The 57,671-nt window shown below is 41.7% G+C and carries 51 protein-coding genes and 1 pseudogene (2 of these 52 cut by a window edge); 32 read left to right on the top strand and 20 right to left on the bottom strand.

Going from position 1 to position 57,671, the window contains the following annotated elements:
* On the top strand, nt 1-1,093 hold the 3' portion of the coding sequence (gene gatB / locus C6Y07_RS17385; RefSeq protein WP_003214292.1) for an Asp-tRNA(Asn)/Glu-tRNA(Gln) amidotransferase subunit GatB. It extends 338 nt beyond the left edge of the window; 1,093 of the gene's 1,431 nt are visible here — the last part of the coding sequence; its start codon lies off the left edge, out of view; its stop codon occupies nt 1,091-1,093.
* 181 nt (nt 1,094-1,274) lie between these two features.
* Here gatB and C6Y07_RS17380 read toward each other — a convergent pair whose 3' ends face one another.
* On the bottom strand, nt 1,275-2,120 hold the full coding sequence (locus C6Y07_RS17380; RefSeq protein WP_106039471.1) for a TetR/AcrR family transcriptional regulator: 846 nt from the start codon (nt 2,118-2,120) through the stop codon (nt 1,275-1,277).
* A 131-nt stretch (nt 2,121-2,251) separates the two neighbouring features.
* Here C6Y07_RS17380 and C6Y07_RS17375 point away from each other — a divergent pair, with 131 nt between their 5' ends.
* Nucleotides 2,252-5,476: an efflux RND transporter permease subunit gene (locus tag C6Y07_RS17375; RefSeq protein ID WP_106157117.1), complete on the top strand. Its 3,225-nt coding sequence runs from the start codon at nt 2,252-2,254 to the stop codon at nt 5,474-5,476.
* Between the two features lie 228 nt (nt 5,477-5,704).
* Here the strand turns inward: C6Y07_RS17375 and C6Y07_RS17370 are convergent, their stop codons facing one another.
* On the bottom strand, nt 5,705-6,658 hold the full coding sequence (locus tag C6Y07_RS17370; protein ID WP_106031374.1) for a nucleoside hydrolase: 954 nt from the start codon (nt 6,656-6,658) through the stop codon (nt 5,705-5,707).
* A gap of 181 nt (nt 6,659-6,839) precedes the next feature.
* Here C6Y07_RS17370 and C6Y07_RS17365 point away from each other — a divergent pair, with 181 nt between their 5' ends.
* Entirely contained in the window at nt 6,840-7,748 is a 909-nt protein-coding gene (locus tag C6Y07_RS17365) for a diacylglycerol kinase (protein ID WP_034664632.1), read from the top strand.
* 60 nt (nt 7,749-7,808) lie between these two features.
* Nucleotides 7,809-9,188, top strand: a complete 1,380-nt coding sequence (gene rlmD, locus C6Y07_RS17360) for a 23S rRNA (uracil(1939)-C(5))-methyltransferase RlmD (protein WP_106157156.1) — start codon at nt 7,809-7,811, stop codon at nt 9,186-9,188.
* Nucleotides 9,189-9,355: 167 nt separating this feature from the next.
* On the opposite strand, the gene C6Y07_RS17355 is transcribed toward rlmD, so the two are convergent.
* Together C6Y07_RS17355 and C6Y07_RS17350 are read right to left on the bottom strand one after the other, a co-directional pair.
* On the bottom strand, nt 9,356-9,916 hold the full coding sequence (locus tag C6Y07_RS17355; RefSeq protein ID WP_106071884.1) for a hypothetical protein: 561 nt from the start codon (nt 9,914-9,916) through the stop codon (nt 9,356-9,358).
* Nucleotides 9,917-9,964: 48 nt separating this feature from the next.
* On the bottom strand, nt 9,965-10,447 hold the full coding sequence (locus C6Y07_RS17350) for a hypothetical protein (RefSeq protein WP_060595717.1): 483 nt from the start codon (nt 10,445-10,447) through the stop codon (nt 9,965-9,967).
* A gap of 341 nt (nt 10,448-10,788) precedes the next feature.
* Here C6Y07_RS17350 and C6Y07_RS17345 point away from each other — a divergent pair, with 341 nt between their 5' ends.
* From C6Y07_RS17345 to C6Y07_RS17335, 3 genes and pseudogenes are all read left to right on the top strand, one after another.
* Nucleotides 10,789-11,925 (top strand): Rap family tetratricopeptide repeat protein, encoded by a 1,137-nt coding sequence (locus C6Y07_RS17345; RefSeq protein WP_223254160.1) that lies wholly within the window; start codon nt 10,789-10,791, stop codon nt 11,923-11,925.
* A 397-nt stretch (nt 11,926-12,322) separates the two neighbouring features.
* Entirely contained in the window at nt 12,323-13,294 is a 972-nt protein-coding gene (locus C6Y07_RS17340; protein WP_106157114.1) for a tRNA dihydrouridine synthase, read from the top strand.
* A 110-nt stretch (nt 13,295-13,404) separates the two neighbouring features.
* Nucleotides 13,405-13,854, top strand: a pseudogene (locus C6Y07_RS17335) (SMI1/KNR4 family protein); the annotation flags it as partial.
* A gap of 132 nt (nt 13,855-13,986) precedes the next feature.
* On the opposite strand, the gene C6Y07_RS17330 reads toward C6Y07_RS17335, so the two are convergent.
* The gene (locus C6Y07_RS17330; protein WP_106157112.1) at nt 13,987-14,751 is read right to left on the bottom strand and encodes a MurR/RpiR family transcriptional regulator; all 765 of its coding nucleotides are present in this window, start codon (nt 14,749-14,751) and stop codon (nt 13,987-13,989) included.
* Between the two features lie 148 nt (nt 14,752-14,899).
* Between C6Y07_RS17330 and C6Y07_RS17325 the strand changes: the two genes are divergently transcribed.
* Both C6Y07_RS17325 and C6Y07_RS17320 read left to right on the top strand, forming a co-directional pair.
* Nucleotides 14,900-16,489, top strand: coding sequence for an alpha-glucoside-specific PTS transporter subunit IIBC (locus tag C6Y07_RS17325; protein WP_106157111.1), 1,590 nt, complete (start codon nt 14,900-14,902; stop codon nt 16,487-16,489).
* A gap of 17 nt (nt 16,490-16,506) precedes the next feature.
* Nucleotides 16,507-17,835 (top strand): 6-phospho-alpha-glucosidase, encoded by a 1,329-nt coding sequence (locus C6Y07_RS17320; RefSeq protein ID WP_106157109.1) that lies wholly within the window; start codon nt 16,507-16,509, stop codon nt 17,833-17,835.
* A 147-nt stretch (nt 17,836-17,982) separates the two neighbouring features.
* Here C6Y07_RS17320 and C6Y07_RS17315 read toward each other — a convergent pair whose 3' ends face one another.
* Entirely contained in the window at nt 17,983-18,354 is a 372-nt protein-coding gene (locus C6Y07_RS17315; protein WP_106157107.1) for a hypothetical protein, read from the bottom strand.
* Between the two features lie 181 nt (nt 18,355-18,535).
* On the opposite strand from C6Y07_RS17315, the gene C6Y07_RS17310 reads away from it, so the two are divergent.
* Together C6Y07_RS17310 and C6Y07_RS17305 are read left to right on the top strand one after the other, a co-directional pair.
* Nucleotides 18,536-18,973: an Rrf2 family transcriptional regulator gene (locus C6Y07_RS17310; protein WP_106157105.1), complete on the top strand. Its 438-nt coding sequence runs from the start codon at nt 18,536-18,538 to the stop codon at nt 18,971-18,973.
* 65 nt (nt 18,974-19,038) lie between these two features.
* Nucleotides 19,039-19,953 carry an NAD(P)/FAD-dependent oxidoreductase gene (locus tag C6Y07_RS17305; RefSeq protein ID WP_106157103.1) on the top strand — a complete coding sequence of 305 codons (915 nt, stop codon included), beginning with the start codon at nt 19,039-19,041 and terminating at the stop codon, nt 19,951-19,953.
* Between the two features lie 10 nt (nt 19,954-19,963).
* On the opposite strand, the gene C6Y07_RS17300 is transcribed toward C6Y07_RS17305, so the two are convergent.
* Complete coding sequence (locus C6Y07_RS17300) at nt 19,964-20,170, bottom strand: hypothetical protein (RefSeq protein ID WP_066031192.1); 207 nt, start codon at nt 20,168-20,170, stop codon at nt 19,964-19,966.
* Nucleotides 20,171-20,283: 113 nt separating this feature from the next.
* Between C6Y07_RS17300 and C6Y07_RS19150 the strand changes: the two genes are divergently transcribed.
* Together C6Y07_RS19150 and C6Y07_RS19145 are read left to right on the top strand one after the other, a co-directional pair.
* On the top strand, nt 20,284-20,526 hold the full coding sequence (locus tag C6Y07_RS19150; RefSeq protein ID WP_223254159.1) for a DUF3885 domain-containing protein: 243 nt from the start codon (nt 20,284-20,286) through the stop codon (nt 20,524-20,526).
* Nucleotides 20,481-20,930: a DUF3885 domain-containing protein gene (locus C6Y07_RS19145; protein WP_486187498.1), complete on the top strand. Its 450-nt coding sequence runs from the start codon at nt 20,481-20,483 to the stop codon at nt 20,928-20,930. Before C6Y07_RS19150 ends, C6Y07_RS19145 begins: the two co-directional genes overlap by 46 nt.
* A gap of 33 nt (nt 20,931-20,963) precedes the next feature.
* Here C6Y07_RS19145 and C6Y07_RS17290 read toward each other — a convergent pair whose 3' ends face one another.
* Nucleotides 20,964-22,292 (bottom strand): 6-phospho-beta-glucosidase, encoded by a 1,329-nt coding sequence (locus C6Y07_RS17290; RefSeq protein ID WP_106157102.1) that lies wholly within the window; start codon nt 22,290-22,292, stop codon nt 20,964-20,966.
* 199 nt (nt 22,293-22,491) lie between these two features.
* Between C6Y07_RS17290 and C6Y07_RS17285 the strand changes: the two genes are divergently transcribed.
* Nucleotides 22,492-23,223 (top strand): MurR/RpiR family transcriptional regulator, encoded by a 732-nt coding sequence (locus C6Y07_RS17285; RefSeq protein WP_060595724.1) that lies wholly within the window; start codon nt 22,492-22,494, stop codon nt 23,221-23,223.
* A gap of 17 nt (nt 23,224-23,240) precedes the next feature.
* Here C6Y07_RS17285 and C6Y07_RS17280 read toward each other — a convergent pair whose 3' ends face one another.
* Nucleotides 23,241-24,440, bottom strand: coding sequence for an MFS transporter (locus C6Y07_RS17280; RefSeq protein WP_106048672.1), 1,200 nt, complete (start codon nt 24,438-24,440; stop codon nt 23,241-23,243).
* 145 nt (nt 24,441-24,585) lie between these two features.
* Between C6Y07_RS17280 and C6Y07_RS17275 the strand changes: the two genes are divergently transcribed.
* Nucleotides 24,586-25,065, top strand: a complete 480-nt coding sequence (locus C6Y07_RS17275; protein ID WP_034664582.1) for an aminoacyl-tRNA deacylase — start codon at nt 24,586-24,588, stop codon at nt 25,063-25,065.
* Between the two features lie 34 nt (nt 25,066-25,099).
* On the opposite strand, the gene C6Y07_RS17270 is transcribed toward C6Y07_RS17275, so the two are convergent.
* A complete protein-coding gene (locus tag C6Y07_RS17270; RefSeq protein ID WP_106048673.1) occupies nt 25,100-26,008 on the bottom strand; it encodes a LysR family transcriptional regulator in 909 nt (302 codons plus the stop codon).
* A 103-nt stretch (nt 26,009-26,111) separates the two neighbouring features.
* Between C6Y07_RS17270 and C6Y07_RS17265 the strand changes: the two genes are divergently transcribed.
* Nucleotides 26,112-27,314, top strand: a complete 1,203-nt coding sequence (locus C6Y07_RS17265) for an MFS transporter (protein WP_106157100.1) — start codon at nt 26,112-26,114, stop codon at nt 27,312-27,314.
* 63 nt (nt 27,315-27,377) lie between these two features.
* Here C6Y07_RS17265 and C6Y07_RS17260 read toward each other — a convergent pair whose 3' ends face one another.
* Nucleotides 27,378-28,457 (bottom strand): DUF3900 domain-containing protein, encoded by a 1,080-nt coding sequence (locus C6Y07_RS17260; RefSeq protein WP_106157098.1) that lies wholly within the window; start codon nt 28,455-28,457, stop codon nt 27,378-27,380.
* 198 nt (nt 28,458-28,655) lie between these two features.
* Nucleotides 28,656-28,805: a DUF1540 domain-containing protein gene (locus C6Y07_RS17255; protein WP_003213883.1), complete on the bottom strand. Its 150-nt coding sequence runs from the start codon at nt 28,803-28,805 to the stop codon at nt 28,656-28,658.
* A 355-nt stretch (nt 28,806-29,160) separates the two neighbouring features.
* On the opposite strand from C6Y07_RS17255, the gene rfbF reads away from it, so the two are divergent.
* Genes rfbF through C6Y07_RS17230 form a run of 5 tightly spaced genes read left to right on the top strand, consistent with a single transcriptional unit; the run spans nt 29,161 to nt 33,942 of the window.
* Complete coding sequence (gene rfbF / locus C6Y07_RS17250) at nt 29,161-29,925, top strand: glucose-1-phosphate cytidylyltransferase (RefSeq protein WP_060595730.1); 765 nt, start codon at nt 29,161-29,163, stop codon at nt 29,923-29,925.
* Between the two features lie 4 nt (nt 29,926-29,929).
* Nucleotides 29,930-30,901, top strand: coding sequence for a GDP-mannose 4,6-dehydratase (locus tag C6Y07_RS17245; RefSeq protein WP_025092661.1), 972 nt, complete (start codon nt 29,930-29,932; stop codon nt 30,899-30,901).
* A 12-nt stretch (nt 30,902-30,913) separates the two neighbouring features.
* Nucleotides 30,914-31,825: a putative nucleotide-diphospho-sugar transferase gene (locus tag C6Y07_RS17240; protein WP_060595731.1), complete on the top strand. Its 912-nt coding sequence runs from the start codon at nt 30,914-30,916 to the stop codon at nt 31,823-31,825.
* Nucleotides 31,822-33,012, top strand: coding sequence for a glycosyltransferase family 2 protein (locus C6Y07_RS17235; RefSeq protein WP_060595732.1), 1,191 nt, complete (start codon nt 31,822-31,824; stop codon nt 33,010-33,012). Before C6Y07_RS17240 ends, C6Y07_RS17235 begins: the two co-directional genes overlap by 4 nt.
* The gene (locus tag C6Y07_RS17230; protein WP_060595733.1) at nt 33,013-33,942 is read left to right on the top strand and encodes a putative nucleotide-diphospho-sugar transferase; all 930 of its coding nucleotides are present in this window, start codon (nt 33,013-33,015) and stop codon (nt 33,940-33,942) included.
* Nucleotides 33,943-33,977: 35 nt separating this feature from the next.
* Here the strand turns inward: C6Y07_RS17230 and C6Y07_RS17225 are convergent, their stop codons facing one another.
* The gene (locus C6Y07_RS17225) at nt 33,978-35,216 is read right to left on the bottom strand and encodes an MFS transporter (protein WP_034664564.1); all 1,239 of its coding nucleotides are present in this window, start codon (nt 35,214-35,216) and stop codon (nt 33,978-33,980) included.
* Nucleotides 35,217-35,350: 134 nt separating this feature from the next.
* Nucleotides 35,351-37,390 carry a penicillin-binding protein PBP4(5) gene (gene pbp4, locus C6Y07_RS17220; RefSeq protein WP_106157096.1) on the bottom strand — a complete coding sequence of 680 codons (2,040 nt, stop codon included), beginning with the start codon at nt 37,388-37,390 and terminating at the stop codon, nt 35,351-35,353.
* Nucleotides 37,391-37,652: 262 nt separating this feature from the next.
* Between pbp4 and C6Y07_RS17215 the strand changes: the two genes are divergently transcribed.
* Entirely contained in the window at nt 37,653-39,068 is a 1,416-nt protein-coding gene (locus C6Y07_RS17215) for an SLC13 family permease (RefSeq protein WP_060595735.1), read from the top strand.
* A 204-nt stretch (nt 39,069-39,272) separates the two neighbouring features.
* Here C6Y07_RS17215 and bcaP read toward each other — a convergent pair whose 3' ends face one another.
* The gene (gene bcaP / locus C6Y07_RS17210; RefSeq protein WP_106157095.1) at nt 39,273-40,664 is read right to left on the bottom strand and encodes a branched-chain amino acid transporter BcaP; all 1,392 of its coding nucleotides are present in this window, start codon (nt 40,662-40,664) and stop codon (nt 39,273-39,275) included.
* Nucleotides 40,665-40,844: 180 nt separating this feature from the next.
* On the bottom strand, nt 40,845-41,918 hold the full coding sequence (locus C6Y07_RS17205) for a tetratricopeptide repeat-containing glycosyltransferase family 2 protein (RefSeq protein ID WP_106157093.1): 1,074 nt from the start codon (nt 41,916-41,918) through the stop codon (nt 40,845-40,847).
* Between the two features lie 133 nt (nt 41,919-42,051).
* On the opposite strand from C6Y07_RS17205, the gene C6Y07_RS17200 reads away from it, so the two are divergent.
* Nucleotides 42,052-43,941, top strand: coding sequence for an ABC-F family ATP-binding cassette domain-containing protein (locus C6Y07_RS17200; RefSeq protein WP_106157091.1), 1,890 nt, complete (start codon nt 42,052-42,054; stop codon nt 43,939-43,941).
* A gap of 25 nt (nt 43,942-43,966) precedes the next feature.
* Here the strand turns inward: C6Y07_RS17200 and folE2 are convergent, their stop codons facing one another.
* On the bottom strand, nt 43,967-44,863 hold the full coding sequence (folE2, locus tag C6Y07_RS17195; RefSeq protein WP_066031185.1) for a GTP cyclohydrolase FolE2: 897 nt from the start codon (nt 44,861-44,863) through the stop codon (nt 43,967-43,969).
* A 143-nt stretch (nt 44,864-45,006) separates the two neighbouring features.
* On the opposite strand from folE2, the gene C6Y07_RS17190 reads away from it, so the two are divergent.
* Both C6Y07_RS17190 and C6Y07_RS17185 read left to right on the top strand, forming a co-directional pair.
* On the top strand, nt 45,007-45,432 hold the full coding sequence (locus C6Y07_RS17190; protein ID WP_060595739.1) for a MerR family transcriptional regulator: 426 nt from the start codon (nt 45,007-45,009) through the stop codon (nt 45,430-45,432).
* Between the two features lie 56 nt (nt 45,433-45,488).
* The gene (locus C6Y07_RS17185) at nt 45,489-46,679 is read left to right on the top strand and encodes an MFS transporter (RefSeq protein WP_066031184.1); all 1,191 of its coding nucleotides are present in this window, start codon (nt 45,489-45,491) and stop codon (nt 46,677-46,679) included.
* Nucleotides 46,680-46,728: 49 nt separating this feature from the next.
* Here C6Y07_RS17185 and C6Y07_RS17180 read toward each other — a convergent pair whose 3' ends face one another.
* The gene (locus tag C6Y07_RS17180; RefSeq protein WP_024426645.1) at nt 46,729-48,282 is read right to left on the bottom strand and encodes an ABC-F family ATP-binding cassette domain-containing protein; all 1,554 of its coding nucleotides are present in this window, start codon (nt 48,280-48,282) and stop codon (nt 46,729-46,731) included.
* A 152-nt stretch (nt 48,283-48,434) separates the two neighbouring features.
* On the opposite strand from C6Y07_RS17180, the gene C6Y07_RS17175 reads away from it, so the two are divergent.
* A complete protein-coding gene (locus C6Y07_RS17175) occupies nt 48,435-49,577 on the top strand; it encodes a DEAD/DEAH box helicase (protein WP_066031182.1) in 1,143 nt (380 codons plus the stop codon).
* Between the two features lie 34 nt (nt 49,578-49,611).
* Here the strand turns inward: C6Y07_RS17175 and C6Y07_RS17170 are convergent, their stop codons facing one another.
* Nucleotides 49,612-50,616: an NADP-dependent oxidoreductase gene (locus C6Y07_RS17170; protein ID WP_060595742.1), complete on the bottom strand. Its 1,005-nt coding sequence runs from the start codon at nt 50,614-50,616 to the stop codon at nt 49,612-49,614.
* 108 nt (nt 50,617-50,724) lie between these two features.
* Nucleotides 50,725-51,114 carry a YfmB family protein gene (locus C6Y07_RS17165; RefSeq protein WP_060595743.1) on the bottom strand — a complete coding sequence of 130 codons (390 nt, stop codon included), beginning with the start codon at nt 51,112-51,114 and terminating at the stop codon, nt 50,725-50,727.
* 221 nt (nt 51,115-51,335) lie between these two features.
* On the opposite strand from C6Y07_RS17165, the gene C6Y07_RS17160 reads away from it, so the two are divergent.
* The 6 genes from C6Y07_RS17160 to ribD form a co-directional block, all read left to right on the top strand.
* The gene (locus C6Y07_RS17160) at nt 51,336-51,683 is read left to right on the top strand and encodes a YflT domain-containing protein (protein WP_060595744.1); all 348 of its coding nucleotides are present in this window, start codon (nt 51,336-51,338) and stop codon (nt 51,681-51,683) included.
* Between the two features lie 962 nt (nt 51,684-52,645).
* A complete protein-coding gene (locus C6Y07_RS17155; RefSeq protein WP_106037189.1) occupies nt 52,646-53,302 on the top strand; it encodes a class I SAM-dependent methyltransferase in 657 nt (218 codons plus the stop codon).
* 336 nt (nt 53,303-53,638) lie between these two features.
* Entirely contained in the window at nt 53,639-54,364 is a 726-nt protein-coding gene (locus C6Y07_RS17150) for a GTP cyclohydrolase II (protein ID WP_066031179.1), read from the top strand.
* A gap of 33 nt (nt 54,365-54,397) precedes the next feature.
* Nucleotides 54,398-55,201, top strand: a complete 804-nt coding sequence (locus C6Y07_RS17145) for a formylglycine-generating enzyme family protein (RefSeq protein WP_106048678.1) — start codon at nt 54,398-54,400, stop codon at nt 55,199-55,201.
* Between the two features lie 4 nt (nt 55,202-55,205).
* Nucleotides 55,206-56,963 carry a WD40 repeat domain-containing protein gene (locus tag C6Y07_RS17140; RefSeq protein ID WP_060595747.1) on the top strand — a complete coding sequence of 586 codons (1,758 nt, stop codon included), beginning with the start codon at nt 55,206-55,208 and terminating at the stop codon, nt 56,961-56,963.
* A gap of 283 nt (nt 56,964-57,246) precedes the next feature.
* Nucleotides 57,247-57,671, top strand: partial view of a bifunctional diaminohydroxyphosphoribosylaminopyrimidine deaminase/5-amino-6-(5-phosphoribosylamino)uracil reductase RibD gene (ribD, locus tag C6Y07_RS17135; RefSeq protein WP_060595748.1) — the 5' portion only. The gene runs 658 nt beyond the window's last position; 425 of the gene's 1,083 nt are visible here — the first part of the coding sequence; its start codon is at nt 57,247-57,249; its stop codon lies beyond the right edge, outside the window.

Genomic DNA, 57,671 nt, shown 5'->3' with positions numbered 1-57,671 from the left:
AAAACGAATCGGTATTACGCGTCTCCATTTGGAAGAGGATGCAGGTAAACTGACGCACACAGGCGACGGATATTCACTAGTCGATTTCAACCGTCAAGGCACACCGCTTGTTGAAATCGTATCTGAGCCAGACATTCGCACTCCAGAAGAAGCGTATGCTTACTTAGAAAAACTAAAATCCATTATTCAATATACAGGCGTTTCTGACTGTAAGATGGAAGAAGGCTCACTTCGCTGTGATGCCAATATTTCACTTCGTCCGATCGGCCGTGAAGAGTTTGGAACGAAAACAGAGCTCAAGAACTTGAACTCGTTTGCTTTCGTACAAAAAGGTCTTGAATTCGAAGAGAAACGCCAAGAGCAAGTATTGCTATCTGGTGGCTTGATCGAACAGGAAACGCGCCGCTATGACGAAGCGTCTAAAAAGACGATCCTTATGCGTGTCAAAGAGGGCTCAGATGATTACCGCTACTTCCCAGAACCAGATTTGGTGGAGCTGTACATTGATGACGAGTGGAAAGAACGCGTAAGAGCATCCATTCCAGAGCTTCCAGACGAGCGCCGCAAACGCTACATCGATGAGCTTGGACTTCCTGCATATGATGCCATGGTGCTGACGCTGACAAAAGAAATGTCTGATTTCTTTGAAGCAACCATTTCAGAAGGTGCAGAAGCGAAGCAAGCTTCAAACTGGCTGATGGGTGAAGTATCTGCCTACTTAAACTCAGCTCAAAAAGAGCTGGAAGATACTAAGCTAACGCCGCAAGGCCTGGCTGGTATGATCAATCTCATCGAAAAAGGAACGATTTCTTCTAAGATTGCCAAAAAGGTATTCAAAGAGCTCATTGAAAATGGAGGAGACGCAGAAACAATCGTCAAAGAAAAAGGACTTGTCCAAATTTCTGACGAAGGTGCACTGCTCAAACTTGTCACAGAAGCACTTGATAACAACCCGCAATCCATCGAAGACTTTAAAAATGGAAAAGACCGCGCGATTGGTTTCTTAGTCGGACAAATCATGAAAGCATCGAAGGGACAAGCAAACCCGCCGATGGTCAACAAGATTCTCCTAGAAGAAATCAAAAAACGCTAAATAGCAAAAACCGCCTCATGAGAAGAGGCGGTTTTTTTGCTTGAAAGGACAGGGTCTTATCATAGATTCAGACCACCGCCGTATATCAATTCGGAGATTCTTTTCTTATAATGAAGTATAAGCGAAAGTGCACATTCGAAGGGGGATAAAGGTGAATTAATCGGAAAAACAGCACGTAATATTATTGAAGAAACAGCTTCAATTGTTCCACTACTTTTAAGACAGCAGGGTCCTCACACTTTTCTAAATTCGTCAGCATCCCTTGAATGACTGGCTTACGAGGCTCAGCTTTCGCCAGTTCTTCTTCAATAACTTCAATGGATACAAGGGTATCATCAGAAAGCAGATGCTCAAGCTTTAACAAACGAAGCTCCTCTTGAAGGGAAGCAGCACTCGGCGCTTCATCGTCCCAAATGGTCTGCTTCAGGATCGGTTTCGTCTGAGAACGAAGCAAGCCTTGGACCAAATCATCGAATCGTTCGAGTATAAAGGAAGAAAGCTCATCAAATGATAATTGCATCTGATCTTGTAAAAGCAGGACCTGCACATACGATTGAATGATTCCTTGAATCATGACTGACAGGTCAGTTATATATGGTTCGATCTCCTGTCCATAAGTGGTCAAGATGGAAATTTGAATTTCATCATTCATTTGCTTTTTCACTGTTTTTGAATACTTTTTAATTTGCTGGTTTTCTGGAATAATGTTCTCGCTGAGGATCAAAATGATAAAATCCTTGTTCTCAGCAAAATGCTGAAACTGTTCAGCGATTTGTTTCTGGAAGATCTTTCTCGGCGCGAGATGCTGATTCTCTTTTCGAATCGTTTCAATACTTTGCATAGACGTGTCGATATAATATTCAAAGGCTCGATTGAAAAGCTGTTCTTTTGATTTGAAATGTAAATAAAATGCGCCTTTTGATATTCCGCACTCATCTGCAATTTCCTGAATGGTCGTAGAAGAAAAACCCTTTTTCGCAAACAACTGGATGCTTGCTTTAATGATTTTTTCTTTTTTTTCGTTCATGAAATAAGGCCCCTTCAGCTTTAGAATGTTACGTCAAACGCAAGTGAAATGGTTGACGGCATTGTATATCACCGTTTATTATGATATAGAATGACCAGTCAGTCAATACATAAAGGAAAATGGAGGACATAATGAATTCGATCATCAATTTTGTATTAAAGAATAAGTTCGCTGTATGGCTCATGACGATTATCGTAACAGTTGCTGGTCTATATGCCGGATTGAATATGAAACAAGAATCAATCCCGAATATCAACACTCCAGTCATTACGGTTTCTACAACGTATCCTGGCGCAACGCCGGACGAAGTATCAGATAAGGTGACCGACCCAATTGAGAAGTCTATTCAAAACCTCAACGGAGTCAATGTGGTCACATCCAATTCATTTGAAAATGCCTCATCTATTCAAGTCGAGTACGACTATAACAAAGACATGGATGAAGCAAAGAAGGAAATTGAAGATGCGATTAGCAATATCAATTTTCCGGAAAATGCAGAAAAACCAAAAATTGCACGCTTTAGCATCAACGCGATTCCAATCTTAGCACTCAGCGTCTCTGGTGATAAAGAATCACTAGAAGACCTTACACAGAAAGTAGAAAACGACCTTGTTCCTTCTCTTGAAGGATTAAACGGTGTCTCTTCTGTCGAAGCTTCAGGACAGCAAATCAAAGAAGTAGAATTTTCTTTTAAACAAAAGAAATTGAAAGAATACGGTTTAGATGAAGAAACCGTCCAAAACATGATCAAAGGCTCTGATGTCAACGTACCATTAGGTCTATACACATTTGGCAACAAACAAAAATCAGTTGTCGTGGACGGCAATATTTTAAGCGTCAAAGATTTGAAAAACATGCGAATCCCTGTCACACCAAGTGCAAGCGGCGGTGCGGGAAGCGCTGGAGCTGGGGCACCATCCAGCGGCACTGAAAACCCAGGTGCGCAAGGTGCAGAGCAGCAGGCTGGAAATGCTAGTCAGCAGCAAGCAGCAGCTCAGCAGCAAACTGGTGGAGGAGCAGCAAGCGGTCAATCTGTAGAGCTGCCGACGATCAAGCTTTCTGAAATTGCGGATATTAAAGTAGTAAAAGATGCAGAATCGATCTCTAGAACGAATGGAAAAGACAGCATCGGTCTGCAAATTGTCAAAGGCTCTGATGCCAATACCGTGAGTGTGGCAGAAGAAGTGACAAAAGAGCTTGAGAAATTCAAAAAAGACAACAAAGGAATCAAAGTAAGCACGACATATGATCAAGCAGAGCCGATTAAAGAGTCTGTCAGCACAATGCTAAACAAGGCAATCATCGGAGCAATCTTTGCGATCATTATCATTATGTTGTTCCTTCGAGATATCAAATCAACATTAATTTCGGTCATCTCCATTCCGTTATCTCTGTTGATTGCTGTTTTATTATTAAATCAGTTGGATATTACATTAAATATCATGACACTTGGTGCCATGACCGTCGCCATTGGACGTGTGGTCGATGACTCGATTGTGGTCATAGAAAATATCTATCGACGAATGGCGTTAAAGGATGAACCGTTAAAAGGCAAAGCACTCGTCAGAGAAGCCACAAAAGAAATGTTTATCCCGATCATGTCTTCGACAATTGTGACGATTGCGGTATTCTTACCGTTAGCATTAGTAGGTGGAATGATTGGTGAACTATTCATCCCATTTGCCCTAACGATTGTGTTTGCTTTACTTGCTTCACTGCTTGTCGCCATTACGATTGTTCCAATGATGGCACACAGTCTATTTAAAAAGGACCTGTACGGCACAGCGAAAAAAGTAAAAGAGCATAAACCAAGCAAGCTTGCTGGCGGTTATAGACGTGTACTCAATTGGACACTGAACCATAAATGGATCACATCAGGAATTGCCATTCTTATGCTCGTCGGAAGCTTATTCTTAGCACCACTTGTCGGTGTCAGCTTCTTACCACAGCAAGCAGATAAGACGGCGATGGTAACATATACACCTGAACCTGGACAAACGAGAGAACAAGCAATCGATGAAACGAAAAAAGCAGAAGAATACTTGATCAAACGTGACCATGTCAATACTGTTCAATATTCACTAGGTTCTTCAAATGCGCTTACAGCAAGTGTAGGCGGCAACTCGAACGGTGCGTTATTCTTCGTACAATATGATGAAGACACGCCAAACTTTGATAAAGAAAAAGATAAAGTGGTCAAAGCCCTGCAAGACAAAACGTCTAAAGGGGAATGGAAATCACAAGACTTCTCATCTGCTGGCGCAAGCAATACAGTAACGTACTATGTCTACGGTGACAAAGTAAGCGATATTGAAGGCACAGTAAAAGATGTCGAGAACATCTTAAAAGATGAGAAAAACTTAAAAAATGTCAGCACAAGCTTATCTGAGAAATACGATGAATATACGTTTAATGCAGATCAAGAAAAACTGGCGAAGCTGGGTCTAACTGCTTCACAAATCGCTCAAGCGATTGCTCCTCAAAATAGTGAAACAACACTGACGAAAGTCACAGAGGACGGCAAAGAACTTGATGTGAAGCTTCAAACCGAAAAAGACGAATATAAGAGCAAAAAAGATTTAGAAAATAAAAAGATCACAACACCAACAGGACAAGAAGTCCGGATTGGTGATGTCGTAAAAGTAAAAGATGGTACGACAGCAAATACGGTGACAAAACGTGATGGAAAAATCTACGCAGAAGTGTCTGGTGACATGACAACAGACAACGTCTCAAGTGTGACACAGGATGTTCAGAAGAAAGTCGACAAGCTTGATGTGAAGTCTGGCGTAACGATTGACACAGGCGGCGTAAGTGCGGATATTGAGGAATCCTTTACACAGCTTGGACTTGCAATGCTTGCAGCGATTGCCATTGTGTACCTCGTTCTCGTCATCACATTTGGCGGAGGTCTTGCACCATTTGCAATTCTCTTCTCACTTCCATTTACGATTATTGGCGCACTCGTTGGATTGTTTTTAGCAAAAGAAACCATCAGCTTAAATGCCATGATTGGATTGCTCATGCTGATCGGAATTGTTGTGACAAATGCCATTGTGTTGATTGACCGCGTCATTCATAAAGAAAAAGAAGGTCTTTCAACAAGAGAAGCTTTACTTGAAGCAGGAACAATAAGATTACGTCCAATCTTAATGACTGCACTTGCGACGATCGGTGCACTGCTGCCACTCGCATTAGGATTTGAAGGCGGAAGCCAGATCGTATCAAAAGGACTTGGCGTGACCGTGATCGGCGGTTTAACAAGTTCTACACTTCTCACATTGGTCATCGTCCCAATCGTGTATGAAATTTTAAGCAAGTTCAGACGTAAGAAAAAGTACGCTGAAGAAGAATAAGAGGGAGCCCCGCTCATTGGCGGGGCTTTCAGCGTCTAGACAAACCCTCATTCCTTGTCAGTCCTGTGCTCCGGTGCTCACGAATGTTCAATTCGCTCCGCTCCGGTGCTCGTCCTTCCTAGACTTCAAAGGTTTTCTATCATGCTGAAAAAAGACAAAGGACTAAAATAAAGATCATTTTAGCCCTTTGTCAATAATCTGGAATCCCCGCTCATTAGCGGGGATTTTTTATGTTGAAATCTGACAAACAGCTTTTCTCATGAGCTCTTCAAATGCTTGGAAAAAGGCATCACGATCGACATGGTCAATCACTTGTATTGACTTTCCATCTGGATGTTCTTCTGTACGTCCTTGCTTTGGCGTCTCGGTATAAACGATCGCGCCCACTTCCTTTGAACGGGTAAATGATGAAGAAGCAAGTGTCATCGTTGTCAGCACGTCCCATAGGTAATAGGTCGAATTCGTTTCATGATGAATGAGCGGTGGACAAAAGGCGTAGCACTGACCAATAAAATCAATTCCAATGTGAGAACGAAGGGAAGCCCAGCGCTGACGCACATCAAGTGTAAGCGGAACTTGATTCGTGCTTTCAAGTGCGACCATTTCAATAGGAAAGCGTTCCTTGAAGACAGTGCTGACAGCATAAGGATCCCAAAATGCATTCCATTCTGCTGTCCCATCATGCTCGGGTTCCTCAACATTGCCTTTTTCAAGAAACGTACCGCCCATCCACACCAATTTTTCAATTTTATTAGAGATTGAAGGATCTTCTTCTAAGGCGCGAGCAAGGTCTGTGAGCGGACCTGTAAAGAGCAGCGTGACAGGTTCTGCTGCCTTTTTAACGGTTTCGATTAAATGAAGGTGTGCTGGAAGCTTGGACACTTTTGTATCTACAATGCCTTTCTCGTTTAGAATAGGTAAGGCATCTACATAAAAAGCATGCATGCGCCACTCTTTCGGAAAAGGATTGACGCCTCTAGAATTTGAAGCAGCGATTTCAATTTCATAGGGGCTAAATCGATCAATGATTTTTTGAGACGCACTGAGAGCAGGCTCTAAATAACAATCAGCAGGAATCACAGACGTCCCGATCACTTTCAGATGTTCCATTTGAAGGAGAAGAAATAACGAGACGAGGTCATCAACACCGCCATCATGATTAAAATAGACAGGCTTTTTCATCGCATACCATCCTTTAGAGCGTTTTCTTTTATCTTATCAGAATGCTTTCTTGTTGAGTGAAATGTGACAGGAGATTTCTCATATTAGCTGGTTGTTCTGTTGCCATTTTCAAATCTCATAGTATAATTAAAGGTTGTTAGTGGTGAAAATAGATTGCATAATGAATATAGGATGATGATGAATGAAACGTGCTCGAATTATATACAATCCGACATCTGGGCGTGAACTCTTCAAGAAGAATTTGCCGCAGGTTTTGCAAAAATTTGAACAAGCTGGCTATGAAACATCTTGTCATGCAACCACATGTGCAGGAGATGCGACACAAGCAGCTGAAAAAGCTGCACAGAGAGACTTTGATTTAATTGTAGCAGCAGGTGGAGACGGCACGATCAATGAAGTCGTCAACGGACTAGCACCGCTTGAAAAAAGACCAAAACTAGGAATCATTCCTGTTGGAACAACAAATGACTTCGCAAGAGCACTTGGCATTCCGCGAGAAGGTGTTTTAAAAGCGACAGATGCCATTATTGATGGTGTAGCGAAGCCGCTTGATATCGGTAAAGTCAACGGCCATTATTTTATTAATATTGCAGGCGGCGGCCGGTTAACAGAGCTCACTTATGAAGTGCCTAGTAAGCTGAAGACAATGCTTGGACAGCTTGCTTATTATTTAAAAGGCATGGAGATGCTTCCTTCTATCCGCCCGACAGAAGTCGAAATTGAATATGACGGCAAATTGTTTCATGGAGAAATCATGCTGTTTCTTGTTTCACTCACAAATTCAGTAGGCGGCTTTGAAAAGCTAGCGCCAGATTCCATTTTAGATGATGGAATGTTTGACCTGATTATTTTAAAGAAGGTCAATTTAGCAGAAGCCATTCGAGTAGTCAGCCTTGCACTGCGAGGCGAGCATATTCATGATAACAATGTCATCTACGCAAAAGCGAATCGCGTGAAGGTAGATGTAAAAGATAAAATGCAATTAAATTTAGATGGCGAATTCGGCGGCATGCTGCCAGGTGAATTTGAAAACCTGTATCGTCATATAGAATTTATAGTGCCAAAAGCAACAGCTGAAAAAATAGGGTAGAGATTGAACTTGGTTCCTTATGGCGCCAAGTTTTTCTTTGCAAATGAGGTGATAAAATTGGTGAAAATGAAACCGCCTGTTGAAAAGAATGAATACTACAATGTAACCTTCGAAGACTTAACGCACGAAGGTGCAGGTGTAGCGAAAATTGAAGGGTTCCCTGTCTTTGTACCGAATGCCCTTCCTGACGAACAAGGGAAAATCAAAGTCACACGTGTCAAAAAAGGATTTGCTTTTGGACGACTCATGGAGCTGACAAAGGAAAGTCAGCACAGGCAAGATGCGCCATGTCCTATCTACAAGCAGTGCGGAGGCTGTCAAATTCAGCATATGAGCTATGAAGGCCAGCTGCTATTTAAACAGAAACAAGTAAAGGACGTTTTAGAGCGGGTTGGCAAGCTTGATATGAGACGTGTAAAAGTTCATCCTGTACTAGGCATGGAAGACCCTTGGAATTACCGAAACAAAGCACAAGTTCCAGTTGGCGAACGGGAAGGCGGACTTGTTGCAGGATTTTATCAGCAGCGTACCCATGAAATCATCGATATGAAAAAATGTTTGATCCAGCAATCAGAAAATGACGAAGTGGTACAGGCGGTAAAAGACATATGCAATGCGTTTGGCATTAAAGCATATAACGAAGAGCGGCACAAAGGCTGGCTGCGTCATGTCATGGTTCGCTACGGTATTGCAACAGGTGAAATGATGGTTGTGTTTGTCACTAGAACGGCTGACTTTCCGCAAAAGCAGCAGGTGATTGAGCAGATTATAGCACGCTTCCCACACGTTCGGTCAATTGTGCAAAACGTGAATTCAAAGAAAACAAATGTCATTTTCGGAGACGAAACGACTGTTTTATGGGGAGAAGAATACATTTATGACACGATTGGCGACATCAAATTTGCCATTTCAGCCCGCTCGTTTTATCAAGTGAACCCAGCCCAAACAAAGGTACTTTACGACAAAGCCCTTGAATATGCCGAGCTGCAAGGCGAAGAAACCGTTATCGACGCATACTGCGGAATCGGTACAATTTCCTTATTTCTCGCCCAAAAAGCAGGCAGAGTATATGGCGTAGAAATTGTGCCAGAAGCAATTGAAGACGCAAAACGCAACGCTGCCTTAAATGAGATCAACAACGTCGAATTCGCAGTCGGCGAAGCAGAAACCGTCATCCCAAATTGGTATAAAGAAGGCATCAAAGCAGACACCCTCGTCGTCGATCCGCCAAGAAAAGGCTGTGACGAAGCACTGCTTGACACCATTTTAAAGATGAAACCAAACCGAGTTGTGTATGTTTCCTGTAACCCCGGGACGCTTGCTCGTGATTTGCGTATTCTTGAAGAAGGCGGGTATGTGACAGAGGAAGTGCAGCCTGTGGATATGTTTCCGCATACGAGTCATGTGGAGTGTGTGGCAAGTCTTGTGATTAATCATTAATGTATTGAAAGACATCCCGATTTCGAGAAAAACATCGATATCAGGATGATGCATAGGCTTTCTGCTGATAGCATCTATGGTCCAAAGATTAAAGCAGCAGTGTTAGAAAAGCGGTATAAAATAATATCTATGAGTAAATAGCCCCCTGTCCTTTATTGGATGGGGGGCTATTCTTCTATGTTCTTTTGATTTTTTTGATCAATCGCAGAGGATATGATATCAAGTCCGATATATAGAAAGCTAACAAAGAAAGATAAAATTAATACACCATTTCCCCATATAGAAACTTCAACTATCTCCATATTTAGTACATATTTAATTGAAAAGTAAATAAGAGCCCACGAAGCAAAAAATTCTAAAATATAAGTTATCCATTTTGGGACCTTCAATAAAAAAATGATTCCCTTCCCTATAAATAAAACTATAAATGACCAAAAAATCACGATAATGCTAACTAACAACGAAAAGGTCATCAAAGAGAAAAATGAATCATAAGTAATGTATTCACCGAAAAGAAAATTCACTCCCAATGAGACTAGATAAAGCATAACAGTTGGAAGGGCAATAACGAAACTTAGGGAAAAAAATATTAGTAAAATAAGAAGAACGGCAGCAATAGCGCCAGGGGCTTCATCTACAACGTTTTTCTTTCTGAAAAAAGTATAGAGTATGATAGACACTAAAAGGAGTATTAAAAAAGTCAATGAAATCACGTAAGAAAAAGACATGAATACCTCCATAAAAAAGCGCTATTAGAAACTAATAGCACTTGTTATTTAGATAAGATTAACGATGAACTTTGCCAAAGTTTTAGCAACATCTTTAGGAGCGCCTATTTTAGTAAAAGCTTTTATGAATTGTTTTTCCGTCCACTTTTCCCCTTTATCCATTATATTTGCGATTTTGGCAGAATTCTTTCTGATCCAAGCAGCAGCCTTTGGATTAAAGGGTTTCAATGCTTTTGACAGTAACCATCCACCAGAACGTAAAGCACCTCTGAAAGCTTTATATGACCACGAAACAACACCTTGAGTAGAAACATCTCCATTTGTTGTAGCTTGAGTTGCTAAAGAATTGGATTGGACAGGGCTGGTACTGTTATTTGTCGCGGCTTGTTGTAAAGAAGTTTTATACACCTTCGTATGTAATGGTCCTGTTGATTTAGCCGGATCTGCTGCAAACGCAGTAGTCGCACCAAGACCGGAAGTTAATAAAGTTGCGCTTAGTAGTACAGGAACAAATTTTTTTCTAAAAGTCATGTTAATTTCGCCTCCGAAAATTTAATGAAGAGGCTGCTTATAAAGCTAGAAAAATCTTGTTGTTTAAGCCTCAATTATAAAATACATCTTAAGAAAATCCAGTGAAATATGTCTTAAATCCGTATAGGTCTTTTATATAGGATAATCACTCCTTTCTACATGTATACAAAAATTGTAACAGCAACCGTATTAAGGATAAATGGTATCTTTGTACTGTATTTTTTGCAATGTGATAAATTCGTGTATCTATTTGATTTTTATGGAAATTGCGGTTTCTTTTCGGTGTGGAATTATTCTGAAAATGATAATATATGTCATTATAGGGAATGGCAAGGAAGGGGATGGTAGGAGTGGAGAAAATTCTTTCTTCTCAAGTTGGTATCTTGATAAATGATTGGTATAGATTTATAAGAACATTCAGCGTGCCGGATGCAGAGATTTTAAAAGAACAGGTTGAAAGAGAAATAGAGAACATGGAAGAGGATCAAGATTTACTACTTTATTATCAATTAATGGAGTTTAGGCATCGACTCATGCTTGAGAGTCTTGAGCCTATTGAAATGAATCAACAACGCCCCACTTTACCCAACTTACTCAAAGAAATAGAGAACAAACAACCTCATGTCAAAGGAACGCTTGACTACTATTCAAACTTCTTTAGAGGTATGCACGAATTCCATCACAAGAATTATGTTGCTGCTATAAATTTTTATAAGATTGCTGAAGAACATTTAAAGAATGTACCTGATGATATAGAAAGAGCGGAATTTCATTATAAACTGGCCGATGCTTATTATCGTATTGATCAACATTTCGTATCATTAAATCATTTGGAAAAAGCAAAAGAAATGTATTCAACGAGCGAGTTTTACAAAGCGAAAGTAGTCGGTTGTAATATCAAATTTGGAGCGAATATGTATGACTTATACCGTTTAGATGAGGCAGAATCTTATTATCGGAAAGCCTTGAGTTTGGCTCAAGAGCTTAAAGAGGATACAGCACGAAGAATCATTGGTGTAATACATCATAATATAGGGTTAGTCAAAAAGAGGGCGGGGAAAATTGAAACCGCAGAAAATGAATTTCAAAATTCAATTCAAATTAAAGAACACGCCGAAACGGTTTCGGGAATTAGAACTCTTTATATGTTGTCATGGGTATTCTACGATCAAGGTAAAAAAGATGAAGGAAATCAATATTTTATTTGTGGCATAAATAGAGCCAGCCTCGCAGACGATCAAGAATATATAGCTAAATTAAAAATCATTTATGCACTTTTTGAAGAATATAATCAATTGGAGGTAAAAGAAAGCCTCGGTTATTTAGAAAGTAAACATCTATGGCAAGATGTTGCAGAGTTATCAGAAAAACTTGCAGATTATCATTATCAAAAAGGGAATTTTGAAATGAATAGAGAATATCTAAAAAAGACCATTAAAGCTCAACAACAAATACTAAAAATGGCGGAGGCGTTATGATGAAAAAGTTATTTATCAGTTTAACAATTTTTTCTGTGTTATTCGCTGCCGGTTGGTCACTTGATAAAATTATTACTTCTAACACTTATCATGTAACAGAAAAGGCAATTACAATTTAAAAAGCCCTGCATAGGGCTTTTTTTATTTGAATATCTTTTTCATTAGTTTGCTGGATGCTTTACTTACTGCCCATCGCGTGAACACATTTCTTAGTAAGAACGGCGTTTACGTCTCCTCAAATTTTTGATATTTTATAAAGTGCTGATAGTATTTTGTTCATTTTATACTCCTTTTGCGTTGAATCCTAACTAAAGTATATAATGATAAAAATTGCTGAAAGAATTTACAGAAGGACATGCCCATAAGGCGCTATGTCATGAGAGGAATTGGATGAAAGATGAGTAAAAATTTCTGGCGTGATTTACCACGGCCATTTTTTATATTAGCACCAATGGAAGAAGTGACAGATGTTGTGTTTCGTCATGTTGTGAGTGAGGCGGCGAGACCTGATGTGTTTTTTACAGAGTTCACGAACAGCGAGAGCTATTGCCATCCGGATGGTATTCAAAGTGTGAAGGGGCGTTTAACCTTTACAGAGGATGAACAGCCGATTGTTGCTCATATTTGGGGAGACAAGCCTGAGAACTTTAGACAAATGAGCATTGGAATGGCGGAGTTAGGATTTCAGGGGCTTGATATTAATATGGGTTGTCCTGTCCCGAATGTCACACAAAATGGGAAGGGCAGTGGATTGATTCTACGCCCAGATGTTGCGGCAGAGCTGATTCAAGCGGCAAAAGCTGGGGGACTGCCTGTCAGTGTGAAAACAAGACTTGGTTTTACAGAAATCGATGAATGGCGCGATTGGCTTAGACACATTTTGGAGCAAGACATTGTGAACTTATCGATCCATCTTCGTACTAGAAAGGAAATGAGCCAGGTGGATGCGCATTGGGAGCTTATTCCTGAGATTATAAAACTGCGTGATGAAGTAGCCCCTGATACTCTTTTGACGATTAATGGTGATATTCCTGATCGTCAAACAGGCTTAAAGCTCGCTGAGCAGTATGGAGTGGACGGTGTGATGATTGGGCGCGGGATTTTCCATAACCCATTTGCTTTTGAAAAAGAGCCGAAGGAGCATACGAGTGATGAGCTGCTAGGGCTTTTAAGGTTGCATCTTGATCTTCATGATCAATACTCCTCACTAGGTTTGCGTCCATTCAAGGCACTGCATCGATTCTTTAAGATTTATGTAAAAGGATTCAGAGGAGCGAGTTTCCTAAGAAATCAATTAATGAACACATCATCAACAGATGAAGTGCGTGCAATGCTGGATGAATTTGAAGCGAGAAATAAAGAACAATAACGATTGAAAAGAGGAGGAGAAGCCCTTCTCTTTTTTCTATGAATAGGACTATTAAACTAGTCGTCTCAAATGGTAAGATAAGATAGAAATAACAATTGGAGGTATTTTATTTGAAATCATTTTGGGATAAAGACAGAGAAAGTGAAGAGACATTTAAGAAAATCAATGAGAAAGGAATTGCAAAAGCGGAAAAGAAGCTAGGCGTCATCCTGCCTGATACATATAAGAAACTTATTCTTGAACAAAATGGCGGTTATACCTTGCATAATGCTTTTCCAACGGACCAGCCGAATGGATGGGCAGAGGATCATGTGTCATTTGATCATTTAAGAGGAATTGCTAAAAATGAAGGCATTATGGATAGTGATTATTTAATAGAAGAATGGGAATTGCCTGAGGGACTTGTGCTGATTTGTGGGGATGGTCATACGTGGATTGCATTGGATTACAGAGAAACAAAGGAGCATCCGCCCATTCATTACTTTGATCTAGAATATGAGACGGATTTCAAATTAGCGGATTCGTTTGATGAACTGCTTGCTGGGCATTATACTGCTGAATAACATTGAGCAGTCATCACTTATTTCAGAAAAATATTTTGGTGTTTTTTGAGAGAGACAAAAGTGTCTCTCTTTTTTATGAAGCAAAATGAATTATTTCACCACTTCACTCCAAAACTGTACCTGTTATTTTTATGTCCTCTTATTCAATTGGTTCCATTTCCACTCACTAAATTTTCTGACGATAATATCTACCACAATGTAAAATGGCAGAAAGCTGGAGTTGTCCACTTTGTTATACAAGGGAAACGGGGTGCTGCTTACATAGATGTTAAACATGGCATTTTGTGCAAGGAGGTTATTCCTCAATGTGGTCATGCTGATAAATTTGATATGTCTCGTTTTCACCAATTGAATGATTTCATCTAAATTCTTCGATTCGCCTGATAAAGAAATGATAAATAAAAGGTCATCCTCACCAAATTCAACGATTCCATCTGTTAAGTCTCGCTTACTTCGTAAAACTTGAGATTTCTTATGCAGTGACCATAACTGTCGTTGTACATCATTGGCCAAATCGAGCTGAGCTGTTCCTGTACCATAAACATAAATATACGGTGCGCGATCAATCAGTTGATTTAATTGATGAAAGTCCAGCTGCTCCATATATTTCCTTGTCTGCTGGATATCTTGATCGAGCAGCTTCATTAAATCTTGTGTTGTTTCTTCAGTATGATTATTCAATTTCACATAAGACTTTAAGTCACTGTAGCCGTCGAAGCCTATTTTCTTGGCAAGCCGATGGATGGATGAGATGGAAGTATGAGCATAATGAGCAAGATCCTGAATTTTCATTGTCTTCATTTCTTCAAGGTGATCGTGAATCGTTTTAATAATGTGCAGATCATTCTTATTTAAATCTTCGAAGTATTCATTTACCAGCTTGTCCAATATCATGCGATGTGCCCTCCAACATGAAAATATTTTCTTCCTGTGAAAATATAATCTAATGTTACAACTTGATTTCTAAATACGTCAAACCTATTGGTTTTTGAAAGCGCTACCTTTACAGTGGTCTTATGGATCAAACAAAGGGGTTATGCTTATGAATGCAATCAAGCGATTTGGTAGTGCTATGGTAGTTCCTGTACTTTTATTCGCATTTTTTGGTATTGTTGTAGGCCTTGCGACTTTATGTAAGAATCCAGCGATTATGGGGGAAATGGCTGCAGAAGGTACGATGTGGTATAAGGTTTGGGCACTGATTGAAAGCGGGGGATGGACGATCTTCAATCATATGGAGCTGGCATTTGTGATTGGCTTGCCCATCTCACTTGCAAAAAAAGCGCAAGCACGTGCTACGCTCGCAGCTTTGATGATTTATCTTGTGTTTAACAATTATATTCATGCTATTTTGACACTTTGGCCGTCCACTTTTGGTGTAGATTTATCGCAAGGTGTCGAGAACGTAGCGGGTGTAAAAGAAATTGCGGGTATACCTACGCTCGATACAAGTATCATTGGTGCGGTTATGATATCTGGAATCGTGATTTGGATCCATAATCGTTTTTATGATCAAAAGCTGCCTGAAATGCTTGGCATTTTCCAAGGGCTTGTATTTGTTGTCATCATCGGATTCTTTGTAATGATTCCTATTGCTTTTATCGTTGCTTTTGTATGGCCCTATGTTCAGCAAGGGATTCAATCTCTCCAAGGGTTCATGTCACAGTCCGGTTATATTGGTGTCTGGCTGTTTCATTTCTTGGAAAGGGTGTTAATTCCAACAGGACTTCACCATTTTATTTATACACCTTTTGAGTTTGGTCCAGCGGCTGTAAATGGGGGGTTAAAACCATATTGGATTGCTCACTTAAATGAATTTGCGACCTCAACTTCCGATTTGAAAAATCTTTATCCATACGGATTTTTACTGCATGGAAATATTAAGATGTTCGGCTGTTTAGGGATAGCTCTAGCGATGTATTTTTCTACCCCGAATGAAAATAGAAAAAAGGTTTTGGCATTGGTGTTACCCGCCACATTAACAGCAATATTTGCCGGAATTACAGAACCACTTGAATTTACATTTCTATTTCTCGCGCCTTATTTATTTGTGATACATGCACTTCTTGGAGCCACAATGGTGACAATCATGAATATGTTTGGTGTTGTCGGGATGATGGGTTCCGGGCTTATTGAGATAGCTGCATTGAACTGGATTCCGCTCTCTTCAAATCATGGAGGGATTTATCTGATCCAAGCCATGATTGGATGTCTATTTACAGCATTGTATTTTGTCATATTTAGATGGATGATTGTGAAATTTGATATTCCATTACCAGGTCGAAAACATGAGGAGGAGACTAGGCTATATACAAAACAAGATTATGAGAATGCTAATAAAAAGGGTCATGACAAAAAGGAAGCGCCCGTTTATGCGTCTGAGTATGAAGAGAAAGCCGTTTATTTCTTAGAAGGCCTTGGCGGTAAAGAAAACATTAAAGATGTGACAAACTGTGCCACGCGTCTGCGTATTACAGTGATTGACCCTAGCTTGGTGAAAGATAGGGAATACTTTACAAAAAATAAACGGGCACACGGAATAGCTAAGAGTGGTCAAAGCATTCAAATCATTGTTGGCTTAAGTGTACCGCAAGTGAGAGAGTCGTTTGAGACAAAACTTTCATTAGATTGAAAAAGGAGCTGGATATCATGAAAAAAACATTTAATATTACCATTGCTGGAGGCGGAAGTACATTTACACCAGGGATCATTTTGATGCTGTTAAACTATTTAGAGGAGTTCCCAATTCATACAATTAAACTCTATGATAATGATGAAGCTAGACAAAAGACGATTGCAGATGCATGTGAGATTATGTTAAAAGAACGAGCACCAGAAGTGCGATTACTGGCAAGCACGGACCCAGAAGAAGCCTTTACTCAAGTTGATTTTGTGATGGCGCATATCCGTGTCGGCAAATATGCAATGCGTGAATTAGATGAGAAAATTCCATTGAAGCATGGAGTCGTCGGACAGGAAACATGCGGTCCAGGCGGAATAGCTTATGGAATGCGGTCCATTCCAGGTGTATTAGAACTTGTCGATTATATGGAAAAATACTCACCTGAAGCTTGGATGTTAAACTATTCTAACCCTGCAGCGATAGTAGCAGAGGCAACACGTAAGCTAAGACCGAATGCCAAGATTTTAAATATATGCGATATGCCAATTGGAATCGAAGAATTGATTGCAAAGAATTTAGGCTTAACTTCACGTAAAGAACTCGAAGTAGATTACTATGGTTTGAATCATTTTGGCTGGTGGACAGATATTCGAGATAAAGCAGGAAATAGCTTAATGCCTGAGGTGATTAAGCATGTAAGCCAGCATGGTTATGCAACAGATGGAACATCTGAACTAGAACAGCAGAAGAGCTGGAACAGCACATTAAAAAAGGCTAAAGATATTCAAGCACTTGATCCAAAAACGGTACCGAATACGTATTTGAAATACTATCTATTTCCAGATGAAGAAGTGGCACATTCAAATATAGAATTCACGCGTGCCAATGAAGTGATGGAGGGGCGGGAAGCTTTTGTTTTTAGTGAATGTCAGGCCATCATTGATAAAGGGAGTGCGAAGGAAACAAAGCTAACCATCGATGAACACGCTTCCTATATCGTTGATTTAGCAAGAGCCATTGCTTTTAATAAAAAAGAACGGATGCTGATGATTGTAGAGAACAATGGCGCCATCATGAACTTTGACCCAACAGCCATGGTCGAAATTCCTTGTATCGTTGGCAGCAGCGGTCCAGAAAAATTAGTGGTTGGAGAAATTCCTAGATTTCAAAAAAGTCTCATGGAGCAGCAAGTTGGCGTAGAAAAATTAGTAGTAGAAGCATTTGAAGAAGGTTCCTATCAAAAACTATGGCAGGCCATCACATTATCGAAAACGGTGCCGAGTGCTAAAGTAGCAAAAGATATATTAGACGACTTAATTTTGGCAAATAAAGCTTTTTGGCCAGAGTTAACATAACATGAGAATAAGCAATATGGGCGTTACATCGCTCATATGCTTATTTGTTTTTTCAACCATGTATTCCGCTTTTTTTGTGATGGCGACAAAGCGGTTTTCACTGGGTACTAAAAGACCCCCTCACCAAAAAGGGGGGTCACCAATTCCTTACTCTGCACTCTCCTCAATCTCACGGCTATCCTCTGTTTCACCAATATAAATTGGACCGTTTGCGTGGTCGAGTCGGATTGGCCATTCGTATGGAATTTGAAGTCGTTTAGCAATACCTCTCCAGAATTTTGTAGAATCATATTCGAATTCTTGGAAGTCTTTTAATAAGTCTTTGTAAGACGAGCCATCAAATTGAATGAACATGTCTTGAAGGCGCATGAACGCGACATGTCTCACTTCTAATGCTGCCGCAGCTTCCATCTCTTCTTCTGTTGCTTCACCAATGATTGTTCCTGCGGGCGGAAGCATGTCGTATACATTGAATTCCTCTTCTTCTTCGTGTGCTGCATTGTGCTGTTGATCTGACATTTTCTTCACTCCTTCTAGTTTTCATCAAAATTTTATTCGTGCTTACCTTTATTATCGGAAGAAAATGCGGAATGTGGAATGAAAAAAGAAGCAGATCCACAACACTTGCTTTTTCTTCTTGAATCTTTTATGATCAATTACAGATATAAAAGGTCTATAATAGATAGAAAGGAATGTTCCTATGAAATATTCTAAAGCGACCAACTATGCACTTCATACGATGGTGTTTTTAACTCTTGCGCCGAAGGGGAAAGCAATTGGCGTTGAGCCTCTTGCTAAAATGCAAGATCTTTCACCCACCTATTTATCTAAAATTTTAACAAAGCTTGTAAAGGCAGGATTGATTGAATCAACACCTGGTGCAAAAGGTGGTTACGCCATTATGAAACAGAAGGAAGACATTTCGTTTTTAGACGTCATTCAGGCTGTAGAAGGGCAAACGAATTTGTTTCGCTGTTCTTTAGAGCATGATTCTTTCATGCCTCATGATGACTGTTTGATTGAACAGGTCATGCAGGATGTTGAAACAAAAATGCAGGAAACGCTAAGTCAAAAGCGGTTAGTTGATATCGCTAGCCAAATTGAGCAGACAGAAAAAAATCCATTTTTCAAAATGTGATTTTTTTTGAATAAATTATAGATATTAAGAATCTTTAAAGTCTTGAATAAAAAGGAGAGATTTATATGCTATTAGATTGTGCCATTATTGGAGGCGGGCCAGCCGGATTAAGTGCAGCACTTGTTGTGGGGCGGGGCAGAAAACAGGTCATTGTATTCGATGACGAGATGCCAAGAAATCGAGTGACCCAGGAATCACATGGATTTATTACAAACGATGGAATGACACCGTTTGAGATCAGACAAGCGGGAGAGGCAGATATTCAAAACTACCCTCATATCCAAATAAAGCGAAGCAGAATTGTTGAGATACAAAACAATGAGGACAACTTTACGTTACTGACACAAGAGGGAGAAAGATTCGAAGCGAAGAAAATCATATTGGCAACAGGACTTCAGGATATACTGCCAGAGATTAAGGGAATTCATGACGTGTATGGAAAGACGTTGTTTAGCTGTCCTTTCTGCGATGGCTGGGAGCTAAAGGACAAGCCGCTTGCCCTAATTGCTGAGAATCCACGCGCCTTGCATATGGCTAAACTTCTTTCCAATTGGACAAAGGATTTGATCGTGTTTACGAATGGGCAGCAAGTGTTTGCTGAAGAGGATAAGGCACTGCTATCAGCACATTCTATTCAAGTCATTGATGTACCGATTATGTCAATTCATCATGAGAATGGACAAATGCACTCTCTTCACCTTTCGAATGGGGAAACGGTGAAAAGAGAAGGCGGATTTGTCGCAAGTGAATTCAAGCAGTCAGCTCCATTTGCTGAAAAATTAGGCTGTCAAATGACGAAAAATGCCGGCATTGAAACAGATATTCTTGGACGTACAACCGTCAGCGGTGTCTTTGCATGCGGTGACAATTTAGGCGGCCCTGCTCAGCTTGTACTTGCAGCAGCTGCGGGAAGCCAGGCAGGAATGGGCGTCATCCATGAACTTGTGCAAGAGGAATTTCAACAAAAAACATCTCTATGAAAAGAGATGTTCAGCGATGAGCGGTTTTCCGTTTTGCTAAGACGTGAGCTGCCCATTCAAAAAGTGCGTAGATGACAAAGAAGATAAGGATCCAGCTGCTGGCATCGACCCATACATTGGTGATATGAATGATGTTCGCCTGATCAAGTCCAGTCTGTACCCACATGGTGATCAATGCTGTGAGGAACACTTGTAGAAACCATTTTGATTTTTTCAATTGGTCACACCTCCATCTCTTTCCATCATATAAGAAATGACAGTTTATTTCCAATTGCATTTCCATCAGTTTCAACGGTAAAATAATAAATAAAACCAATGGAAGGACATGAGATGAGCGATCAAACCAATAGTTTTTTTAAAAGTCATTTTCCTGATCTTGTCCTCACACCGTCCCTTTTTTATCAATGGCCTTTTGGGCTTCGCTTTGAAGTGGCAGATTGGTCATTAGGAGAAGAATCAGTTGTATTAGAAAAAGCAGGGGATCGTGCTTTGAAAATTGTCAGATATGCTTTTGATCAGAAGACGATATTCTGTTTGTCACGGATGTCTATACGCAGCATGAACATGAATTAACGAAGCAAAAGCTCCTAGTTTATCAGAAATATGTCCGCCAGCAAGTACGCAATCGATTACGTCACGAGCTTTTGACCTATGTTAGACCAGAACTAGATGAGCCACTGACATTGGAGAGATTTACCTTAACTTGTCAGCTGCAAGATATCCGATTACGCCCACTTCTACAAGCCATATGCCAGGAGGATTTCTATGCACCGAATCAAATTATGAACGGGAAGCTTGGTTATGAAATTTATCTCATCAATCTCACAAAACAGATGATTTTCCACTTATATGATGATCGAGGCTGTGATCTTATTGCGGCAGATGCTGAGCGTCTTCGGCCAGTCTATGAGGGCTTACAGCACTGGCTATTAGACTATGATCGTGCTCAGATGGACAGGCTTTTTGCAGTGAAATAAGAAAACCGCACTTTTGACAAGTGCGGTTCTGTTTTATGCTTCTACTTTATTGAAGAATTGTGGTAAATATTCTTTGTGTGCTTCTAGCATCTCATCTAGGATGCTTTTTGCAATCGCATCAGATGGGACGAGCGGGTTGATCGTCATTGCGACAAGGGCTGTGTTGTAATCGCCTGTCACGGCTGCTTCAGCGGCAACACGTTCAAAAGATTTAATTTGAGAAATAAGTCCTTTGACTGCGACAGGCATCTCGCCAACAGCGATTGGTTTAGGACCGTCTTTTGTGATGACACAGTTCAGTTCAACGGCAGAATCATTTGGAATGTCACTGATGGCACCATTGTTGATGGTGTTCACCGGCTGAATGTCGTGCTTGTCGTTATAAATGGATGCAATCAAGTTACAAGCCGCATCACTGTAGTAAGCACCGCCTCGTTTTTCAAGCTGTGGCGGTTTGATATCAAGATCAGGATCTTTGTAAAGCTCGAACAGGTCATTTTCTAGTGCACGAACGACTTCTGCACGAGTTCCTTCATTCTCTGCTGCTTTCTTTTCTTCAGCCAGCATATCACTTGTTTTGTAGTAGTAGCGGTGATATGGACATGGAATGACGCCAAGCCCTTTTAAGAAATCTGCATTCCACGGAATGGCTTGAATGTTGTTCATCGACATGCTGGAGTTTGGATCTGCCATGTCTTCGATGACTTGATCCATGATGCTTTTGCCATCTAAGAATACATTGAGTCCAAAGACCATATGGTTTAATCCAGCAAAGCTGACTTCGACTCTGCTTGCGTCTACATCAAGTCCTTTGGCGATTCCCATGCGAATACCGATTGGCACGTTGCATAAGCCAACGACTTTGCGATGGTTTGAATAGCGAAGAACGGCTTCTGTGACCATACCAGCTGGGTTGGTGAAATTCACAAGCCATGCGTCTGGGCACAGTTCTTCAATATCTTTGACAATATCAAGAATGACTGGAATGGTGCGAAGTCCTTTGAATAGACCTCCTGGACCATTCGTTTCTTGACCAATGACATCATATTTTAAAGGAATGCGTTCATCCTTCATACGTGCTTCAAGAAGTCCGACACGGAATTGTGTTGTAACGAAATCAGCGCCCGCAAGCGCTTTCCGGCAATCTAATGTTAAATGAACCTCGATTGGAAGTCCTGCTTTTTTCACCATTCGTTTTGCAAGATTTCCGACGATTTCAAGCTTTTCTTTTCCTGCTTCAATATCGACAAGCCAAAGCTCGCTAATCGGAAATTCATCGTATCGTTTAATAAATCCTTCTACAAGCTCTGGTGTATAGCTTGATCCTCCGCCAATTGTGACAACCTTTAATCCTTTTGCCATGTGCTGCACCTCCGAATAATGTAACGCGCAATGTTATAATAGAGAAAAGCCAATTCTTTTGTCTGTACATCTATAGCTTATCGTGAGAGCATCTAGTGCGTAAATGACTTCAGCGTCTTTAGGCAAGGGTGCCCTATTTAGAGATTTGTTACATAAAAGAAACACATTGTGACATGCTGTTGGAGAAAGGGGAAGTCAGATGTTTTCAAGTGAGGTCATTTCCAGCTTTAATGAACTAGAAAGCGCTTTATACCGATATATCATGGAAAACAGTGAAAAGGTCGTGTATATGAGAATTCGGGATTTAGCAGATGCTGCCCATATTTCCACCTCGTCTGTCCTTCGCTTTTGCCGAAAAGTGAATTGTGAAGGCTTTTCAGAGTTTAAAGTGAAACTCAAAATGTATTTAGAATCAGAGCAAACTCCTACTTTAAAAAGCACACAGCACTTTCTATATGAATTTATTGAACGCACACTGAAAGGGGACTTTGAAGGGAAAATTAAGGAGGCAGCAAGGCTCATTGCCGATGCAAAAAATGTGCTGTTTATCGGAACTGGCAGCTCTGGTATTTTGGCACAGTATGGGGCGAGGTATTTTTCGAGTCTTGAGAAATTTTCATTTTACATCAATGATCCGTTTTTCCCGATGAATATGCAGTATTTAGACAATAGTGTCACCATTGTGCTGTCTGTATCAGGGGAGAACCGTATTACGATTGATCATATTTCGAAGTTAAAAAGAGAAGGAAGCAAAATCATTAGTATTACAAACAATCAGCACTGTACGATTTCGCGCATTTCCGATTTAAATATTGCTTATTACGTGACAGACGAACGGGTTCACAGAGCCAATATTACGACACAGACGCCAGTTGTGTATATTTTAGAAGCGATGGCTCGTGACATGTTCGCGATGTTAAAGAAAAAGTAAAAGAGCCGCTGCATGAATCAGCCGCTCTTTTTTTTCTGTCTCATAAAAGTGAGGATGGCAATCCCCGAACAGATGAGCACAAACAAACCGCCTAGCAAATACACAGTCCTCGCTCCGAATGCATCTGCAATCAATCCAACAAAGAAAATAGATAAACCGACAGATACAGAAGAAAGGACGTAATGAGCCGAGTACACCTTTGATAAATCTCGGACGGGCGTTTCCGTTTGAAGAATGGTTTGCTGCGAAACATCTCGAATTTGATAAGCAGGCCCCATCAAAATGCAAAGCAGCAAAGCAAGCCACGGCAGGCTATTCAGTGAAAAGACAATAGTCAGCACTGCATAAATGAATGAACCAGCTGCCATAAAGAGAAGAAGCTGCTTTTGAATCAACCGGCTTATCCACGCAGCCAAGAGCCCGCCTAGAATGGCGCCTGTATAATAAGCGGCATTGATAAACCCCCACCAATCTTCACTTTCGTTTAAATCTTGTGTTACAAAGGCAAGCGTAATCGCCCCGATCCACACAGCACCCGCTATATTTTCACACACATCCATAAAGGTCAGGGTGCGAATTGTTTTGTTTGTCCAAATGATCGTCCAGCCATCCTTGAAACTGTTCATCTTATTTGCTTTTCGAACCGTGTCTTCTTGCTTGAGAAGAGGAAAAACAGGGATGAAAAACAAATAAGACAACACAATCATGAAACAAGTAATCCACATTAAATAAAAAGGACCAATCAACAGGACGAGCATTCCAGTAAACGAATAACCGGCGATTTGCACCGTTTGATGAAAAATGGAGGCTGTACTGTTCGCTTTCACAAGCTGATTTGCTGGCACAAGCATCGGCATGATGGCCTGTAATAAAGGACTGATGAATCCACCTGTGATGGAAATGAGAATAAGCGCACCAAACAGCCAGACCATATGCTGCTGAAAGAAATGAAATTGGGCTGTAAACACGATGAGCATCACAAGACGTAAAAGCGGGACCCATTTCAACAGCCGACCCGCTTGAAAGTGATCTGCCAAAACAGGAGAGATGAGCCCAGCTAATAGCTGGCATAGCGTTCTTATTAGCGGAAATAGAGCCGCATAGGCAACAGATTGTGTATCTTGATAGATCACAAACGTGATCGTCATCACAAATAGAATATCACTTAGCATGAGAAGGCTTTTACTGCCTGTATAATACCAAAACTTGTTTCCCATATCCAACCGGCTCCTTTTCAAAAACAAGTTCAGTATAGCATGGTGATGAAGGACCCAGAGGCTTTTCATTGAAAAATACAACTTAAGGATGAGAGGATTGTGATAAGCTAAATGAAAGACATCGCAAGGAAAGGGGTTCAAATCAATGAAAGTACTGCCAGCACATGAATTCTTGAATCAGCACAGCATCCCATATGAGATCAAAACATTTTCTTCCGAAACAGAGAAGGGAGCCGCAAATGTAGCAGCAGCCCTTGGTTTTCGTGAAAGACAAATGATCAAAACATTGATTTTTGAAACAGGGGAAGGGGAGCAGCTGCTTGTGATGGTTGGCGCAGACCAGCATATTAAGTCAGGGAAACTAAAGAAAGCGGCCGGCTCTCGTAATATTAAAATGGCATCACCAGAGAAGGTTCTGGAAGTGACGGGCTACCGAATTGGCTCGATACCGCCATTTTGCTGGCAGCCAGAAGGCTTCCGCACCATCATCGAAGCTTCGTTATTAGAGGAAGAGGTATTAGGCGTTGGAGCAGGCGAATGGGGAAATGAAATCCTCATCACACCAGAACAATTAGTGAAAGCCTCAAAGGCTGTACCGTATGACATTGTTCAACCAGCCGAATAGAAAAAAAGTGCCTGTTTCTTATGCAGGCACTTTTTTAATTTGCAGCAGGCGCCTTAAATGGACCGATATCTTTCATTTGCAGAAAGGCATCCACTGTTCTATTTTCTTCAAGATCATTCGCCCGTTTGCAGATAACAACGGGTCTGACGATTTCTATGCCTTCGATATATACGCGCCCAATCTCTTTCCGCTTGAGACTGCCTTGAACCGCATCACGGGGAACAAGTGTGATCCCATAGCCAGCTTTGATCATTTGAATCGCTTCATGAACACCGCTGAATTGTAAATCAACAGTCGGTTTTTTAATTCCTTTCGAGGTGAAAAGGGAAAAGAGCTTATCTCTTGTGGAGCTGCCTTCTTCACGCATTAAAAAAGGCTCCAGGCTCAGGCGCTCTAGCGGGACGGTTTTTCCGTTTAACGGATGGTCTGCTGGCACAATAAAATCATAGCTTAAATTCGTCAAATGGGAGGTAACGATCTCCTCATGATCCAAATCTTCAATTACAGCGATGGCCACATCTGATTCATATTGAAGCAGGCTGTCTATCACTTGAGCGGAGTTTCCGCTTTTTAATTCGATTTCTGTCTGTGGTGATGATGTTTTAAAAGCAGCGAGCCAATCAGGCAGTAAAAAGTTGAGTGGTACGTAGGTAGAAGCGATGCGGAGGCGCCCCTTTTTCCCATTTTGTAATAGCGTGATCTGATATTCTACTTCCTTTTCAGCCTCGAACACTTGCCGGGCATAAGGATACAGCATCTTTCCCATTTCTGTGAGCGCAATTCCTCGGCCGTTTCGTTTAAAAAGGCGAAAACCGATCTCTCGTTCAATGCTTCTAAGCTGAGCCGTCACAGCTGGCTGTGTCAAAGATAGTGCGTCTGCTGTTTGTGTGACGCTTTTAGTCTCTGCGACCTTTGCAAAAATCCGAAGGGCATGTAAATTCAACTTTGCACCACCTATCAATTATTTTAATGGTTTAATCAAAAACATTCATTAGATTTATTATAAAGCATCCCTTATCGTAAAGATAGCGAAGGGGGAAGGGAAAATGGATCATCGTCAAAAGCAAGTTGTGTCAATATCGCTCATCACAGCATTTGCACTTATTGGGGATTCAATGCTCTATATTGTTCTTCCAGTCTATTGGAAAGAGATTGGTTTATCATCTATTTGGGAGGTCGGGTTACTGCTGTCCATCAACCGATTCATTCGCATTCCGCTAGCGCCTGTCGTTTGGTGGCTCTATCGCTATATCCCAATGAAGACCGGTGTATTAATGGCGATTTTGATCGCGTCAGTGACCACGGCATTATATGGGATGAGTGGTTTTTGGCTGCTGCTGATCTGCCGCTGCGCATGGGGGCTTGCTTGGACGTTACTCCGTATGAGCGGGATGAGGGTTTTGGCTGAAATGGACGAAGGCTCACAAGGACATTTGACGGGTCTTTATAATGGGCTTTACCGGCTTGGCAGTTTATTTGGTATGTTATTTGGCGGGATTTTCGCCAGCTTGTTCGGCTTCCAGTCCATGACGCTTGTCTTTGGTTTACTCACATTGATAGGGTGCGTTTTTTATGTATCTTTGGATGAAATTGAAAAGAGAGAAGGCACGCAGATGTATCATGGCATCAAACAGAAGTGGTTTGCACGAGATGTTGTAAAAGTACTGATAACAGGCATGCTGGTCGCACTTATTATACAAGGTTTATTCGCATCCACGCTGAGTCATGTCATTGAAGCAAAGATCGATCAGGATGAATTTGCTCTATTTGGCTTTGTCATCGGAGCTTCGGCTTTAAGCGGTGTCATTCAAGCAATCAGGTGGGGGTGGGAACCATTTGTCGCACCGAGAACAGGCAAATGGTTTGATCGGCTTGTGATGAAGGAACGAATGCTATGCTGGATGTTTCTTTCATTTGGAGGGCTCAGTTTTCTTGGGGTCATGCTGAAGGTAAGCGGCTGGTTCCTATTGATGCTGCTTTTGATTCAGCTGCTGGCAACGATTGTAACAACGTTCACCGATACACTTGCCTTTCAAAAAGCCTCTGCTCAAACAGATAAGAACCGCTTTCTCGCAAGCTATTCTTTTGTTCAAGATATGGGTGCTGCTTTAGGGCCTTTGTGCGGATATACGTTGATTCAGTTTTTCGGAACAAACAGTGTCTTTTGGCTGATGCTCATCATAAGCTTAATGCTTGTCAGCATGTGGGCAAGAGGCGGGCAGCTGCATGTTTCTTCTCGTGCAGTGTAAAAAATGAAGCGTTATATAAAAAAACTGCCTCATGCAGCTGATCGCAGAGGCAGTCATATTCTCTTATTCTATGTCTGAATCGTAGGCTTTTTGCGTCAGGTGGCTGACAACCTCTTTTAATCCATTTGGTTTATGGAATTCAACAGGTGTGCTTCCTTTTTCGAAGACGATTTGGTCTGCTTCAACGAGCACGACATATCGATTGTTGACCTTCGCAATATGGATCGAGTGGCCAAAGTCCGCGAGAAGTCCTTTGATTTCTGTTTCACCTAGACGCATTTTCATTGTGATATCAGGGGTTTGTTCCACAATGTGAGAAGCTGCTAGTGTGACCTGTTCTGTATCGAGTGTTTCTCTAATTTCTCGTTTTTCACTCGCTTCCCATATTTCAAGATCCTCTTCGAACTGCTTTAATTCTTCACTTTCATCCTGTAATGTTTCAAATACTTGTTCCTGCACCATATTCATGACCTGTGATTTCATGATTTCGGGCATAGATTCCCCGTATTCGACGAATTTCAGAAAGTCCTCAAAATAACGCGCATGTGAGGATTGGTGAATTTTCACTTCAGCTTCCTCTGTCATGCCCTCTTCTGGCATAAACGGATATTGAATCGATTTCATATTTTTTGTTGTAATGGCCATTTCGACTTTTTTGATCAAGGTAGATGTATCAGCGATAGAAGCCACTTTCTGTTCAAAATCGCATTTCATAATAAAGACAAAGGAGTCATCGAAGTACTTTTTAGGGACGGCAGACGCAACTAAAAAAACGCCGCCTCTGACAGCACTTGTATCTAAATACGTGCAAACAAACTGTTCGCTGCATTCATTAAATACTTCTTTTGTATCGGCAAATCTCGTCTGATGAAATAAATTGTAGTTTGGATTTGAATCGAGTTCATGACCGGGTTCGACAATGAATCGGCCAATTTTGGTCGGTACTTGTTCTGATTTAGGGTGTCTGTCCACTTTTCGTTTGACGATTTTTTTTAGCTCACCATCTAAAAAGTCCTTCAGCTCACTTTGTTCAAATTCCTCTTGATCTAATGTTTGATAATGCTTGAACCGTTTATTTGCTTGTTCATCTTTGCCTTCGATTTCTACGACAAAGAATGATAGAAAACGTATCGTAAAATCCATTGATTGGTCACCACTTTTTCTTCTTCGGATATGTTGAGTATAGAAAAAGGAGTGAAAATCGTCAACGAATGGAGAAATATCGTGTCATTATTTCCCGAGAAATGTTTAGTGAAAAACACTTGATAATAATTATCATTCTTGATAGAATGATAAAAGAAAAGAAGGAACCTGCCAGTTCCTTCATCTCAGAAAAACAACTTATTTTGTTTCAAATGTTTCGCAATCAGTTTCAGCATTGCGAGTCACATCAGTCATTGTGTTTTTACCAATTTTAATGGTAGAAGCTGTACAGCTGTTATCAGCCCAAAAACGGCAAGAGTTCACTTCACAAAGTACGTTTTGTGCCATGGGAATTCACCTCCGTGATTCATATTGAGAATGAAGCAAGCTGCCACTTGAATTCATTCCATCTAGTAGTCTCTTTATAAAAAGAGGCTGTTTGTGCTGATGATGCACATGTTTATCATACCATCTACCCTGATAATATACAATTTAAACTTTGAAAGAGCGAGAATACAAATCTCGCTCTTTTTTTATTTGTAAAAATAGTTAAATGCTAGGTGGCACCATCTCTCATTTCGACATATGAATAGAGTAGATTCAAAACCTGATGTCGGACAAAGTCTGAGGGTACATGTACTGATTTTCCGCATAAAGATAAGGTTTTCAATCAAAAATTTTCATAGAGAGATGAGGGGAGAAGATGAAAGCAGTCATTCTCTGCGGAGGAAAGGGAACGAGAATGAGTGAGGTCACACAAGCGCTTCCTAAACCACTTGCTATGATCGGAGATCGGCCTATTCTATGGCATATTATGAAAATCTATCAGTATTACGGAGTAGATGAGTTTATCTTATTGCTTGGATATAAAGGAGAGAAGATCAAAGAATATTTTCTGAACTACGACTGGCGGCATCACAGCATGCAGCTGGATATGGCAACAGGAGAAATGAAGCTTTTAGGAAAGTTAGAGAACTGGAAAATTACCTTTTTAGATACGGGTGAGGAGACGATGACAGGCGGACGGTTAAAGCAGGCACAGGACTACATTGGGGATGAGACATTCATGATGACGTATGGTGATGGACTTGCCAATATCAATATGTTTCATCTGCTGAAGCGTCATCAGGATCTTGGGGCTGCTGCGACTGTCACAGGAATTGAAAAGAAGTCACAGTACGGGACGTTGAAGGTATATAACGGGATGGCACAATCCTTCTCTGAGAAGACAGACAGTATCGGGATGATCAATGGAGGATTTTTTGTGTTGTCTCCAAAGGTATTTGACTATTTGACAGACGATGATCAATGCGTGTTTGAAGCGGAGCCTCTTCAAAATCTGGCGAATGATGGAGAGCTTGCGGTTTATGAGCACCACGGATTTTGGACAGCGATCGATACGTATAAGAACCTGAAGGAAATCAATGGCATGTGGACAAATGGAAAACAACCATGGAAGGTTTGGTGACGGCATGAGCGGATTTTGGAATGGGAAAAACGTATTTGTGACTGGATGTACAGGACTATTGGGAAGCTATCTCGTCAAGGAATTGATTGATCAAGGTGCAAACGTAACTGGACTTGTGCGTGATCAGGTGCCTCGATCGAATTTATATCAAGGCAGTCAATTCGAAAAGATGAATGTGGTGCAAGGTGCATTGGAGGATATGCAAACGATTGAACGTGCGTTAGGAGAATACGAAATTGATACTGTCTTCCATTTGGCGGCGCAGGCCATTGTTGGGGTCGCAAATAGACACCCTGTTTCTACATTTGAAGCCAATATTTTAGGGACATGGAATGTACTGGAGGCTTGCAGAAGACAGCCGCTGATCAAACGAGTCATCGTTGCATCAAGTGACAAAGCATACGGCGATCAGGAGCAGCTTCCATACGATGAAGATATGCCGTTAAATGGGAAACATCCGTATGATGTATCGAAGAGCTGTGCAGATTTAATTTCTCACACGTATTACAACACATATGGTCTTCCGGTTTGTATTACACGCTGCGGCAATTTATACGGGGGCGGGGATTTAAATTTCAACAGAATCATTCCGCAAACCATCCAGCTTGTGCTAGAAGGAAAGGCACCTGAAATTAGAAGTGATGGGACATTTATTCGTGATTATTTCTACATTGAAGATGCGGTCAAGGCTTATTTGCTGCTAGCTGAGAAGATGGAGGAAAAAGGGCTCGCTGGAGAAGCATTTAACTTTAGTAATGAAATTCAGCTGACGGTGCTTGAGCTCGTGGATAAGATTTTAAAGGCAATGGGCAGTGAACTGAAGCCGCGTATTTTAAACCAAGGAACGCATGAGATTAAGCATCAATATTTGTCGGCAGAAAAGGCGAGAAAGCTGCTTGATTGGAAGCCTGACTATTCCATTGATGAAGGTTTAGAGAAGACGATTGAATGGTACCGCGAATTCTTTCAAAAATAGAGGTGTAAGTAGATGAACAGCATATATTGTACGGTTCTATCAAGTGGAAGACTTTATCAAGCCATTGCGTTTTTCTTATCATTGAAGCAAGTAGAAGATGATGCTGTCATCAAGACGTTATGTATGGATGATGCTGCATTTGATCTGCTTCATCAAATGAATTTTCCTCATGTCGATCTTGTTCATGTACGGGAGCTCGAAACGCCGGAGCTGCTGGAGAAAAAAGAGGAACGGGATGCCTCGGAATATTGCTGGACATTAAAGCCGATTTGGATTGAGTGGTTATTTGAACAGGAGCAGGCAGAGGGCGTAACCTATCTTGATGCGGATTTATTTTTTTATGAGAGCCCGAAAGCGATTTTTCAACATCAGCCGGATGCCTCTGTTTTACTCTCGAGAGGGGATATTGTGATTCCGAGCTTCGATCCTGAGGAAGTGAAGATGCTTCAGAAGCTTTTAGGACGATATAACTCAGGCTTCCTGTATTTTAAAGGAGATGAAGCCGGCCGGAAATGCCTCAGCTGGTGGAAAGAAGAATGCTTGAAGGAATGCAAAAATGCGCCGGGAGAAGGCAAGTTTGGCGATCAAGGATATCTGGATCATATGCCGAAGCTGTTTGAAAAAGTGGAAGATATTCAAACAAAAGGCGTGAATATTGGTCATTGGAACTATGGGCAGCATTCTTATCGGGAAGAGAATGGACGTATTTTGCTGGACGATGGGCATCCGCTCATTTGCTATCATTTCAGCGGCTTTCGCATCGTGAGCAAGGATGAGATGCAGCAAATTCATGAAAAAGGGAGAAATGATCTGCCGTTTTTCCAAGAAGCCTATCGAAACGTGCTGCGCCATGTGATTGAATCTGTTGAGAAGGTCGATCCGCTGTTTAACGGCTATGCCAAATTGGAGGGGGATGACGCATGAATGAGAAGCCAAAGGTAAGCGTCATTATTCCAAGCTATAATGCCAAAGAGCGTTTAGAAGGGAGTCTTTTTTCCTTAACGCTTCAGGATACGGATATTCCATTTGAGGTGATTGTCGCTGATAATGGGTCAACGGACGGCACGATGGAAATGCTTGAGAACATTGAGGTGAATTTCCCGTTTAAAAAGGTACGTATTCCTGTCAATCAAGGGATTGCCAAGGGTCGCAATCATGCCATTCGCGAGGCGGAGGGAGACCTGCTGATATTCCATGACAGCGATATGCTGGCAGAGCCGCAATTTATTCAAAAGCATGCGGAGGCACATGCTGTTCATGAGGACCTTGTGATTTGTGGTGTATGCTGGAAGCGGATTTATCGTTATTTTTACGAAGCATTTGATCAGGATCATATCAATCGGTTGAAAAAGCAAGGCTTGTATAAGCGGAAAATGAAAGATAAAACGCCTCTTTTATCAATGAAGGAAGTTGAAAATGGTGGATTTCTAGAGAAAAGCTTCGATTTGCAGTCTGAGTTTATTGATATTCTCAAAGACATTTTGCGCACGTATAACTATGATTTAGGCTCTTATGAGCTGCCGTGGCGATTTTTTATTACGAATAACTCCTCTGTCAAACGTAAGCATGTCATGGCACTCGGGATGTTTGATGAAAATATCGTTCGGTACGGGTTTGAGGATTATGATTTAGGAATTCGTCTGCATCAGCTTGGTCTCTCGTTTGAATTGCGAGAGGATATCATGAGTGTGCATCAGGAGCATCCAAGTAATTTAACGTCATTTGATGACATCAAATATAACATTTTGTATATGTGCGAGAAGTACAACAATATTGATGCCATTGATGTCCATTTGGCTTTCTCTGGTCCATTTTCTCACACCGTCACAAATGACATTGTGAAAGAGGTCCGGCAGCTGCGTGAAAATCCGGCATTCGATGGTCTGCTTTCTTATTTTTTAGAGCTGCTTCATTTGATCACAGAGCGGAATGTAGGCATCAAACGCGATAAAAAAGATCAGCTGACAGCAAAGCATGTCCCTTTGAAAAAGCTGTCAGAAGCAGCGCAGCTTGCACGGCAGGAATATGGCTGCACAGTGCTTGTAGAAGCCATTCAAGGGCTGACGAAAGAGCTATTACGCGTTGATTTGTTTCAAGTGGATGTGTTGTAGATGGCGTCTTATCATTTTACAACCATTGTGTCGAATACCCATATTTTTAAGCTTTTGGCGCTGATTCATTCGCTTGAACAAACCGCCCATTCATTCAAGTTGTCGGTTTTATGTGCGGACCCTTTGGCTTACAAGGTGTTACGTGAATTCCCTCATCCGCACGTTCAATATGAACAGCTTGAAGACATTGAAGATGACACGCTGCGAAAGGCAAAAGATGATCGGACGTTCCATGAGTATTGCTGGACGTTAAAGCCTGCTTTTCTGCTCAAAATCCTTGAGTCCTCAGAAGCGGATTATCTCGCCCATTTGGATACGGATTTGTATTTTTATCATGATCCAGAGGCGGTATTTGCAGAGAATCCGCTCGCTCATTTATTTTTGACGGATCATATGAATTCCAAGCGGTTCTATCACTTTTATGAGTTGTCTGGCCGCTTTAATACTGGATTTGTCGGCTGCCGCAACACAGACGTTGCCAAACAGGCGGTCACACAATGGAAGGAAAACTGTCTTGCACACTGTACAGTAGAAATGGATACAGAAAATAAGACGTATGGAGATCAGCGGTATGTTGAAAGATGGATCGATGATTTTGAAGGGGTCCATGTGGTGACATCTAAAGGAGCCAATGCCGCCATTTGGAATATTGAAAACTACAAGTTTTCAGTTGTGAAAGGGGATATGTATCTCGACGAATGTCCACTCTTGTTCTATCATTTTTCTGCCTTTACGATCATTGATGAGAATACCTTTAATCTTAATTGGTATTACTATATGACAGAACAAAATCTAGTGGATCATCTATATATTCCGTATGCCGATTTGGTTCATCAAAAAATTAAACAGGTGCAAAAGGTCTTTCCAGAATTTCAGCAAGGGTTTATTGCAAAGAAGCACGTTCCTGACACGCATTTTTATGAGATATGAAAAAACCGCTCAATAACTGAGCGGTTTTCTCCTTTTTATGATTCATTCCATTTGGAGATGGTTTGATCGCTAGGTAGTAAGAAGGCCAGGATGCCTAATATCGGTAAAAAGGCGACTCCGATCATGGTAGGCGTTAAACCGAAGGCATCAATGAATGAGCCTAGAGCGACTGATCCAATTGCACCCATACCAAACGCAAGCCCAACCGTTAAACCAGACATTGTGCCAATTTTCCCGGGAAATAGTTCTTGAGCATAAACGACTGTGACAGAGAAGCTTGATGTCAGAATGACCCCAATTAGTCCAAGTAAAACATAAGCAAAAACAGGTCCGGCAAATGGCAGCAGCAGGGCAAGTGGAAAGGATGCCAATAAGGAAATTAAAATCACGGTTTTCTTGCCGAAGCGGTCTGCAAGCGGCCCGCCTAAAAATGTCCCTATTGCACCTAGAATGAGAAATAAGAAAATATAAGTCTGTGATTCTTTAATCGTCAATCCATATTGTTCAATCGCATAAAACGCATAGAAATTCGATATCGCATTCCCATACCAAGAGCGGGCAAAGATGAGAAAGACGATAATGCCAAGTGCTGTGAGTGCTGACTTACGATGAATATCAGATCTTGCAGCTTTTGCTGGAGCCTTTTTCGCTTGAGCTCGAATGGTTTGAAGTCTTCCTGCGTACCATCTTGAAATATAAAGAAGGAAACCGACAGCAATCATTCCAACAATCGTAAACCAAGCCACGCCTGGCTGACCGAGAGGGACGAGCATTAATGCAGCGATCAGCGGAGCAAAGGCTTGACCTGTATTTCCGCCTACTTGATAGATGGACTGTGCAAGTCCTCGTCTTGGACCAGCTGCCATGTTGGCAACACGAGAGCCCTCTGGATGGAAAATTGCAGAGCCGAGTCCGATAAAGACAACGCAAAGCAAAATGGTGGCAAAGGAAGGCGCAAACGCAAGCCCGAATATACCGACAGCACTAGAAAATAAAGCAATCGGGAGTGCATAAGGCATCGGCCGTTTATCTGTATACCACCCAATAGCGGGCTGCATGACGGAGGAGACCATATTTAATGTAAAGGCAATCAGCCCTAATTGTGTAAAGGTCAGCCCCATTGAGCGTTCTAAAATAGGGAACATCGCAGGAATAACGGCTTGCAATGTGTCGTTCAGCATATGGCAAATGCCAATAATCAATAAAATGGGGTAAACCGTTGATCCGGTGACAGAATTTTGAGGTTTATCCTTTGTACGAGCAGCAATAGCCAATGAGACTTCCTCCTTTCATTCAACTGTTTTCTATTTTGCATTCTTCTCATTTTATTCATAAGGTGAACTATAAAACAATAGCAAATTGTCATGATTTAGAAAAAAGAGACACAAGTGCTTGTGTCTCTAAAGGGTTATTGATAAAAAGATGCGATCACAGGCTTCATTTTTTGAATGACGAGTCCGCTTCCGCCGCGGTTTTTCACACCTTCAATCATGCCGACGAGGACGTAATCTTCTTTTTTAGGATTAAATGCAAGTAAAAATCCATTTTCAGAACCGTCTGTTGCCCCTTGTTTGCTCTTCAGCTCTGCCGTTCCTGTTTTAGCGGCAATATCAGCTCCTTCAATTTGTAAGGAGTGAGCTGTACCGTTTGGACTGGTCACGACCTGAGTCAGCGCGTCTTTCACTGTGTTTGCCGAGTCTTCTTTGATGATTTGTTTTGGTGATGCTGTTTTTTCATCTTGAACGACTCGAGGATAGACAAGCTTGCCTCCTGTTGCAAATGGAGAATAGGCATGTACTTGTTCAATCGGTGACATGAGTAATTCGCCTTGGCCATAGGCAGAGTCAGCAAGTAAGATGTCCGATTGAATGCCGTCGTTTGATACTTGTGCTGGTTTCATTGTAAATGGCATGTGCAAATCTTCGCCAAATCCAAATGCTTTTACTTTTTTCTCGTAGGTGTCTTTGCCAATTTCCAGTGCTTCCTGTCCGAAGTAAATATTGTCTGAGTACACGAGGGCATCGACCATATTTACGTTTTCTTTATCGTGAACCCGTGTAATTCGATAATTGCCCCAAGATTGATCCTTTTGCCATTTCAGTCCATGAATGGTGCGTACTTTATTAGGTTTTGTGACACCTGTTTCCAGCCCGATGGCCGCTGTAATGGTTTTGAATGTAGACCCTGGTGCATACCGGCTCGCATACCGGGCTTGGAATGGGAGGTCTGGGTTTTCACTGTATACCTGATATTGCTTAGGTGTGATCCCGTTTGTCATGAGATTGACATCGTAGGAAGGGGCGCTGACAAGCGCTAATAGATCCCCCGATGATGGATTCATTATCGTGACGGCCCCTTTTTCACCTTTTAGCTGTTCATAGGTTTTTTTCTGTAAAGAAGCATCAATGGTCAGCTTCACTGTTTTTCCATCTTTTCGATCTGATTTTTGCAATGTTTCTTCAATGCCTGTTTCATCATGGACGATCAGAATGCTTCCGCCATCTTGTCCACGCAGGTTTTTGTCAAACGTAAATTCAAGGCCGGTTTTGCCGATGATTTGATCTGCTTTTAATGCCGGATTTCTTTTGATATCATCTGCATTTGCTTTTCCGACATAGCCGGTGAGATGGGCGGCGGCTTCGTTATAAGGATAGTAACGCATTTCCTTCGATTGATAGGTGACGCCTATTACATCCTTTGGAATCGGCTTTTGCTCTAACATTGATTTGAGCGGGACAAACGTGTCGTCTGTGACCCATGCTTGTTTCAGCTGATTGTCAATCAGTTCTTCGTCTATATCAAACGCCTTGCTGATTTTTTTGATATTGCGTTCTTTTTCTTTCCCTGTCCCGAGTTTACCTGGGATGATGCCAAGTGCGTTTCCACCAGTTGTTTCTGCCAGCGTACGCCCTTTTCGGTCTACAATGTTTCCACGGACAGCAGGGTCTGATTTGACTTTGATAGTATCTCCCTTCTCCATTTGCGGGAAGATGAGATTTGGCTTCCAGTCCACTTTCCACTTGTCATCTTCTTCTGAGAGAACGCCCTTGTAAGAAAGCTTGTGCAGCTTGCCAAAAGACGTTTTCATTGTCACATCATAGGAAAATTGATACCCATTTCCTTTGTCCTGTTTTTCGACGTTGAGCTTTGATATGTTCAGATCATAAGCACCAATTCCGTTAAAGATATTGTCATATTTTTCGGCTAGTTGTTTTTTTGAGAAGTCATTGGCTTTCAAAGACGCACTCGTTACCTCATCCACCAGCTTCGTAAAGTCTTTCTTCTCCAATTGTTTCGTAAAGGATTCAGCCGCTTTTAAAGCCTCTTTTTCTTTTGAGAAAAGAGTATCTTTTAAGAAAAAGAGAGCAGCTGCTATCACGATGATGCTAAGAAGAGGAATAATAAATTTTTTCTGTTTCCAAAATGATTTTCTTTGATCCTTATACAATGAAAACACCTCAATTTTTGATTAGATCTTCTATATTTTACAGTGATTGCACATGATTTGTATAGTTTCTCCTATGAAAATAGACCAAGGCATCATGTCATGGTTTTGAAAATGGGAGTAAAATGACAGCTGTTTTTATGAAAGATATCTTCATTTTTTCATATGATTTAAAGGATTTCTTAAGAGATCATCGAATGTGGAAAATTAGAAAAAATATGACAAGCGCTTTCAATAGGGGGGAATTGTTATCGTTTATAAAAAAGTGAATGTAATTGGACTTATTCTTGGACCGACACTCTTCTTGCTCGTTCTGTTTCTCATACCTGAAGATGAATTGACCTATGCTGCGAGGGTAGTCTTGGGCATTACGGCTTGGACGGCAACATGGTGGGTGACAGAAGCACTGCCCATACCTGCAACATCTTTATTGCCCATCATCCTACTGCCGACACTTGGCGGGCTTTCTATGGAACAGACATCAAGGGCTTATGGAGATCCGATCGTCTTTATGTACATGGGAGGATTTATGATCGCAATTGCCATTGAAAAATGGAACTTACATAGAAGAATGGCCTTACACATTTTGAGGGTGATTGGCACAAGAAGTGACCGCATTGTATTAGGTGTCATGATCGCGACTGCTTTTTTATCTATGTGGATTTCGAATGCAGCGACAGCCCTGATGATGCTCCCAGTGGCACTTGCAGTGATTAAAGAGGTCAAGGCTAATGAAATCTTATCTGGTCCATCTCTTGATCGATTCAGTAAAAGCATCTTATTGTCGGTTGCGTATTCAGCGTCAATTGGTGGTCTAGCAACACTTGTCGGATCTGTGCCAAATGCGGTGTTTGCTGCGATGTCAAAAAAACTGCTAGATCGGGAAATTATGTTTTTTGAATGGTTTTTGTTTGGTTTTCCTGTTGCGATGATTCTGCTCATTCTCTTATTTCTGTATTTGACCAAGGTACAGTTCAAGGTAGAGCACACAGGTGAAATGAGTGTAGCGTTCATTCGAAAGGGATTAGAGAATTTAGGAAAAATGAAACAAGAGGAAAAATGGGTGTTTGTTGTTTTTCTCATGACGGCGTTTTTGTGGATTTTTAAGCTCTTTTTGTTTGGAGGGATCACCGTATCTGATACGTCTATCGCCATTTTCGGTGCCATGCTGTTATTTCTCATTCCAGCAACAAATGGAGAGAGAATATTAGAATGGCAGGATATGAAACAGCTGCCGTGGGGGCTTTTGCTTTTGTTTGGAGGTGGGCTTTCGCTCGCTACGGGCTTTGCAGAAACCAATCTAACGGGATGGATTGGGGAAAATCTACAGCATTTAAATGGGCTTTCGTATATCGTGCTGTTGATCATTTTAACGGGAGCGATTTTGTTTATGACTGAAATTATGTCGAATACAGCTGTTGCCAATATGATTATTCCGATTACGGTAGGGCTTGGGCTTGCGATTGGTATGGAGCCATATGGGTTAATGGCTGCGGCTGCTTTGGCTTCTTCATGTGCGTTTATGCTGCCGATCTCCACACCGCCAAACGCCGCTGTCTTTAGTGCGGACGTGCTGAAAATATCTGATATGGTCAGGGCAGGCTTTTGGTTAAATATCATCAGTATTGTGGCGATTGTCCTTGCGGTGTATTTCTGGCTCCCGATTGTGTTTAAAAGCTGAGCGGGTTAAGAAGATGGCTTTGATCGAATCGAGACCGTCGGTGTTTTTGTTTCTTTTGGCTTCGGTGGTGGTGTGGATTTTTTGATGTGAGTGTCCTTTGGCGTGTAATAAGCGTGTTAGATCCAGACATGGTGGACTCAAATTCAGCCAAAAACAGCGTGATTTAAGCAAAAAAAAGAGACCGGGAAACCCCGTGTCTCTTTTCTAATGTGTTTCATTAAGATGGCTTTTTCGTCTTGCATAGGTGAAGTAAACAACGACACCAATGGCTACCCAGATAAGGAAGGCTCTCCAAGTCACCCATGAAAGGGTCGTCGCAAGTGTGATACAAATGACCGCACTGATAATCGGAAGAACAGGCACGAATGGTACTTTAAACGCTGCTTTGACATTCGGGTGCTTTTTCCGTAAAACAATGACGGCAATTGAAATCACCGTAAAGGCTGCAAGTGTACCGATACTCACTAAATTCGCAAGCGTCGATAAATTCACAAAACCTACGATACATGCTGCGACAGCACCTGTCAGCCAAGTGTTGGCAACGGGTGTTTGCGATTTTGGATGAACATTTGAGAAAACTTTTGGCATGAGTCCATCGCGGCTCATCGCAAAGGTTAAGCGAACCTGCGCATAGACCAAGGCAATTAAAACCGTTGTGATCCCAATAATGGCACCGGCTGATATGATACCTGCCACACTATGAAGGCCAACGACTTGAAGAGCAAATGCGACAGGGTCACTGACATTCAGTTTCGTATAGTGAACCATGCCGGTTAAGACAAAGGACACACCGATGTATAAAACGGTACAAACACCGAGCGCTCCGATAATGCCAACCGGCATCGCCTTTTGCGGATTTTTGACCTCTTCAGATGCATTGGCGATCGCATCAAATCCGAGATAAGCAAAAAAGACTGTTGCCGCGCCTGCGATCACTCCTTCAAAGCCCATCGGCATAAAGGGTGTCCAGTTTTCAGGTTTGACGTAAGCAAAGCCTGAAATGATAAAGAGAAGGACGATGGCAATTTTGATTAACACAATGATGTTATTCAGCTTCGTGCTTTCTTTGACGCCTCTTGAGACGATAAAGGTGATGAGTAAAATAATAAGTGCGCCTGGAAGGTTAAAGACGGCACCATCAGCGGCTCCAGGTGCAGCTGATAAAGCCTTCGGTATGTGCAGACCGAATCCACTGAGCAGTGATTGAAAATAGGACGACCATCCACTTGCTACAGCAGAGAGCGCAATGACATATTCAAGCATGAGATCCCAGCCCATTAAGAAGGCGAGAAATTCCCCAAGTGTGGCGTAGGAATACGTATAGACGCTTCCTGACACAGGAATGGACGAGGAGAATTCAGCGTAGCAAAAAGCAGCAAGGGCGCATGCGATCGCAGCCAAAATAAAAGATATAATAATCGCAGGTCCCGCATCCTTTGCTGCCGCAACCCCCGTAATCACAAAGATACCAGTCCCGACCACGCAGCCAATGCCAAGCAAGATTAAATCAAACGTATTTAACGATCGGCTAAGCCGCTTCGTTTGACTTTCAAGCATGAGCTGGTCGAGAGACTTTTTTCGAAATAAAGAACTCATGTTGACCTCCTAATGGATAAATCTTTTCGTAAGACGAATGTTAGTATATGCGTAATTGACAATTTAGTCAATTGGTTGAAAAACGCTTTAAATCACTAAAGTGTTAAACATCACAATCGAATTTGTGCATAAAAAGAGACATCCGCTGGCAGGTGGAAGGCGGATGTGGTGACGGGGGATCTATGTCTGTTCAGCAAATATTTTTTCATTGATCAGCACACTTGGATGAGTGGGGTAATGGGCGTAGGAGGCAAGGTGATGTGTCTTGGCTTTTTCCAAATCGCCGAGCTGATAATAACAATAGCAAAGCTGGAGATGTGGATACCACGTTTTATACTGTGTGAGTGTGAAGGCTGTTTCGTTTTCAGGAGCCTTCAGCGCCTGCTCATACCAAAAGATCGCTGCCTGATGTTTATTTTGTATTTTTAGATGATCCCCGATCCGGCAGCAAAATTCTGGACGGGGCTGATCGTATAAGAAAGAACGTAATAATGAGGATAAAGCCGCTTCCTCGAAGCCTACCGCATAATAGCAGTCGGCTAAATATTGGCATGTGCGAATTTCATCCTCAATCCAGCACTGTTTTGTCGCTAAAAATTCATGATAAAAACGAATCGCCCTGACATGCTGCCTGTTATCTCTTAATTCATTGGCAAAGTAAAAGAGATCACGTGGCGTCATGTCCTCTCCTTTTGCGAGCATGTCTTCATAAATTCGAAGATTGCGCCCGGGCTCACCAGTGGTTGTTTTCTTGCGCTTTTGATGTGTGACGGCTATATCGGCTGGAAAGATGTTGCCATACACTTGAAGAAACTCATGTACGGCCCCGTACCACTGAAAGTTCAAGGCACGCTTCACAAGGCGATTTCTTCTATATTTAAAATTCACCTGACCGTCTTCATCAAATCCCACATGATAAAACATTGAGACGGCGTCCACCGAAGGATCAAGTGTCTCTTTGAGATGAAGAAGTTTTTGACGGTCTTCTTCAAGCAGAACATCGTCAGCATCAAGCCATAAAATATACTCTTTCGTTGCATGTGAGAAAGCGAAATTGCGGGCTTTTGCAAAGTGCTGAACCCATTCGAAATCAAGTACCTGTGCTGAAAAGGAGTGAGCAATCTCCTTCGTACGATCTGTTGATCCTGTATCAACGATGATCATTTCATCTACAATGTCTTGAACAGAGGAAAGGCAATCCGCCAATACTTCCTCTTCATTTTTCACAATCATACATAAGCTAATGGTTACCATCTTTAGATCACCTCTTCATAGTGTATCGAGCAGCAAAAGGAAACATTCTTTTCAGCAGCGGGTTTTTTAAAACTAGTTTTCTGCTACCGGCTGATTTAAAATAAAGGGAGAATCTATGTAAGGGCTGATAAAAATGAGTTTATTGAATGTTGAAGGATTATATAAAACATATGGCGAGAAAACGCTGTTTGATCATATTTCTTTTCATATAGAACAAAAGGAACGCATCGGGTTGATTGGACCAAACGGAACAGGAAAGTCAACGCTCCTAAAGGTCATTGCGGGACTTGAATCGTATGAGGAGGGTGACATCTCGAAAGCAGGGACACTTGATATCGAATTTCTCGAGCAAGACCCTGAAATGAGCGGGGATGAAACGATTCTTGATTACATTTTTTCTGGAACGGCACCCATGATTCAAACGATGAAGGCATATGAAAAGGCGCTAGCCGATTTAGAGCATGATCCGCAAAATGAAGCAAAACAAGAAGCGCTCATGCGTATGCAAAATCGAATGGATCAGGAAGACGCATGGGATGCGAACCTGTCAGCAAAAACGATTTTGACAAAGCTTGGTGTCAAAGATGTGAGCCGCTCTGTTCATGCATTATCAGGCGGACAGAAAAAGCGTGTCGCGATTGCTAAAAATTTAATTCAGCCCGCGGGATTGCTGATTTTAGACGAGCCAACCAACCATCTCGATAATGCAACGATTGAATGGCTCGAAGGATATTTGAGTCAATACAGCGGTGCTGTCATTCTGGTGACGCATGATCGTTATTTCCTAAACCGTGTGGCCAACCGAATTTATGAATTGAATCAAGGGCAGCTCTATACGTATAAAGGAAATTATGAAGTCTTTTTAGAAAAAAGAGCCGAACGAGAAGCAGAAGCTCAGGTGAAAGAAACGAAGCGTCAAAACTTACTCAGACGAGAACTTGCATGGCTGAGAAGAGGGGCAAAAGCAAGAACGACGAAGCAAAAAGCTCGCATTGGCAGAGCCGAAGAGCTGATGGATCAAAAAGGGCCTGATGCGAAAGGAGAGCTTGATTTCGCTATCGGCTCGCACCGCCTAGGAAAACAAGTCATAGAGGCAGAAGACTTATCAATTTCATTTGCTGGCCAGACCCTTGTGGAGCGGTTTACAGATTTAGTCGTGCCGGGCGACCGGATTGGATTTATCGGACCGAATGGAGTCGGCAAAACGACTCTTCTTAACTGTCTAGCGGGTAAAATAGAACCGACTACAGGACAATTGACGATTGGACAAACCGTTCGCATTGGCTATTACACGCAGGATCACAAGGAAATGGATGAAGAACTGACCATCATTGAGTACATCAAGGAAACAGCTGAGATCGTCAAGACATCTGATGGCGCCATCGTGACAGCAGAGCAAATGCTAGAACGGTTCCTATTCCCAAGATCCATGCAGCGGACGTTTATTCGCAAGCTGTCAGGGGGAGAACGCCGCAGATTGTATTTATTGAAAGTCTTAATGGAAGAACCAAATGTTCTCTTTTTAGATGAGCCGACGAACGATCTTGATACGGAGACCCTCAGCATTTTAGAGGATTATTTAGAACAGTTTCCTGGCGTTGTTATGACCGTATCGCATGATCGTTATTTCTTAGACCGAGTGGTTCACCGTCTGCTTGTCTTTGAAGGTAATGGCCGCATTTCACACTTCCAAGGTGCTTACAGCGATTACATGGAGCAAGAAAAAGAGGCGAAGCGGACAGAGACAAAGCCTGCTGAGAAACAAGTAGAAGCGGCGCCTAAAAAGAGAAAAAAACTTTCTTATAAAGACCAGCTTGAATGGGACGGAATTGAAGACCGGATTCAGGCATTAGAGGAAAAACACCAGCAGCTTGAAGCAAGCATTGCGGAGGCAGGCAGTGATTTTGGAAAAATTCAAGAGCTGATGGACGAACAAAAAGCCGTTGCTGAAGAACTAGAACAAGCAATGGACCGCTGGACAGAACTATCGCTGATGATTGAGGAATTAGAGAGTCATGACTAAGAAATAAGAAACCTGTAGAGTTGATCTACAGGTTTTTTTGATAAGAGCATTTCGCATAGGCATCATGCTGATGAATGGATTCCTCATTACGACACTCGACTTGAAAGCCCCTGACCCATGGCTGCTCATATAATTCGATGGCCATTAACCTTGTGAGATCTTCTACAAAGCGTGGATTTTCATAAGCCTCTTCTGTCACTTTCTTTTCATCAGGTCTTTTAAGCACAGGATACAGCGGTGCACTCGCATTGGACTCAATGATATGTAAAAGAGCTGCTTTCATGTCGTTAGGGAATGATGCTTGTTCAAACAACTCTACCTGAATGGAAACAGAGCCACGCTGATTATGTGCACCGTATTCACTAATTTCTTTAGAACAAGGACATAATGTGGTGACTTGTGCATCGCAGCCAATATGACAGGTCCATCCATCCTTTTCATGAAAATGAATGTCATATGTGATTGTCGCATGCATCAAACCCGATTTCCCGGTGACTGGGCTTTGCTTTTCCATGTACCAAGGGAAGGAAACTTGAACCGAGGCAGATGACTGATTCATCTGACGGGCAAGCGCTGCTGTCAATGCTTTTAAGCTATTCACATCAAGCGGCTTTCCGCTTTCGTAAAACGAGTGCAGCTGTTCAGTGAGACGGCTCATATGAATGCCTTTTTCGTGAGCTCTCAGGGAGGTACTCAGTGCAAAGTCAGCAGAAGTTATTTGGTCCTGCGGTGCCGTTTTAGACAAAATTCGTACAGGATAAGACACGCGGCAGATGCCGACTTGTTCAAGATGAAAATAAAAGTCCTGCTCCGTCTTTTGGGTGTCAGTCATGTTCTCTTTTTGAGAAGGCTTCGTTCCAAGGCTTGGCGGTACAGATCCGAATTGTTGGTGTCGTTCTTTTTTGGGTGGAAAAGAAAACATGAGATCCCTCCTTTAAATCGTAATAATTCCTATTTATTTTGCATCAAAACACGAGAAAAATCAAGAGTGAGAACATTTACGTTTACGTTAAGGTTATAAAGGTGTATAATAAATCATGAATTGATGAGCAGGAGGCACTGGCAATGGAATGGATGAAAATTGATCAAGTGGCGAAAAGAAGCGGACTGACCAAACGGACGATACGTTTCTATGAAGAGATTGGTTTATTATCAGCACCAAAGCGGACAGAGGGCGGTGTCAGACTTTACTCAGAGGACGACATGGAAGAACTAGAGAAAGTGATGCAGGCAAAAGAGGTACTTGGATTTTCTTTACAAGAGCTTCAATCGTTTATGGAAATAGGAAAGCAGCTTGAGCTGAATAAAGAAGGTTACTTGCTGTCGCTTGATCCGAAGGAACGATTAGAGAAGCTGTTAGATATTGAGGCGCAGCTGTCTGTACAGCATCAATTGATTACAAAAAAGCTTGAAACGATTCAATCTTTTAAAAAGGATCTTGAAGCGATGAAAGAAAGAGCGGCTCATGCAATTGAGCAATTACAAAAATAAACACCTCTGCGTGTTTATTTTATTTTGTCAACATTTGAAGGAAAGGTTCTGATGGAATGAAGGAAGAAGAAGTGTTGAAACAGCGTACAAGTCTGCTTAGGCAGCCGAAAGCCGTCTGGGCTGTTGCCTTTGCGTGTGTGATTTCATTTATGGGGATAGGACTTGTGGACCCGATCTTGCCAGCCATTGCATCACAATTAGATGCATCTCCAAGTCAGGTCTCTCTTTTATTTACGAGCTACTTACTTGTGACCGGCTTTGTCATGTTTTTTACCGGCTTTATCTCTAGTCGGATTGGTGCGAAATGGACGTTATTAATAGGACTTATTTTTATTATTGTCTTTTCTGCTTTAGGCGGTACCTCTTCAACGATTAATGAATTAATCGGCTTTAGAGGCGGATGGGGCATTGGGAATGCCTTATTTATTTCAACTGCCCTCTCTGTGATTGTCGGTGTGTCTGTTGGAGGAAGTGCGAAGGCCATTATTTTATACGAGGCTGCACTAGGTCTTGGGATTTCGGTTGGACCGCTGCTTGGCGGAGAACTTGGGACGATCTCTTGGCGCGGGCCATTCTTTGGCGTTGCGGTGTTAATGCTTGTTGCTCTTTTAGCCATTACGTTTATGCTCCCGCCGATGCAAAAACCTCAGAAAAAGGTGAAATTATTCGAGGCTGTCGGGGCGTTAAAATATAAAGGGCTATTAACGATGGCATCTGCGGCTTTCTTATACAATTTTGGTTTCTTTGTGCTTTTAGCCTATTCGCCATTTGTGCTTCATCTGGATGAGCATGGTCTTGGTTATGTCTTTTTTGGATGGGGACTATTTTTGGCAGTGACATCCGTCTTCTCAGCGCCGGTCATTCATCGCAAACTTGGGACATTGACTTCCCTTGTGGTTCTGTTTGCTTCATTTGCTGTGATTTTATTCGGCATTGGGGTATGGACTTCACATGTTGTAGTCGTCATCTGCGGAATTGTTATTGCTGGGGGCATCCTTGGCATGATCAATACAGTGCTCACGACCGCTGTGATGGGATCGGCGCCGGTTGAACGTTCGATTGCTTCATCCTCTTACAGTGCTGTGCGGTTTATTGGGGGCGCGATTGCTCCTTGGATTGCCGGAGTACTTGCTGAATCTTACACAGCAAGCACCCCTTACTATGTAGGGGCGGCTGTCGTTCTGTTAGGCATGATCATCCTGCTTCTTGGCCGGAAGCATTTGGTCAATATTCAAGCAGGTCATTAAATAGAAAAAAGCCTTATATCTTCTGAACAGATATAAGGCTTTTTTGTCGTTATAATACTTTTGTCGTCCAAGATTCGCAATTCCAAGTTTCAGTGGCTACATCTTGATAAAATTCAGGTTCGTGAGAGATCAATAAGACGCTCCCTTTGTATTCTTTTAATGCACGTTTTAGTTCTTCTTTTGCATCGACATCCAAGTGATTGGTCGGCTCATCGAGAACAAGTAAGTTGGTTTCTTCGTTGATCAGCTTACAAAGACGGACCTTTGCTTTTTCTCCACCGCTTAAAACAGACACGCGGCTTTCAATATGCTTTGTCGTTAATCCGCATTTTGCAAGAGCGGCTCTGACTTCATATTGCGTGTAAGAAGGGAAGGTACTCCACACCTCTTCAATACAAGTGTTGCTGTTTTGCTCTTTTACTTCTTGCTCAAAGTAGCCAATATGCAGGAATTCTCCGCGTTCCACCTCACCAGAAATTGGCGTGATTTCTCCAAGAAGACTTCGCAGCAATGTCGTTTTTCCGATACCGTTAGCGCCGTATAACGCAATTTTTTGCCCGCGTTCCATTTTCAGATTCAATGGACGAGAGAGCGGTTCATCATAACCAATGACCAAATCTTTTGTTTCAAAAATCAATTTCCCGGAAGTTCGTGCCGGCTTAAAGTGGAATTCAGGCTTTGGCTTTTCTGCTGCGAGTTCAATCATATCCATTTTATCCAGTTTCTTTTGACGGGACATGGCCATATTTCTTGTGCTGACACGTGCTTTGTTTCTTGCAACAAAATCCTTTAATTCAGCGACTTCCTGCTGCTGCCTTTTATAAGCTGCTTCAAGCTGCTGCTTTTTGACTTCGTACACTTGTTTAAATTGATCATAATCACCAACATAGCGCGTGAGCTCTTGATTTTCAACATGATAAATCAAGTTAATGACGCTGTTTAAAAATGGAATATCATGTGAAATGAGGATAAACGCATTTTCATATTCCTGTAAATAGCGTTTCAGCCACTCAATATGCTGCTCATCCAAATAGTTGGTTGGCTCATCGAGAAGGAGAATTTCTGGCTTCTCTAACAGCAATTTCGCAAGCAATACTTTTGTACGCTGCCCGCCGCTCAGCTCCGTCACATCACGGTCCAGCCCAAGATCCGTTAACCCAAGACCTCTCGCAATTTCTTCGACCTTGGAATCAATGATATAAAAATCATTGTTTGTGAGCGCATCTTGAATGACGCCAACTTCCTCTAACAGCTTTTCCAGCTCATCAGGATCGGCTTCACCCATTTTGCCGTAAATGTCATTCATCGCTGCTTCCATGGAAAATAAATAGTGGAATGCATCCTGAAGCACTTCGCGGATCGTTCTTCCCTTTTCTAGTACAGTATGCTGATCAAGGTAGCCGACACGGACATTTTTTGCCCATTCGACTTTTCCTGCATCTGGCTCCAGCTTGCCAGTAATAATATTCATAAACGTTGACTTTCCTTCACCGTTGGCGCCAATTAAGCCGACATGCTCGCCTTTTAATAAACGGAAGGAGACTTCGTGAAAAATGGCTCTGTCGCCAAAGCCATGGCTTAAATCTTTAACAGATAATATCATTTTTTACACCTCAAATAGATTCAAAACGGCTAGTGCCTCTCATGATTATATCGAACTGTCCGGCTCGATAAAAGCATCAAAAGAAAAATTGCGTTTCAAAGCTGATTTTGAGATACTAAAGGATAGATTGAATGAGGATAAAGGAGATCGACATGATAGAAAATTGGGCATTTTTGAAAGAAGCAAAGCCATTTATTCAGGAAAACTTTCAAGCGGCTGGCTTCGAAAAACCAACAGCTATACAAGAAAAAACAGCAGAGTGGATTACGGAGAAGCGTGATGTGATCGCAGAATCGCCTACGGGAACGGGGAAGACACTGGCGTATGTGTTGCCGCTTTTAAATAAAATCGATGTGAATATCAAGCACCCGCAAGTCTTAATCTTGGCACCTTCAAGAGAGCTTGTGATGCAAATTTTTGATGTCGTGCAAGAGTTCAAACAAGGGTCAGATATCAAAGCGGTCTCCTTGATTGGTGGAGCGAACATCAAAAAGCAGCAGGAAAAACTAAAGAAACACCCGAACATCGTTGTCGCAACACCTGGCCGTGTACAGGAATTAATCAAAATCAAGAAACTGAAAATGCACGAAGTCAAAACGGTCGTGCTAGATGAAGCAGATCAGCTTCTTGTGCCAGAGCATATGAAAACGATCCAAGCGATCATTAAATCCACATTAAAAGAAAGGCAAATCCTCTGTTTTTCTGCGACGTTAAAAGAGGAAACGGTTCAACTGATTAAACAAATGACGTCTGAACCAGAAGTATTGAAAATTGCCAGAAGTGAGGAAGAAGCGCAGAAAGTAGGACACTATTATCTGTTATGTGATCAGCGTGATAAAGTGAAATTACTGCAAAAGCTATCACGGCTTGAGGACATGCAGGCGCTCGTCTTTGTGCGTGATATTACGAATTTAAGCATTTATGCAGAGAAATTAGCGTATCACCATGTCGACCTTGGTGTGCTTCATAGTGAGGCGAAAAAAGCAGAACGTGCTATCATCTTAAAGGAATTTGAACAGCGTGAATTCCCGCTTCTCCTTGCAACAGATATCGCAGCAAGAGGCATCGACATTGACGATCTGCCGTACGTGATCCATGCCGACCTGCCAAACGAAGAAGGCTATATCCACCGTTCAGGCAGAACCGGGCGCGCAGGAAAAGAAGGGGCTGTCATCAGTCTTGTCACACCTCAAGAGCATGCAATGCTCAAAAAAATGGCGAAAAAGCTGAATCTTACGCTTCAGGAAATTGTTTATAAGCAAGGCCAGCTGCATCTTGCGCCCAAGCAAGCATAAAAAAGGACCCTTCCACATGGAGGGTCCTTTTTTATTATGAAATTTTGACAAGCTGTTTTCCGACATTTTCCCCTTTAAATAGTCCAAGGAATGCATCAGGAATGTTGTCAAAGCCTTCAATGATTGTTTCTTTATAAGTCAGTTTGTCTTCTTTAACCCATTGTGCGAGATCTCTTGCAGCCTCTTCAAAACGATCTGAATAGTTGGCAACAATGAAGCCTTGCATCAATGCGCTTGTTTTAATGAGTTTTGTTTGCACACGCGGTCCGATGTCCTCGCTTGCGCTAATGTTATAAGACGAAATCGCGCCGCACACTGGAATACGTGCAAAGCGGTTCAAATGATTCATCACGGCATCAGAAATTTCGCCGCCAACATTGTCAAAATACACATCGACGCCGTTTGGACAGGCCTTTGCTATGGCATCATCTAAATCATTTGTTGTTTTATAATTAATCGTTTCATCAAAGCCTAGTTCTTTTAAATAAGCCAGCTTATCATCAGATCCCGCAATCCCAACGACGTGAGCGCCTTTGATCTTAGCAATTTGTCCCACAACGGAACCAACGGCACCTGCGGCTCCAGAAATGACAACGGTCTCGCCTTCTTTTGGCTGGCCAATCGCAAGAAGTCCGAAATAAGCGGTTTGCCCTGGCATGCCCAAAATGCCTAAATAATAGGACAATGGCGCAATGGATGGATCAATTTTAGTCAGAGATTCAGCTTTGGCTGTAGAATATTCTTGCCAGCCAAGGAATCCAAGAACAAAATCCCCTTTTTCAAATTGAGGCGATTTGGATTCAACGACTTCTCCGACAACACCGCCCTGAATCACTTCATTTAGCTTAAATGGAGGTGTATAGGATTTTGTATCCTGCATTCGTCCTCTCATATAAGGATCTACAGAAACATATTTCGTTTGAATCAAGACTTCGCCATCTTGCGGCACAGGTATATCGACTGTTTCAAAATGAAAAACATCTTTTGTAGGTAATCCTTTTGGACGTTTGGCTAATTGAATTTGCTTTTGTTGACTCATGTCAAATCCTCCCTTTCACTTGCAGCCTAGATTTACATTAACATGATGCTTCTTTTCATTCAAAACATACGGTCTTTTTCAAACACATACAAAAAAGCAGCCGCCATCTCATAGATGAGGACTACTTTTTTGGAAGTCAACAGAGAGGAGCGGCGGCAGACAGCCAAACAGCTGATACGCGTCCGCATCACGTTCTTTTAACAAATATTCGTTCGCATTTTGCATGGAGGCTTTCATCATATCGCGCGTCACAAAAGGAAAAAGGATATTCAAGTATGAGGACAACAGGTCTTGTGGATCTTGTTCAATCGACTCGATATCTCCAATGTTAATGATGATTGAAAAGAGATAATCAATGGAGATGCGAAAGTGCTGTTCAGCAAACAATGTAAGCGGCTTTGCTTTTGCTTCTTCAGGATTCCACTTCTGAAAAAGCTGTTTCACCAAATCACTGACAACCCAAGCATTAAACTGCTGCTCCGCTGAAAAGTAATACATCAGCTCTACCTCATTTCTAGCCTCCAGTATAAGAATTGTACAACAAAACAGCAGGGATGAATACAATATTTCAGAAAATTTAGTCATTTTTTCGGGCTTTTTGTCAAAAATAAGCCAATAGGCACGGTTAGTACACAATGTAAAATGGATGTGCTCAAGGAAGGTTTAATGACAAAAGTGACGGGTAAAAGATTCGTAAGACGCTAAAGGAGGAATATAAAATGAAACCTGTTGTAAGAGAGTATTCAAATGATGAGACACTTCAAAGAGATGTAGAGCAATTAAAAGCACTCGGTGTTGCAAGAGAGGACATTTATGTTCTGTCCCATGACGATGATCGTACAGAGCGTATTGCTGGAAATGCAGATGCTAATACGATAGGTCAAAGAGAAGTTGGACTTAAACATGCTGTTGGGAACATCTTTAGTAAAAAGGGCGATGAGCTCCGAAATAAAATCCATGAAATTGGTTTCTCTAAAGAAGAAGCTGAGAAATTTGAAGAACATTTAGATGAAGGAAAAGTCCTTCTCTTTGTGACAGACCATGAAAAAGTGAAAACTTGGGCATAAACGCCAACTGAAAAAAGCCTCTTACTTTCGTAAGGGGCTTTTTTTCATGCCGATATCTCTGAAGGAGAGAACACATCTTTTTTACTATAATAAGAAAAAACAGCAGATTGGAATAAACAGTAAATCATCTAATTGAAAATGCAGATATACCAAAGAAAATGATAGGAAATGAGAAAAGAATAGTCAAAATTTCACAAAAATCCATTCGGGAAATAATCATTGTATCTTTCGATTTTGTTTCAAAATGTAATAAAAATCTTGTGTAATTTAGTAGATAAATTTCTTAGTTCTATTGGTTTATGTTGTATTTTTGTGTAGAAATAAGTGTTTTGAGGTCAAAAAACCACGAAAAATACCTGTATTTTCAATTAGAAAATTCATTTTAATGTTTAGGAAATAACTTGTTGACAAAATAATCTAAAAACAATATATTTGGCTTATTCCAGTCATTATGGAAGTAGTTGTTAAATTTCTGATGGGTTTATTCAAGGCACATTCTAGTGAGAGGTGGTGTCATAAAACCAAGGTACAAGCGCTTTTAAGAGAAAAAGCTTGCTTGGAATATTTCTACTAAAACATAAGAAAACGGTCTTTTACAATGGTAGCCGATCTAAACAGTAGATTGACCTTTCTACTATGATCACTTTGCAAGAGATATTCAAAAGGCGTTATGTTCTTGTCCAAGATAGAAAGCGGTTTCAATAAGGGCTGTGAGTTGATCGAACGGTGAAGGAGGTGAACTCATATGAAAAAAAGAGACAATAAGCTGAGGCGCTGCAGCTCTCAAATGGCTGCATATGAGGATGCATGCTGAAAAAGAAGAGTGAACATGTGGGATGCTTCTCTCCTTTTTCAGAAAACAGATTTTCCTAAAAAATCCATCTTTCATTTTAACATAAGGTTTTTGGCTTGAAAATGACCTTTGCCCGAAAAGCCGATTTTGAATAGAAGGAGGTCCTGTGATGAAAAAAGCTTTATATCATGAAGACAGTGGGTTGTATCTAGAAAAAATGCGTATGGCATTTCAAGAACATTATGAAAAAAGAACAGATATGTGGTCTACTGATCCATCCTTAACAGATGCAGCCGTGATGTCATTAAAGGCATGGCATTCACGGGAAAAGAATGCACTTGCTTCTGTGCTCGATATCGGGTGCGGGAACGGCCGGGCACTTGAACATTTAAGGGGGCTTTCTGCATATGTCGGTATCGACCTGTATGGGCATGAGGAGTGGGAAGGATTACAGAAAAGAGAAACGGTTCCTGTCCATTTTGTTCATCAAGATTTTATGTCCTGGTCGATGGATCAGGGACGCGGGATGCAGTTTGATTTAATTTTAGATCATGGCTGCTTTCATCACCAGCATCCTGATGATCATGAGCGTTATTTAAAACAGGTTTCCTCTTTGCTTCATGAAGGCGGCGTCTTCTCACTTGTTGTATGGGGAGAAGAGTGGAGAACAGGATTAATCGGAGAAGATGGCCGTTTCCACTTTTCATTTTCAGACTCTCAGCTTGGAGAAAGAATTTGTTCATCAGGTCTGGAGCTTGTATCGATTACACCATTAAAAGCAAAGGCCGGCATTAGCCAGCATCATGTCATTGCCGTCAAAATCTAGTACAAAGGTGATCACTCAAAGCTAGCAGAGGGGTTCATTCTAAGAAAGAGCATGTGCGCATCATGTAGGCGAAAGGCGTTATGAACCAAGATTTCTGCTCCTTTGTACTGGACAAGACCTAGATTGAAACATCGCTAGAAGAGCTGGGAACGAAGACATTCTTGCGAAAATCAGGGTCTGAACGATGAGAGGAATCGCACATCCATATTCTTTTTAGGCATGAGTGCCGCTTGAAATAGGAGCACATATGCTAAGGGAGTGCGGACACATATTCATCACTCCATCACTGCGCTATGAGAGTCGATTTGGGTGCAGCGATGAATAGGGGGGAGACAAATGAACAAGTTTGTAGATGAATTACAATCAATGATTCATCATTTTACCTTTCAAGAAAAAAACTATTTGCTCGTGGGGCCAGTGAACCTGCCGATCTCCATTCAACATGAAGAAGTGCCATTTAAATGGTATGCCTTCGCACCTGTTGAAGGGGAGACAAAACCAACGATCGAATCTATTGTCCAAATGAGTACCGCGCAGCAAACCTTTTCCTCTTGTCTCTTATTTGGCGACTTTGAAAATGAGGTGCCGCCGCTAGTGCGAATTCATAGTGTCTGCCAAACAGGGGATGTGTTTGGGTCACTGAAATGTGACTGCGGTCCACAGCTTGCGTTATCGCTGAAGAAAATCACCGATTACGGTAAAGGCATGCTCGTATATATGGCCAATCAAGAAGGGCGGTCAATTGGGCTGATGGCGAAAGCATTGACGTATAAATTACAGGAAATGAAGCTGGATACTTTTGAAGCCAACCGCCTGATTGGCTGCGGAGATGATGACCGGCATTACGAGGAGGCAGCGGCTGTTCTGCACTATTTAAACAAAGGGAAACCAATGCACCTCCTAACGAACAATCCAGATAAAGTCGATTCCATTGCTGCTTACGGTCTTCCTGTATTGCGATTTGATCATACGGTCGAAGCTTCTCTCTATAATGCAGCCTATTTGAAGGCAAAAGCAGCCTCAGGACATATGGTCGATGAGAAAAAATTAATTAATCAGTAGATGAGTTTACTTTAAAGAAGGCGGGAGAAAAGCGTGAAACCTGAAATCAATTGGATTCAAATCCCAAGCGGCTATGCAACGATTGGAAGTAATGAAGAAGATATGAAAAAGGCATCAGAATTCTGGAAGGACAAGCTTCTCAATCCAACCTACGGCCGTGAGAAAAAATTTCAAAAATGGCTGTACAAAGAATTTCCATCCTATCAGCCGTATATCAATGAATTTTTTATTTCAGATACGGTCGTCACCAATGAATGGTATCAAAGCTACTGTGATGAAACAGGCCAGGCGTACCCGGAGAGCTTAACGAATCAAGAGCTTGGTGGCGGGAAAGATCATCCGGCTTGGGGCATGGATATCGAGGAAGCCTTCTCGTTCTGCCAGTGGCTGAGCGGGAAACTTGGGTTAGACGTGTCGATTCCTACTGAAGAAGAATGGGAATATGCTGCCCGGGGAAATACGAGAAATCAATACCCGTGGGGAGATGAGTTTGATCCTTCTTTATGTAATACGTTCGAATCAAATATTGAAAAAACGACGCCTGTCCGTCAATACAAAAAGGGCAGATCCTTATTTGGTCTTTATGATATGGGGGGCAACGTCGAGGAATGGGTCAACACCAAATATCATGTATACGATGGCGGCATCGAGGTCGTAGATGATTTAACGGAGACGCTTGGCAGTAATTACTACATTTTAAAAGGCGGCTCCTTTGCAAGAGGCGGAGATTTATGCAGAGTCGCCAGAAGACACGGGAAGCATCCAGATCCCGTTTTCCGATTTACTGGTTTTCGTATAGTGACTCGTCAAAAACAACATATAAAGGTGGGAGTGTAAAATCATGCATAGAGGACCGATTACATCTGTTTTATCAACTCAGCAGGACCAAATTGTTTACACTGGCGGCTATGACCGTTGTATTTATAAGTGGAACCGGGCAACAGGAGAAGGAACGTTTATTGGAAGTCACGAGCATATCATTAACTCTTTATCTCTTTCTGAAAACGGAAAGTATTTAGCGAGTGCATCGTCAGACTACACCATTCAATTGTATGATACAGACACTCATACTCGAATTCGCACCCTGTTTGGTCATGCAGATGATGTAGAAGCCGTCGCCTTTGCCAAACAGGATACCTTACTAGTATCGGTGTCTAGAGATAGAAGGTGCTTAGTGTGGGATATCGAAACAGGAGCTGTTTTAAGAGAATTCCATGGACATAGCAAAGATGTATTAGCTGTATGGATACATGGCGATAAAGCTTATACAACAGGTGATGATGGCTACGTTCTTGTATGGCTGTACGATACAGGAGAAATTGTAGGGGAAATTGGTCCGTTTGATTATGAGCTGGACACAATCAGCGGCAGCAATCAAAAAGAAGTGTTCGCACTTGGCAGAGACGATGGCACCGTCATTATTTATGATGCGGTTACTTTACAGGAGAAAAAAATCATTAAAGCCCATTTACAGGGCGTCAAGCGGGTGAACTTTTCTCCAAGCGGCAATTACTTGCTGACAGCAGGCTATGACCATTTAATTAAGCTGTGGAATTATGAAACAGGGGATTTAGTCGATACGTTGCTGCCTCATAAATATCAGTGGGAGCGTTCGCTTGTCTGGACGGAGGATGAGAAATCCATCCTAGGAGCCAGTTTTGGAAAAACGTATTGTGAATGGTCTATTGAAAAGGGAAAAGTTGTATCAGATGAGATTGAAATGGCGACACCATCTATTAATGATATTGCGCTGACTGATGCGGGAGATATCATCACAGCATCAGATGACGGAAAATTCAGAAAGAACGGGATTGAAATCGCTAAATCGACAGGCGTTTTAACAAATGGAGTGGCTGTCGCACGAGATGGAAGCTATTATGCGTGGGGAGATCATGCAAGTCAGGTGCATATTGTTCATGAATCATTACAGCAAATGGTTTCGTTTGATCTCAACACAGGGCCGGTCAACAGTGTGTATTTCCACGAGGAGGATCGGCAATTCTATATTGGAACTTACGGCGGTTATGTACATGTCATTTCGACAGAACATTTAAAGGAAATTGGCCGTTCCAAAGCACACGATTGTGCTGTTAAAGCATTAAAAGTAGAAGGAGATCATATCATCACAGCCGCGGTAGAAGGAACCATCTGTCTTTTAGATAAGAAGAGCTTGTCTTTAAAAGCGAAATATATCGGAGCGACAGAGCTGTTAAATGATGTATTCATTGATAGTAAAAGAGATCGTATTGCCATTGTCAGCCGTGACAAGAATGTGAGATTGTTTGATTTGCATACAGGAAGAATTTTAGACCAGCATAATGAACACCAGTATTCTATTAAATCTGTCTCTGTCACAGACTCTGGCTATATTGTGAGCGGAGATTATTGGGGCTATGTCGTTGTGTGGAATCCAGAGCTAGATGTCAATACCGGCCCAATTAGAATTGCCAAGAATGGGATTAGTGCCATCAGACAATTAGGCAATGATGTATACGCAAGCTCATATGACGGCGGGATTTATCATATTCGAGAAGATGGCACACATACTGAAGTACTGCGCTTATTTGAACAATTTCCGAAAGAAGTAATCTCTCATTAAGAAAAAGAATGTAAGCGGGGGATTCTCATGATAAGTGTTTGCAAGGAACATATGAAAAAAGGCCTGACTGTACTCAATTGTCCGCATGTGCTCCTCATTAATAAATATGAATTACGCAAATGCTGTTTTTGTAAACAACGAGCATCATATAAACTTTTTTATTCCTTGCCTTACTATGATCGATCTGAAAAGAAACGGATGGAAAAAATATAGCACATGAGAATAGAACTCCTTCATTTCCTGAAGGAGTTCTTTCCCTTGAAAGAGAAGAAAGGAGACTCACATGAAAGACGATGTTTTTTATATGAAGCTGGCGATTGCCAACGCAAAGGCAATGAAAGGGCAAACCTCCCCAAATCCGCTTGTCGGTGCAGTCATTGTACAGCAAGGTGAGATTGTTGGGATTGGTGCTCACATGAAGGCGGGCGAACCTCATGCTGAAATTCATGCGCTGCAAATGGCAGGGGAAAAGGCAAAGGGAGCTGACATGTATGTGACGCTTGAACCTTGTTCGCATCATGGGAAAACGGGTCCTTGCACGGAAGCCATTATCAAAAGTGGTGTGAAACGTGTAGTCATTGCGACGCAAGACCCAAATCCGCTTGTCGCAGGTAAGGGGGTTACCATGTTGAAACAAGCAGGGATCGAAGTAGATGAAGGAATATGTAAACAGGAGGCGGATCGCTTAAATGTGCCTTTTTTTCATTT

Source organism: Bacillus sp. LNXM12-1 (genome assembly GCF_003004375.1).
Taxonomy (GTDB): Bacteria; Bacillota; Bacilli; order Bacillales; family Bacillaceae; genus Bacillus.
Note: the sequence above shows the minus strand (reverse complement) of the source record. Positions and strands in the feature narration are given on the sequence as shown.

What these genes read in the sequence shown, in the direction of transcription:
- C6Y07_RS17370 (WP_106031374.1), bottom strand. Translation starts at nt 6,658, where the DNA reads ATGAAAAAGCCTGTCTATTTTAATCATGATGGCGGTGTTGATGACCTC.
- C6Y07_RS17155 (WP_106037189.1), top strand. Translation starts at nt 52,646, where the DNA reads ATGAAAAAAGCTTTATATCATGAAGACAGTGGGTTGTATCTAGAAAAA.
- C6Y07_RS17150 (WP_066031179.1), top strand. Translation starts at nt 53,639, where the DNA reads ATGAACAAGTTTGTAGATGAATTACAATCAATGATTCATCATTTTACC.
- C6Y07_RS17185 (WP_066031184.1), top strand. Translation starts at nt 45,489, where the DNA reads ATGAAGGAAGAAGAAGTGTTGAAACAGCGTACAAGTCTGCTTAGGCAG.
- C6Y07_RS17180 (WP_024426645.1), bottom strand. Translation starts at nt 48,282, where the DNA reads ATGATATTATCTGTTAAAGATTTAAGCCATGGCTTTGGCGACAGAGCC.
- C6Y07_RS17235 (WP_060595732.1), top strand. Translation starts at nt 31,822, where the DNA reads ATGAATGAGAAGCCAAAGGTAAGCGTCATTATTCCAAGCTATAATGCC.
- C6Y07_RS17200 (WP_106157091.1), top strand. Translation starts at nt 42,052, where the DNA reads ATGAGTTTATTGAATGTTGAAGGATTATATAAAACATATGGCGAGAAA.
- C6Y07_RS17260 (WP_106157098.1), bottom strand. Translation starts at nt 28,457, where the DNA reads ATGGATTTTACGATACGTTTTCTATCATTCTTTGTCGTAGAAATCGAA.
- C6Y07_RS17255 (WP_003213883.1), bottom strand. Translation starts at nt 28,805, where the DNA reads ATGGCACAAAACGTACTTTGTGAAGTGAACTCTTGCCGTTTTTGGGCT.
- C6Y07_RS17340 (WP_106157114.1), top strand. Translation starts at nt 12,323, where the DNA reads ATGAGTAAAAATTTCTGGCGTGATTTACCACGGCCATTTTTTATATTA.
- C6Y07_RS17310 (WP_106157105.1), top strand. Translation starts at nt 18,536, where the DNA reads ATGAAATATTCTAAAGCGACCAACTATGCACTTCATACGATGGTGTTT.
- C6Y07_RS17190 (WP_060595739.1), top strand. Translation starts at nt 45,007, where the DNA reads ATGGAATGGATGAAAATTGATCAAGTGGCGAAAAGAAGCGGACTGACC.
- C6Y07_RS17290 (WP_106157102.1), bottom strand. Translation starts at nt 22,292, where the DNA reads ATGGCAAAAGGATTAAAGGTTGTCACAATTGGCGGAGGATCAAGCTAT.
- C6Y07_RS17175 (WP_066031182.1), top strand. Translation starts at nt 48,435, where the DNA reads ATGATAGAAAATTGGGCATTTTTGAAAGAAGCAAAGCCATTTATTCAG.
- C6Y07_RS17205 (WP_106157093.1), bottom strand. Translation starts at nt 41,918, where the DNA reads ATGGTAACCATTAGCTTATGTATGATTGTGAAAAATGAAGAGGAAGTA.
- C6Y07_RS17380 (WP_106039471.1), bottom strand. Translation starts at nt 2,120, where the DNA reads ATGAACGAAAAAAAAGAAAAAATCATTAAAGCAAGCATCCAGTTGTTT.
- C6Y07_RS17285 (WP_060595724.1), top strand. Translation starts at nt 22,492, where the DNA reads ATGTTTTCAAGTGAGGTCATTTCCAGCTTTAATGAACTAGAAAGCGCT.
- C6Y07_RS17315 (WP_106157107.1), bottom strand. Translation starts at nt 18,354, where the DNA reads ATGTCAGATCAACAGCACAATGCAGCACACGAAGAAGAAGAGGAATTC.
- C6Y07_RS17355 (WP_106071884.1), bottom strand. Translation starts at nt 9,916, where the DNA reads ATGTCTTTTTCTTACGTGATTTCATTGACTTTTTTAATACTCCTTTTA.
- C6Y07_RS17280 (WP_106048672.1), bottom strand. Translation starts at nt 24,440, where the DNA reads ATGGGAAACAAGTTTTGGTATTATACAGGCAGTAAAAGCCTTCTCATG.
- C6Y07_RS17305 (WP_106157103.1), top strand. Translation starts at nt 19,039, where the DNA reads ATGCTATTAGATTGTGCCATTATTGGAGGCGGGCCAGCCGGATTAAGT.
- C6Y07_RS19150 (WP_223254159.1), top strand. Translation starts at nt 20,284, where the DNA reads ATGAGCGATCAAACCAATAGTTTTTTTAAAAGTCATTTTCCTGATCTT.
- C6Y07_RS17320 (WP_106157109.1), top strand. Translation starts at nt 16,507, where the DNA reads ATGAAAAAAACATTTAATATTACCATTGCTGGAGGCGGAAGTACATTT.
- C6Y07_RS17365 (WP_034664632.1), top strand. Translation starts at nt 6,840, where the DNA reads ATGAAACGTGCTCGAATTATATACAATCCGACATCTGGGCGTGAACTC.
- bcaP (WP_106157095.1), bottom strand. Translation starts at nt 40,664, where the DNA reads ATGAGTTCTTTATTTCGAAAAAAGTCTCTCGACCAGCTCATGCTTGAA.
- C6Y07_RS17265 (WP_106157100.1), top strand. Translation starts at nt 26,112, where the DNA reads ATGGATCATCGTCAAAAGCAAGTTGTGTCAATATCGCTCATCACAGCA.
- C6Y07_RS17170 (WP_060595742.1), bottom strand. Translation starts at nt 50,616, where the DNA reads ATGAGTCAACAAAAGCAAATTCAATTAGCCAAACGTCCAAAAGGATTA.
- C6Y07_RS17350 (WP_060595717.1), bottom strand. Translation starts at nt 10,447, where the DNA reads ATGACTTTTAGAAAAAAATTTGTTCCTGTACTACTAAGCGCAACTTTA.
- C6Y07_RS17325 (WP_106157111.1), top strand. Translation starts at nt 14,900, where the DNA reads ATGAATGCAATCAAGCGATTTGGTAGTGCTATGGTAGTTCCTGTACTT.
- C6Y07_RS17245 (WP_025092661.1), top strand. Translation starts at nt 29,930, where the DNA reads ATGAGCGGATTTTGGAATGGGAAAAACGTATTTGTGACTGGATGTACA.
- C6Y07_RS17330 (WP_106157112.1), bottom strand. Translation starts at nt 14,751, where the DNA reads ATGATATTGGACAAGCTGGTAAATGAATACTTCGAAGATTTAAATAAG.
- C6Y07_RS17345 (WP_223254160.1), top strand. Translation starts at nt 10,789, where the DNA reads ATGGTAGGAGTGGAGAAAATTCTTTCTTCTCAAGTTGGTATCTTGATA.
- C6Y07_RS17240 (WP_060595731.1), top strand. Translation starts at nt 30,914, where the DNA reads ATGAACAGCATATATTGTACGGTTCTATCAAGTGGAAGACTTTATCAA.
- C6Y07_RS17275 (WP_034664582.1), top strand. Translation starts at nt 24,586, where the DNA reads ATGAAAGTACTGCCAGCACATGAATTCTTGAATCAGCACAGCATCCCA.
- folE2 (WP_066031185.1), bottom strand. Translation starts at nt 44,863, where the DNA reads ATGTTTTCTTTTCCACCCAAAAAAGAACGACACCAACAATTCGGATCT.
- rfbF (WP_060595730.1), top strand. Translation starts at nt 29,161, where the DNA reads ATGAAAGCAGTCATTCTCTGCGGAGGAAAGGGAACGAGAATGAGTGAG.
- C6Y07_RS17160 (WP_060595744.1), top strand. Translation starts at nt 51,336, where the DNA reads ATGAAACCTGTTGTAAGAGAGTATTCAAATGATGAGACACTTCAAAGA.
- C6Y07_RS17165 (WP_060595743.1), bottom strand. Translation starts at nt 51,114, where the DNA reads ATGTATTACTTTTCAGCGGAGCAGCAGTTTAATGCTTGGGTTGTCAGT.
- C6Y07_RS17140 (WP_060595747.1), top strand. Translation starts at nt 55,206, where the DNA reads ATGCATAGAGGACCGATTACATCTGTTTTATCAACTCAGCAGGACCAA.
- C6Y07_RS17375 (WP_106157117.1), top strand. Translation starts at nt 2,252, where the DNA reads ATGAATTCGATCATCAATTTTGTATTAAAGAATAAGTTCGCTGTATGG.
- C6Y07_RS17230 (WP_060595733.1), top strand. Translation starts at nt 33,013, where the DNA reads ATGGCGTCTTATCATTTTACAACCATTGTGTCGAATACCCATATTTTT.